General features: G+C 46.4%; 53 protein-coding genes and 1 other RNA gene (2 of these 54 cut by a window edge). 34 read left to right on the top strand and 20 right to left on the bottom strand.

Features of this window, described 5'->3' with window-relative positions:
* Positions 1-498: the end of a biopolymer transporter TolR gene (locus LFX25_RS12430; RefSeq protein ID WP_238730523.1), read on the top strand. Its footprint begins 7281 nt before the window's first position; 498 of the gene's 7779 nt are visible here — the last part of the coding sequence; its start codon lies beyond the left edge, outside the window; the stop codon is at positions 496-498.
* Between the two features lie 63 nt (positions 499-561).
* Here LFX25_RS12430 and LFX25_RS12425 read toward each other — a convergent pair whose 3' ends face one another.
* Positions 562-1665, bottom strand: a complete 1104-nt coding sequence (locus tag LFX25_RS12425; protein ID WP_238730522.1) for an aminopeptidase — start codon at positions 1663-1665, stop codon at positions 562-564.
* Between LFX25_RS12425 and LFX25_RS12420 the strand changes: the two genes are divergently transcribed.
* The 8 genes from LFX25_RS12420 (at position 1664) to LFX25_RS12385 (ending at position 9538) form a co-directional block, all read left to right on the top strand.
* Entirely contained in the window at positions 1664-2770 is a 1107-nt protein-coding gene (locus LFX25_RS12420) for a S1C family serine protease (RefSeq protein WP_238730521.1), read from the top strand. The two genes, LFX25_RS12425 and LFX25_RS12420, sit on opposite strands and share 2 nt — an antisense overlap.
* A 36-nt stretch (positions 2771-2806) precedes the next feature.
* Positions 2807-4111 carry a pyridoxal phosphate-dependent aminotransferase gene (locus LFX25_RS12415; protein WP_238730520.1) on the top strand — a complete coding sequence of 435 codons (1305 nt, stop codon included), beginning with the start codon at positions 2807-2809 and terminating at the stop codon, positions 4109-4111.
* A 33-nt stretch (positions 4112-4144) separates the two neighbouring features.
* A complete protein-coding gene (murI, locus tag LFX25_RS12410) occupies positions 4145-4975 on the top strand; it encodes a glutamate racemase (RefSeq protein ID WP_238730519.1) in 831 nt (276 codons plus the stop codon).
* Between the two features lie 2 nt (positions 4976-4977).
* Positions 4978-5565: an RNA polymerase sigma factor gene (locus LFX25_RS12405; protein ID WP_238730518.1), complete on the top strand. Its 588-nt coding sequence runs from the start codon at positions 4978-4980 to the stop codon at positions 5563-5565.
* A 243-nt stretch (positions 5566-5808) separates the two neighbouring features.
* Positions 5809-6360 carry a cupin domain-containing protein gene (locus LFX25_RS12400; RefSeq protein WP_238730517.1) on the top strand — a complete coding sequence of 184 codons (552 nt, stop codon included), beginning with the start codon at positions 5809-5811 and terminating at the stop codon, positions 6358-6360.
* A gap of 156 nt (positions 6361-6516) precedes the next feature.
* The gene (lsa19, locus tag LFX25_RS12395; RefSeq protein WP_238730516.1) at positions 6517-7113 is read left to right on the top strand and encodes an adhesin Lsa19; all 597 of its coding nucleotides are present in this window, start codon (positions 6517-6519) and stop codon (positions 7111-7113) included.
* Positions 7114-7236: 123 nt separating this feature from the next.
* On the top strand, positions 7237-8271 hold the full coding sequence (gene purM, locus LFX25_RS12390) for a phosphoribosylformylglycinamidine cyclo-ligase (protein ID WP_238730515.1): 1035 nt from the start codon (positions 7237-7239) through the stop codon (positions 8269-8271).
* A 10-nt stretch (positions 8272-8281) separates the two neighbouring features.
* Entirely contained in the window at positions 8282-9538 is a 1257-nt protein-coding gene (locus tag LFX25_RS12385; protein ID WP_238730514.1) for a chloride channel protein, read from the top strand.
* Positions 9539-9598: 60 nt separating this feature from the next.
* On the opposite strand, the gene LFX25_RS12380 is transcribed toward LFX25_RS12385, so the two are convergent.
* The 4 genes from LFX25_RS12380 to len form a co-directional block, all read right to left on the bottom strand.
* Entirely contained in the window at positions 9599-10534 is a 936-nt protein-coding gene (locus LFX25_RS12380; protein WP_238730513.1) for a sensor domain-containing diguanylate cyclase, read from the bottom strand.
* 235 nt (positions 10535-10769) lie between these two features.
* On the bottom strand, positions 10770-11699 hold the full coding sequence (locus tag LFX25_RS12375; RefSeq protein WP_238730512.1) for a sensor domain-containing diguanylate cyclase: 930 nt from the start codon (positions 11697-11699) through the stop codon (positions 10770-10772).
* A gap of 96 nt (positions 11700-11795) precedes the next feature.
* Entirely contained in the window at positions 11796-12746 is a 951-nt protein-coding gene (locus tag LFX25_RS12370; RefSeq protein ID WP_238730511.1) for a sensor domain-containing diguanylate cyclase, read from the bottom strand.
* Between the two features lie 628 nt (positions 12747-13374).
* Complete coding sequence (len, locus tag LFX25_RS12365) at positions 13375-14058, bottom strand: endostatin-like outer membrane protein, LenA/LenB family (protein ID WP_238730510.1); 684 nt, start codon at positions 14056-14058, stop codon at positions 13375-13377.
* Between the two features lie 493 nt (positions 14059-14551).
* On the opposite strand from len, the gene mutL reads away from it, so the two are divergent.
* From mutL to LFX25_RS12345, 4 genes are all read left to right on the top strand, one after another.
* Positions 14552-16342 (top strand): DNA mismatch repair endonuclease MutL, encoded by a 1791-nt coding sequence (gene mutL / locus LFX25_RS12360; RefSeq protein ID WP_238731592.1) that lies wholly within the window; start codon positions 14552-14554, stop codon positions 16340-16342.
* A complete protein-coding gene (locus LFX25_RS12355; RefSeq protein WP_238730509.1) occupies positions 16311-16931 on the top strand; it encodes a YqaA family protein in 621 nt (206 codons plus the stop codon). Before mutL ends, LFX25_RS12355 begins: the two co-directional genes overlap by 32 nt.
* Before the next feature lie 62 nt (positions 16932-16993).
* The gene (locus tag LFX25_RS12350; RefSeq protein WP_238730508.1) at positions 16994-17221 is read left to right on the top strand and encodes a hypothetical protein; all 228 of its coding nucleotides are present in this window, start codon (positions 16994-16996) and stop codon (positions 17219-17221) included.
* Positions 17218-18489, top strand: a complete 1272-nt coding sequence (locus LFX25_RS12345; RefSeq protein ID WP_238730507.1) for a replication-associated recombination protein A — start codon at positions 17218-17220, stop codon at positions 18487-18489. Before LFX25_RS12350 ends, LFX25_RS12345 begins: the two co-directional genes overlap by 4 nt.
* 35 nt (positions 18490-18524) lie before the next feature.
* Here LFX25_RS12345 and LFX25_RS12340 read toward each other — a convergent pair whose 3' ends face one another.
* Both LFX25_RS12340 and hisC read right to left on the bottom strand, forming a co-directional pair.
* The gene (locus LFX25_RS12340) at positions 18525-18689 is read right to left on the bottom strand and encodes a transcriptional regulator (RefSeq protein ID WP_238730506.1); all 165 of its coding nucleotides are present in this window, start codon (positions 18687-18689) and stop codon (positions 18525-18527) included.
* Positions 18690-18803: 114 nt separating this feature from the next.
* Positions 18804-19907, bottom strand: coding sequence for a histidinol-phosphate transaminase (hisC, locus tag LFX25_RS12335; RefSeq protein WP_238730505.1), 1104 nt, complete (start codon positions 19905-19907; stop codon positions 18804-18806).
* A gap of 129 nt (positions 19908-20036) precedes the next feature.
* On the opposite strand from hisC, the gene LFX25_RS12330 reads away from it, so the two are divergent.
* Positions 20037-20207, top strand: coding sequence for a hypothetical protein (locus LFX25_RS12330; protein ID WP_238730504.1), 171 nt, complete (start codon positions 20037-20039; stop codon positions 20205-20207).
* Positions 20208-20209: 2 nt separating this feature from the next.
* Here the strand turns inward: LFX25_RS12330 and LFX25_RS12325 are convergent, their stop codons facing one another.
* From LFX25_RS12325 to LFX25_RS12315, 3 genes are all read right to left on the bottom strand, one after another.
* Positions 20210-21361: a M48 family metallopeptidase gene (locus LFX25_RS12325; RefSeq protein WP_238730503.1), complete on the bottom strand. Its 1152-nt coding sequence runs from the start codon at positions 21359-21361 to the stop codon at positions 20210-20212.
* A 3-nt stretch (positions 21362-21364) separates the two neighbouring features.
* A complete protein-coding gene (locus LFX25_RS12320; protein ID WP_238730502.1) occupies positions 21365-22327 on the bottom strand; it encodes a YjgN family protein in 963 nt (320 codons plus the stop codon).
* An 81-nt stretch (positions 22328-22408) separates the two neighbouring features.
* Positions 22409-24019, bottom strand: a complete 1611-nt coding sequence (locus LFX25_RS12315; RefSeq protein WP_238730501.1) for a peroxidase family protein — start codon at positions 24017-24019, stop codon at positions 22409-22411.
* A 255-nt stretch (positions 24020-24274) separates the two neighbouring features.
* Here LFX25_RS12315 and LFX25_RS12310 point away from each other — a divergent pair, with 255 nt between their 5' ends.
* Positions 24275-25984, top strand: a complete 1710-nt coding sequence (locus LFX25_RS12310) for a GGDEF/EAL-containing response regulator (protein ID WP_238730500.1) — start codon at positions 24275-24277, stop codon at positions 25982-25984.
* A gap of 115 nt (positions 25985-26099) precedes the next feature.
* Positions 26100-26489: a response regulator gene (locus LFX25_RS12305; RefSeq protein ID WP_118957727.1), complete on the top strand. Its 390-nt coding sequence runs from the start codon at positions 26100-26102 to the stop codon at positions 26487-26489.
* Positions 26490-26852: 363 nt separating this feature from the next.
* Here LFX25_RS12305 and LFX25_RS12300 read toward each other — a convergent pair whose 3' ends face one another.
* Positions 26853-30908, bottom strand: a complete 4056-nt coding sequence (locus LFX25_RS12300; protein ID WP_238730499.1) for a PAS domain S-box protein — start codon at positions 30906-30908, stop codon at positions 26853-26855.
* Positions 30909-31476: 568 nt separating this feature from the next.
* Between LFX25_RS12300 and LFX25_RS12295 the strand changes: the two genes are divergently transcribed.
* Positions 31477-33024 carry an LA_0442/LA_0875 N-terminal domain-containing protein gene (locus tag LFX25_RS12295; protein ID WP_238730498.1) on the top strand — a complete coding sequence of 516 codons (1548 nt, stop codon included), beginning with the start codon at positions 31477-31479 and terminating at the stop codon, positions 33022-33024.
* A gap of 28 nt (positions 33025-33052) precedes the next feature.
* Positions 33053-35128 carry a methyl-accepting chemotaxis protein gene (locus LFX25_RS12290; protein WP_238730497.1) on the top strand — a complete coding sequence of 692 codons (2076 nt, stop codon included), beginning with the start codon at positions 33053-33055 and terminating at the stop codon, positions 35126-35128.
* 647 nt (positions 35129-35775) lie between these two features.
* Here the strand turns inward: LFX25_RS12290 and LFX25_RS12285 are convergent.
* Positions 35776-36822, bottom strand: a complete 1047-nt coding sequence (locus tag LFX25_RS12285) for a hypothetical protein (protein WP_238730496.1) — start codon at positions 36820-36822, stop codon at positions 35776-35778.
* Between the two features lie 160 nt (positions 36823-36982).
* On the opposite strand from LFX25_RS12285, the gene LFX25_RS12280 reads away from it, so the two are divergent.
* The 4 genes from LFX25_RS12280 to LFX25_RS12265 all read left to right on the top strand — a co-directional run bounded on the left by LFX25_RS12280 (position 36983) and on the right by LFX25_RS12265 (position 40166).
* Complete coding sequence (locus LFX25_RS12280) at positions 36983-37333, top strand: hypothetical protein (RefSeq protein ID WP_238731591.1); 351 nt, start codon at positions 36983-36985, stop codon at positions 37331-37333.
* A complete protein-coding gene (locus LFX25_RS12275; protein WP_238730495.1) occupies positions 37308-38690 on the top strand; it encodes a PP2C family protein-serine/threonine phosphatase in 1383 nt (460 codons plus the stop codon). The genes LFX25_RS12280 and LFX25_RS12275 overlap by 26 nt, the downstream gene beginning before the upstream one ends.
* Positions 38691-38698: 8 nt before the next feature.
* Positions 38699-39472 (top strand): enoyl-CoA hydratase-related protein, encoded by a 774-nt coding sequence (locus LFX25_RS12270; protein WP_238730494.1) that lies wholly within the window; start codon positions 38699-38701, stop codon positions 39470-39472.
* 241 nt (positions 39473-39713) lie between these two features.
* Positions 39714-40166 carry a DUF192 domain-containing protein gene (locus LFX25_RS12265; RefSeq protein WP_406600528.1) on the top strand — a complete coding sequence of 151 codons (453 nt, stop codon included), beginning with the start codon at positions 39714-39716 and terminating at the stop codon, positions 40164-40166.
* 47 nt (positions 40167-40213) lie between these two features.
* Here the strand turns inward: LFX25_RS12265 and LFX25_RS12260 are convergent, their stop codons facing one another.
* Positions 40214-40819: a DUF3332 domain-containing protein gene (locus LFX25_RS12260; protein ID WP_238730493.1), complete on the bottom strand. Its 606-nt coding sequence runs from the start codon at positions 40817-40819 to the stop codon at positions 40214-40216.
* Positions 40820-40997: 178 nt separating this feature from the next.
* Here LFX25_RS12260 and LFX25_RS12255 point away from each other — a divergent pair, with 178 nt between their 5' ends.
* The 4 genes from LFX25_RS12255 to LFX25_RS12240 all read left to right on the top strand — a co-directional run bounded on the left by LFX25_RS12255 (position 40998) and on the right by LFX25_RS12240 (position 44241).
* Positions 40998-42452 carry an MBOAT family O-acyltransferase gene (locus LFX25_RS12255; protein ID WP_238730492.1) on the top strand — a complete coding sequence of 485 codons (1455 nt, stop codon included), beginning with the start codon at positions 40998-41000 and terminating at the stop codon, positions 42450-42452.
* A 178-nt stretch (positions 42453-42630) separates the two neighbouring features.
* Positions 42631-42990, top strand: a complete 360-nt coding sequence (locus LFX25_RS12250; RefSeq protein WP_238730491.1) for a PilZ domain-containing protein — start codon at positions 42631-42633, stop codon at positions 42988-42990.
* Between the two features lie 82 nt (positions 42991-43072).
* A complete protein-coding gene (locus tag LFX25_RS12245) occupies positions 43073-43675 on the top strand; it encodes an RNA polymerase sigma factor (protein WP_020986867.1) in 603 nt (200 codons plus the stop codon).
* Between the two features lie 5 nt (positions 43676-43680).
* Complete coding sequence (locus LFX25_RS12240) at positions 43681-44241, top strand: LIMLP_12425 family protein (protein ID WP_238730490.1); 561 nt, start codon at positions 43681-43683, stop codon at positions 44239-44241.
* Positions 44242-44695: 454 nt separating this feature from the next.
* Here LFX25_RS12240 and LFX25_RS12235 read toward each other — a convergent pair whose 3' ends face one another.
* The 3 genes from LFX25_RS12235 to LFX25_RS12225 all read right to left on the bottom strand — a co-directional run bounded on the left by LFX25_RS12235 (position 44696) and on the right by LFX25_RS12225 (position 46626).
* The gene (locus LFX25_RS12235; protein ID WP_238730489.1) at positions 44696-45637 is read right to left on the bottom strand and encodes a tetratricopeptide repeat protein; all 942 of its coding nucleotides are present in this window, start codon (positions 45635-45637) and stop codon (positions 44696-44698) included.
* 62 nt (positions 45638-45699) lie between these two features.
* The gene (gene hpf / locus LFX25_RS12230; protein WP_010574237.1) at positions 45700-45987 is read right to left on the bottom strand and encodes a ribosome hibernation-promoting factor, HPF/YfiA family; all 288 of its coding nucleotides are present in this window, start codon (positions 45985-45987) and stop codon (positions 45700-45702) included.
* A gap of 189 nt (positions 45988-46176) precedes the next feature.
* A complete protein-coding gene (locus LFX25_RS12225) occupies positions 46177-46626 on the bottom strand; it encodes a tetratricopeptide repeat protein (protein WP_118957742.1) in 450 nt (149 codons plus the stop codon).
* Positions 46627-46753: 127 nt separating this feature from the next.
* On the opposite strand from LFX25_RS12225, the gene rnpB reads away from it, so the two are divergent.
* From rnpB to LFX25_RS12210, 3 genes are all read left to right on the top strand, one after another.
* Positions 46754-47148, top strand: an RNA gene (gene rnpB, locus LFX25_RS12220) — RNase P RNA component class A.
* 293 nt (positions 47149-47441) lie between these two features.
* A complete protein-coding gene (locus LFX25_RS12215; RefSeq protein WP_238730488.1) occupies positions 47442-47864 on the top strand; it encodes an acyl-CoA thioesterase in 423 nt (140 codons plus the stop codon).
* Between the two features lie 105 nt (positions 47865-47969).
* On the top strand, positions 47970-49331 hold the full coding sequence (locus LFX25_RS12210; protein WP_238730487.1) for an Ntn hydrolase family protein: 1362 nt from the start codon (positions 47970-47972) through the stop codon (positions 49329-49331).
* On the opposite strand, the gene LFX25_RS12205 is transcribed toward LFX25_RS12210, so the two are convergent.
* Positions 49318-50037: a TerC family protein gene (locus LFX25_RS12205; RefSeq protein ID WP_238730486.1), complete on the bottom strand. Its 720-nt coding sequence runs from the start codon at positions 50035-50037 to the stop codon at positions 49318-49320. The genes LFX25_RS12210 and LFX25_RS12205 overlap by 14 nt on opposite strands.
* 73 nt (positions 50038-50110) lie before the next feature.
* Between LFX25_RS12205 and LFX25_RS12200 the strand changes: the two genes are divergently transcribed.
* Complete coding sequence (locus LFX25_RS12200; RefSeq protein ID WP_238730485.1) at positions 50111-50674, top strand: SelL-related redox protein; 564 nt, start codon at positions 50111-50113, stop codon at positions 50672-50674.
* A 7-nt stretch (positions 50675-50681) separates the two neighbouring features.
* Here LFX25_RS12200 and LFX25_RS12195 read toward each other — a convergent pair whose 3' ends face one another.
* Entirely contained in the window at positions 50682-51116 is a 435-nt protein-coding gene (locus LFX25_RS12195) for a universal stress protein (protein ID WP_118966370.1), read from the bottom strand.
* 159 nt (positions 51117-51275) lie between these two features.
* Between LFX25_RS12195 and LFX25_RS12190 the strand changes: the two genes are divergently transcribed.
* Together LFX25_RS12190 and LFX25_RS12185 are read left to right on the top strand one after the other, a co-directional pair.
* Positions 51276-52124, top strand: a complete 849-nt coding sequence (locus tag LFX25_RS12190) for a sigma-70 family RNA polymerase sigma factor (RefSeq protein WP_238730484.1) — start codon at positions 51276-51278, stop codon at positions 52122-52124.
* Positions 52125-52315: 191 nt separating this feature from the next.
* Positions 52316-54118 carry a methyl-accepting chemotaxis protein gene (locus LFX25_RS12185; RefSeq protein WP_238730483.1) on the top strand — a complete coding sequence of 601 codons (1803 nt, stop codon included), beginning with the start codon at positions 52316-52318 and terminating at the stop codon, positions 54116-54118.
* Between the two features lie 79 nt (positions 54119-54197).
* On the opposite strand, the gene LFX25_RS12180 is transcribed toward LFX25_RS12185, so the two are convergent.
* On the bottom strand, positions 54198-54563 hold the full coding sequence (locus tag LFX25_RS12180; RefSeq protein ID WP_238730482.1) for a hypothetical protein: 366 nt from the start codon (positions 54561-54563) through the stop codon (positions 54198-54200).
* A 328-nt stretch (positions 54564-54891) separates the two neighbouring features.
* Here LFX25_RS12180 and LFX25_RS12175 point away from each other — a divergent pair, with 328 nt between their 5' ends.
* The gene (locus tag LFX25_RS12175; RefSeq protein ID WP_238730481.1) at positions 54892-55353 is read left to right on the top strand and encodes an acyl-CoA thioesterase; all 462 of its coding nucleotides are present in this window, start codon (positions 54892-54894) and stop codon (positions 55351-55353) included.
* Positions 55354-55398: 45 nt separating this feature from the next.
* Here LFX25_RS12175 and LFX25_RS12170 read toward each other — a convergent pair whose 3' ends face one another.
* Positions 55399-56379, bottom strand: a complete 981-nt coding sequence (locus LFX25_RS12170) for a patatin-like phospholipase family protein (protein WP_238730480.1) — start codon at positions 56377-56379, stop codon at positions 55399-55401.
* A 154-nt stretch (positions 56380-56533) separates the two neighbouring features.
* Here LFX25_RS12170 and LFX25_RS12165 point away from each other — a divergent pair, with 154 nt between their 5' ends.
* On the top strand, positions 56534-57347 hold the 5' portion of the coding sequence (locus LFX25_RS12165; RefSeq protein ID WP_238730479.1) for an LA_2444/LA_4059 family outer membrane protein. Its footprint extends 197 nt past the window's final position; the window shows 814 of its 1011 coding nt (coding positions 1-814); it begins with the start codon at positions 56534-56536; its stop codon lies beyond the right edge, outside the window.

The raw sequence follows: 57347 nt of genomic DNA, 5'->3' as shown, positions 1-57347 counted from the left end.
TTAACGGGAGTTAGGCCGCAAGAAGGTTGGAAAAAATCCCTCAAGGATTTGGAAGCGTTCGAAGTCGGTTCGGGCAGAATCGGTTCCGATCCGAAAAGCCGTCTTTATATTCTGCAGGAGCCGCTTGAGATCGTCAACCAAGTCAGTCTGAGTTTCGGGGGACGTTCCCTTCCCGAATCGTACGGAACGTTGCGAAAAGGGAATTGGATTTACACTTCTTCCTATCTCGACGAGGAACGTTACGACGTTCAGAACTTCAGGGATTCTTTTTACTGGATCGCTCAGAATTTTCTGAGCCCCGGAGTGATCTTTATCGGAGATCAGACGGACACGGCTCACGTGGATTTTTTAAAACGATTTACCAAACGAAGCGGAACGAGAATCCCTCTTTACATCCGCTTTCAGGAAACGTTAGACGCCATCAAAGAGGCGCATCCGCTCGATCGGGTTTGGAACGGTTATAGACTTTATACGAATAGTTTTATATTAGAAGAATAGAATTTGCGAACGGGATAGGAGCCGTCCTTACCTTATTCGCCGATCCGTAAACCGGTTCTTTCCTTATTCTCCGCGGCTTTCCAGCAGTTTCTTACGTTCCTCTTTGGAGAGATTTACGAGAGTTCTCATTCTTTCGTGAAACTTGGCGAAGTCGCCGCCGGTCTTTTCGAATTCCTTTTTAAAAAAATCCGTGCCGGAATGATACCGAAGATAACCCACGAAGTCCTCGTTGTTCCAGTTTTTTGCGGCGAGTTTTTCAACCTCAAACGTTTTGAATTCTTCTTTTGCAAGAAGAAGCGATTCCTTGAACGCGTCGAATATTTTCTTTTTCCCCTCGAGTTTTTCGGAATCGGACGCACCTGTGGCGTATAAGCTCTTGAGTTTGTCCGCGGTTTCCACGAGTAGTTTTTTGAGCTTTTGGGATTCTTCCTTATGAAGGAGAATCTGCTTTTTGATCGGGCTATCCTTTCCTTCGATCGATTCCAGATAACGGAACGCGCCTTCTTCCTCGACGAAACTCGCATAACTTTCATTAAACGAAGAATCCCCCGGAAAATACACGGTCGCGTGCGCCATTTCGTGAAACACGAGCGAGGCGATCTCGTGCGGCTTCCCGTCCAGCTGCGAGGAAAAGATCGGATCTTCGAACCAGCCGAGCGTGGAATATCCGGCCGTGATTCGAATTCTCGTATCGAATCCTTTTTCTTTGAGTTCTTTTTCCTCTTCCTTCGCTTTTGCTAAATCGAAGTAGCCCTTGTAAGGAACCGTGCCCGCGATCGGAAACCACCAAGTATAAGATTCCAATTTCAAAGGATAACAGGCTGCTACGTGCCAGCCCAATTCTTCCCGATCGAGTTGAACATACGACTTGAACCCGGCCGCCGGATCGAGAGCCAATTCTTTGATTCCGTATTCGCGGAAACTTTCGACGGATTTAAGTTTTTCTTTTACGTCCGGTTGTGTGTTCGGGTCCTGCAATACGGATTCGATCGACTTTCGTTTGAGTAGAATGTCGAGTTGCCCCGTTCCCAAATGCCAGAGATAACCCGCACAACCTTGCAGAGCGAAACAAAGAAAGACTAAGAATCCGATTCTTCCTATTTTCAAAGCGCTTTTGAATTTACGGTTGTTCTTCGTATTGAGAGAATTGAAGTTAGGTTCTGACATGGAATTTTTACGCTCGCTCCCGAAGGTAGTCTTAATCAACGGAATTCTTTTTAGCATTTTGATTGCGGTTCTGATTTTTCCCAAGGATTGTTCGTTGTCTTCTCTTTTCTCCGGTAAACGTCCGATCAGCCCCGGCGAACAAAAATCCGCGATCGAAATTCAGAATTCATTCCGCAACGTTTATCATCTTGTAAAGGATTCCGTCGTCTCGATCCGAACGAAAAAGAGCGAATCGATTTCCAGTCCGTATCACTACTTCGATTTTAGAAACGAGAGATTGGCGTCTTTCGGAAGCGGATTCTTCGTGCATGAAAAAGGTTATATCGTCACGAATTATCACGTGATCGAAGGCGCGGAAAGCATAGAAGTCATCACTTCGAACGGAAGCGTTCACTCCGCGAAATACGTGGGAAGTCACGAACGAGCGGACATCGCACTTTTAAAAATCCGGGAAGGTTCCGGTTTAAAGCCGATCGTCTTCGGCGACTCGGATCAAATCGAAGTAGGGGATTGGGCGATCGCGATCGGTTCTCCCTTCGGTTTAGAACGTTCCTTCAGCGTCGGAGTCGTCTCCGCAAAATACAGGGAAGATTTGGACGAGACCGGTCAGACGCATATCCAAACCGACAGCATGATCAATCCCGGGAGCAGCGGCGGCCCGCTTTTGAACATCTATGGAGAAGTCATCGGAATCAACCGTTTGATCCGAAGCGAAACTGGACGGAACTCCGGCATCGGTTTTGCGATTCCAAGCAACTATGCGTTGAAGATCATTCGTATGATCGAGTCGAATCAAGGCAGACACATTCGACCTGCGATTCTCGGAGTGATGGCTACCGTCCCGCTTCCCGATCACAGGATCGCATTGGGGATTCCGGAATCTTGGACGGGAGTTCTTGTCTACGACATGGACCCGCAATCTTCGGCGGAACTTGGCGGAATCAAACGTTACGATTTTATTCTCGAGGCGAACGGAACTCCGATTAAAAATATTAATGATCTGCGCGAACAGGTTGGAATAGTGGGATTGGGCGGCAAGATCAAACTCCGCATCTATCGGGAGAAGGCGATGCTCGAACTTCCGATTAAGCTGATTCAGAAATAAGTAGAATAGAATTTTTAGAGGAAAAAGAAAGACGGGATGAGAAGAAACATCGTTCACAGCGGAGCGGACGCTCTGATCTATGAAATCAGACAGATCGTAGCCGTCGCAAAAAAACTGGAGGCTCTCGGTCTTCAGATCACGTATGAAAACATCGGTGATCCGATTCAAAAGGGAGAAACAATTCCCGATTGGATGAAAGAGATCGTTTCCAACCTCGTATTGAAAGACAAGTCTTGGGCCTACACGGCCACGCAAGGTTACGAACCTACCCGCACCTTCCTCGCCCAGAAAGTGAACGAAAGAGGCGGAGCGCAGATCACCGCGGACGATCTTTTATTCTTCAACGGACTCGGCGACGCGGTCGCGAAGATTTTCGGTTTTATGAGAAGGGAAGCCCGCGTTCTCGGACCGAGCCCCGCGTATTCCACGATTTCCTCCGCGGAAGCCGCGCACAGCGGGTACGAACACCTAACGTATAATCTTTTACCCGAACACAATTGGATGCCCGATCTCGAGGATATCGAGAACAAGGTGCGTTACAACGATTCTATCGCGGGAATTCTTTTGATCAACCCGGACAATCCGACCGGCGCAGTATATGATAAAACCTTAATGAAGAAGATCGTAGCCATCTGCGAAAAATACGATCTCATGCTGATCTGCGACGAAACCTACGCGCACGTGAATTATTCGGATCACGGTCCCCTTCATCTTTCGGAAGTCATCGGGGACAAGGTTCCCGGAATGGCGTTACGATCCATATCCAAAGAATTTCCTTGGCCGGGCGGACGCTGCGGTTGGCTCGAAATTTTCAACAAGGACAAGGATCCGGTCTTCAGCCGTTACGTAAAATCGCTGTTAGACGCCAAGATGCTCGAGGTTTGTTCCACCACTTTGCCGCAAATGGCGATTCCGGAAGTGTATTCTCATCCGGAGTTTATTCCGCATTTAAAACGGAGAAACGAGAAGTTCAAAAAACGCGCACACGCCGCGACCGAATACTTCGCGGGAATAAAAGGGGTAAAGGTCGTCGAGCCCAAAGGCGCGTTTTATCTGACCGTGGCGTTCGACGACGGAGTTCTGAATTCGAAGATGAGGTTGAAGGTGGAGAATCAAAAGGCGGACGAGTTCATCCAGCCGCTTCTCGGCTCTGCCGCAAATGATCGAAGATTCGTGTATTATCTGCTCGCTTCCACGGGAATCTGCGTGGTTCCTTTGTCCGCCTTCTGCACGTTAAAGGACGGATTTAGAGTGACTCTTCTCGAGGAAAACGAGGAAAAGTTCGACTGGATCTACAAAACTCTTCGCGATAAAATTACGGAGTACATCGCTTCCGCCTAACGTCGGTTGGAAAAGGAGAATGGGGACTCGAGTTTGAAAGAGCCGCTGCGCATCGGACTGATGGATTCCGGTATGGGCGGCTTGTCCGTTCTTAAGGAAATTCTAAAATATCAAATTCCGCTTGAAGTCGTATATTACGGAGATCTAAAGAATAGTCCGTACGGCGAAAAGGACGCTTCGGCGATTCTGGAGATCGTACGAAACGTTTGTATTCGATTGCAAGAGGAGAACGTTGCGGCGATTCTACTCGCGTGTAATACCGCGACTTCCGCTGCGGCTGAAACGCTTCGAAAAGAATTTACGATCCCGATTTTCGGAATGGAACCAGCAATCAAACCGGCGATCCAACAAAATCCCGGAAAAAAAATCGCTCTTCTGGCTACTCCCGTCACGCAAAGAGAAGAGAAACTGCAGAAGCTCAAAAAGGAATTAAGAGCGGAAGAATTGATCCTCCCGGTTTCTTGTCCCGGATTGGCCGGTCTCGTGGATCAGGGAAAATTCGACGAGGCCGAAAAATATCTCGAACCGATTTTGAAGGATTTGAAAGAGAAGGATGTAGACAATCTGGTGTTGGGCTGCACGCATTACGTTTTTTTAAAGCAAATCATTGAAACGAATTTTCCGGGAGTGAAAATCTACGACGGAAACGAGGGGACGGTTCGGCATCTTTTGAATTCTCTGCAAGTTGCCGGAAAGATCGGAGACGCCGTTTTTGATTCTTTGCAAACGGATGTAACGATGCAGAATTCGAGTCATAACGGTTTGCAATCCGCCTCTCTTACATACAAGCTCCTCTTAAACAGCGAAGATCCGTTCCATTCTACGCTTGCGTCCGATCTTTTGGGATCGCGAACCAGAGCGTAACTTTGTCCGCATCCTCTTTTTTCGGGAAAAATTCTTCCGAGGCACAGTCGCTCCTGGAAGGAATCGTTCGAAAAGATCCCAAGTCGCTCGAAAAATTTTACGATCTCTACGGATCGCTCCTTTATTCCGTAATTTATAAAATTCTAATGAACCGCGAAGAAGCCGAAGAAATTCTCCAGGAAGTATTCACGATTTTGTGGAACAAGGCGGATCAATTCAAGCCGGAACGATCTTCTCCCTTGACTTGGTTGACTACGATTGCGCGTAACGCGGCGGTTTCCAAGTTGCGTTCTTCCGATTATAAGAATCGAAAACAAAGCACGGAGTTTCGGGAAATATTTACGGAAAAACCAGGCGTCGCCCGGGATTCCGTTTTTCAAGCGGCCATGGATTCTTCGTTGCTGACTCGTGTTCGCGAGGCGGTCGCTTCTTTAGCTCCGGAAATTTCGGTTCTTTTGCAGGAAGCGTATTGGAGCGGACTCAGTCAGAGCGAAATCGCTGAAAAATACAAACTTCCTTTAGGAACGGTGAAGTCGCGGATTCGAACGGGACTTTTGGAATTGCGAGACAAACTCAAGGATTGGTCGTAAAAGGATTGTGGTGAGGGATTTTGTGGTAGTTCCTACGGATTTTGCCGTAACACAGAGCGCGCCCCGCCCGGATTTTGGGTGGTGGGGTGAGGTGGCGGGAGTAGTTCCGCAAATTTTCCTCTATCAGAAAAACCTCCTGTATTCCAGCAGAATTCATGAATCTTGTCGGAACTTTACAAATTTGCGAAAAAAAAGAATCCGAATTCCCTTGCCGAACGTATAGAAAAGTAGGGTGATAGAAATATGACTTCGCACTCCAATCCGGAACCGAGAGAACGCTGGGAGGATTTCGTTTTTCCGAACGAGGTCTTTGATCCTTCTCCCACGAATGCGGAACTCGAAGAAATTTTTCATTTACAAGCGCTTTCTTCTTTAAACGAGATCCTACCCGAATCTTCCGTAAGAGATACGATCATATCCTCCTTCCTTGTGGACGGAACTCCGGCCGAAGACTTCCTCTTTGTCCGAGACGGCGAAATCTCTCTCTGGAAAAAGAGTCCGTTCGAGGGAGTGGAATACAAAATTCTCAACCACGATACAAAGCGACAAACCGTAACGCTCATGATACGGATGGAACCGAACGCGGTTTTTCCAGCGCATTCTCATAGTAGCGCCGAGGATTGTCTTTTGATAAAAGGCGACTTAAACATCGCGGGAGCTACGATGCAAGCCGGAGATTTCCACAGGGCGAACGCGGGATCCAAACACAAAAAATTCACCACCGCGTCCGGCGCGGAATTTTTGATCGTAACGGGAGAATCCGACTTCTCCGCATCCGGGAAATTTTTTTCCTAATTTTTAAAAGCGCTTTCTTTGGAAATAAATTTCCAAAAACCGTTTTTCTTTTTTTGAAATAAATTTCCTAACTTTCCTCTAAAAATTCGATCCGTTTTTTTCGAACTAGAGTATAATACGAAAACTCCTCCATAGAGGATTCATCTCGGAGTAACTATGATCCGTTTACTAACAGCGATCGCTGTTCTTTCTCTTTGCACGGTTTGTAAACGCCAAGCGGCCGAAAGTTCCGACGCAGTCGTTACCTTTCTCAAAGGAAAGGCTTCCGTCGTCGAAACAGGAAAGGAACTTTCTCCGCTCGCAAACGTGACCGAAAAACAATCCGTGAAAACCGATGCCGATGCGGTTTTGGATCTTACTTCCAAACTGGGAAGTTTCCGTCTTTTGGGGGGAAGCACGGCGACCTTGGCGGAACTCAACGCGGATAGCGCTTCCTTTCAAGTGAGCGAAGGAAACGTTTTGATTAAGGCCGGCAAACTCGCGAAAGGCCAGAGCCTGCTCGTCGACACTCCTACCGTTGTGGCCGCAGTTCGCGGAACTCAATTTTGGGGAAGAGTGAACGGCAAAGACGAATCGGGAACCTTTGCGGTTCGTGAAGGAGCCGTCGAGATCACCCGTAAATCCGACAACGCAAAAGTTTTGATCGAAGCCGGACAAGCCGTGGATTTAAAACCGGGCGATACGAATCTGAAAGCAAGAACGGCCGCAAAAGAAGAATTAGCCGCAATGGAGCAGATCGACCAAATGAAATGATTTCCTGAATTCCCGAATCTTCGTCCTTAAGTGCCGGATTTCCCTTAAGAGTCCGGTTTTTTTTTGTGTGCAGGGATCTCCTATTTCTCAAGCTATTCCTAAAAAAGAGTCGGGACTTTGGGAATGGAAGAAAAGATCACATACAAAAGTGCGGGTGTGGACACTGAAAAAGGACAAGAGTTCGTCCGAAAGATCAAACAAAACGTGGAATCCACACACGGCCCGAGAGTTCTCGGCGGCCTCGGCGGTTTTGCAGGAGCCTACGACGTCAGCGTTCTTAAAAAATACAATCAACCCATTCTACTTTCCGGAACCGACGGTGTCGGAACAAAAATCGAACTCGCTCGTCTTTTGAATACCTTCGACACGGTGGGAATCGATCTCGTCGCGATGTGCGTAAACGACATTCTTGTCTGCGGGGGAGAACCTCTTTTCTTTTTGGATTATATCGCCTGCGGAAAACTCGATCCCGAAAAAATGGAAAAGATCGTCGCGGGTATCGTTCACGGATGTAAGTTGTCCAACGCTTCCTTGCTCGGAGGAGAAACCGCGGAACATCCCGGTACGATGAAAGAGGACGAATTCGATCTCGCGGGTTTTGTGGTCGGCGCGGTGGAAAAGGATCAGATGATCGACGGTTCTTTGATTCGTCCCGGAGATAAAATCTTAGGACTCGAATCCAGCGGTCCTCACAGCAACGGTTTTTCACTCATTCGAAAACTTCTCTTAAAGGATGGAAAACATCTTCCTTCCGATCCGGAACAAGTCAAGTTTCTCAAAGATTACGCGCTCAAACCGACGCGCATCTACGTTTCCAGTATATTAAAACTTCTGCAAAAAGTTCCCGTAAAGGGAATGGTGCACATCACGGGCGGAGGTTATCAGGAGAATGTTCCGAGAGTTCTTCCTGCCGAATCGCAGGCGAAGTTTTTCAAGGACAAGATTCCTTCCGGATATTTTTTCGAAAAAATCAAAAAGGACCACAAACTCGACGAACTCGAATTGTTCGCGACCTTCAACATGGGAATCGGTTATATGCTCGTCGTTTCCGAGGAAAACGTAAACTCAGCCAAGGAGTTTTTGGAATCCACGGGAGAATCCGTTCATCTAATCGGTGAGATCGTCTCCGGTAAGAAAGAAGAAGTAATCTTCGTCTAACAGCACATCTATGATCACGATCGCGGAACTTCTTCGATCCAGGGTTTTGGTTCTTTCCAAAAAGAATCCCTTTATGCTTTCGAGGCTCACGTTTTTTTATCTGATCCTCGGAGTTGCGGGCGGACTTTTTTCAGCCGCGTTTTGGATGCTCTTGGAATATCTCATCCGTTTCGCGTCCGCGGTTTCCGGCGTTTATACGGTTCCGTTTATGGCCGTCTGCGGTTTGCTCGTCGGACTCATCATTCATCTTTTGGGAGAACCCGGAGAAATCTCATTAGTAATCGATAATATACGGTTTCGCGGCGGAAAACTCGAAGCGAGTCAAAATCCTTCCATGGCTCTTTCCTCTTTGTTGAGCATCTCGGCGGGAGGAAGCGCGGGACCGGAGGCGCCTCTCGTACAAATCACCGGTTCATTCGGAAATTGGTTCGCGGAAAAACTTAGACTCACGGGAGAAGAATACAGATCCATGACGATAGCCGGAATGGCCGCCGGTTTTACCTCCCTTTTCGGTTCCCCGCTCGGGGGCGCGTTATTTGCGCTTGAGATTCTGCAACACAGACACGTAGTCGAATACTATAAGGCTCTTCTTCCCGCGTTCTTATCCAGCACCTCGGCGTTTTTCGTATTTCTTTGGATGACGCACGCAGGTTTGCAGCCTACCTGGCAGTTTCCGCAATACGTTCCCGGAGACATTCAAGATTTCTTATATGCACTTTTGCTGGGGGGGATCGGCGCGGCCTTGGGCTGGATGTTTCACGGATTGTTCGTCGCAAGCCGTTGGGCGTATTCTAAAATTCCCGGACCGATCTATTGGAAAACCTTGTTGGGCGGTCTCGTATTGGGTTTGATCGCTTGGCAGATTCCGTTGACCCGATTTTTCGGCCACGATCAGCTCAATCAGATCGTGGAAGGAAAATTCACTCTCCTCTTTTTGGTCGCGCTGATTTTCTGGAAGACGTTCGCGATTACGACTACCGTTTCCACCGGATGGAGAGGGGGAATCATCATTCCTCTGTTTTTTCTCGGAGCCTGCGCCGGAAAACTTTTGTTCGGAATTCTTCCGAGCGAAAACGAATCCTTTCTAATGATCTGTCTGATGGCGGCCGTAAATTCTTCCGTAACCAAAACGCCGATTTCGACCACGATTTTGTTGTCCGAACTGACCGGACTTTACAGTTTTACTCCGGTTTTGATCGCGAGTTTAAGCGGATATTTTCTATCTCCGAAAGAGCCGTTCATCAAAACGCAAGGGAAAGAAGGTTAGGATTTCGATCGCGTTTCAATTTAGAGATTGGACTGATTCGGATTTTTGAATATTTAAAATTTAGAATGTTTTGGAACTATGCGTGTGACAATTTCTTCCGTTCGCTTTCGAGCGATATAAGGCCTGATCCGCTTCTTCGATGATTTCCGACGCACAATCGGCGTACGGGGATTGATCCGTCTGTTTTCCGAAATCGAGGGTCGAGATCCCCGCGCTGATCGTGATCGGAGTGTTTTCCCAGGATTGTTTTCGAACCATCGTCACCAATCGTTCCGCCACTTCGATCGCCTTTGGTTCGGGCATATCGGGCAAGGCGATTACGAATTCTTCTCCCCCGAATCGGGCTAAAAGGTCGCTTACCCGCAGCGTTTCGGTAAGAACACGGGCCAATCCTACGAGAACTCTATCTCCCGCTGGATGACCGAAGCGGTCGTTGTATTCTTTGAAATGATCGACGTCGATCATGATTAAGGAAAGAAATCCCTTCTTTCTACGAGCGGCTTCGATTAAGAATTGCAACTCTTCGTTGAAGGTTCTTCTGTTTTTTAATTTCGTAAGGGGGTCGGTGGAGGCTTGTTCGAACAATCGATCGTTTGCGTTCTTCAATTCGGCCGCGAGCTGATTGAGCTTTCGATTCGACTCCACGATTTCGGTGATGTCTCTTCCGATCGCATAAATCAAACCGGCGGATCGATCCGGGAACGCGGTCCAGGAAAAATTCTTATAGTTTCCGTCGGAGCAACGATATCGGTTTTGAAACGATAAAATCGGAATTCCTTGTATGAGTTCCTCGATTACCTTGTAAGTCGGTTCCACGTCCTCCGGATGCAGGTAAGAATAAGAATTAAACGCCAGCAATTCCTCGGTCGCCCAACCGAACGCTTTTTGAAAGGAAGGATTGATCTTGAAAATGTATCCGTCGATTTTAGCGATGCAAAGCATATCGAGAGAATAATCGAAAAACTTTTCGATGTCGTATTTGATTCCGTTATACATATCGTTATCTTTTTTCTCGAAACCCAATTCGTTTAATGATCGGTATTTTACTGGTAGAAATAAGAATATTAAAGAAAAAAACGGAATCGAGTTTATTCGGAGATCAAAGAATATATTCGATTTATAGAATATCATTCATCGCCCATTCGTTTTTATAAAAACGAATAATGCTGATCGGGGATTCTTGTTCCTCTTGGGCTGAATTTTGAAAAATTTATCCTTTGATGCACTGTCTTTATGCTTCCGAGTGGCTATGAGTCGCCCGATTTCTTCCGGTTGCTTTCGAGACGTAAAGGGCTTTGTCTGCATTTTCTAAAAGTTCTTTCGCGTCGAACGCATGGTTGACTTCGTTTAACATCGGTCCGGTTGTTGCAGCACCGATGCTGATCGTTATACTCCTGTTTTCCCAATCGAATTTTCTGATTGTGGAGGTCAATTTTTCGGCCACTTCGATCGCGCGCGTTCGCGACGTGTCGGGTAGAGCAACGATGAATTCTTCTCCTCCGTATCGGGCCAGCGTTGCGTTTTTTGGAAGAGTTTCGGTGAGTAACTTGGCGAGATTTACTAATATCGCATCTCCCGCCGGATGACCGAATTTGTCGTTGTATTCTTTGAAATGGTCCACGTCGATCATGAGCAAAGAAAGATGACTTTTATGATTTTGAGCGTGATGCATCAGATATTGAAGTTCTTCCGTAAAGGCTCTTCGATTTTTCAATTTTGTCAAAGGATCGGTCGTGGCCTGCTCAAACAATCGATCATTGGCTTCCTTCAGTTCGGATGCGAGTTGACTGATCTTTTGATTCGACTCGATCGTTTCGGTGATGTCTCTTCCGGTAACATAGACCAATCCCGCTTCTAGATCCGGATATCCGGTCCATGCAAAATGTTTATAACTCCCATCGGTGCAGCGAACCCGATTTTGGATGGAAGTTCTCGGAATGCCTCCGTCCAATTTTTCGAATTCCATTTTAATCATATCCTGATCGTCCGGATGCAGCAGATGAAAGGGAGTTTTTCCGAGAAGTTCCTCTTCGGTCCATCCTAGGATTCTGTGGAACGAAGGATTCACCGAGATGACCGTTCCGTCCAGTCTTTGGATCGAAAATAAATCCAGGGAATACTGGTAGAATTTTTCTAGATTGTATTCCTTTTGATAACCCATACGCACCTTCCTGAAAAGATTTTTCCAAATTGTTAAGCGAAATCCTTTGTATGGAAGCCGGTTCTTTTCGATGGAGGAAGAACTGGATCTTTTCGATTACAAGGATTGGCTTTCGGATGCGATTCGAGAACTGTGAGTCGTCCGATCTCTTCCGCACATCTTAGAATGATACAAGGCCCGGTCGGCGGATTCTATCAGATTCATAAGATGAACGTTGTTTTCGATCCGGGATTTTTGATTTCCGGAGAGGGTGGAAACTCCGATGCTGATCGTTACGGATCTTTTTTTCCAGGGGAATTCACGGATGATTTGAAGAAGCCGTTCCGCGATTTGGCTCGCGGCCGTTTCGGAAGTATCGGGCATGGCGACGATGAATTCCTCCCCTCCGTATCTTGCGATCACGTCGTGTTGGCGGAGCGTTTGGGTCAACAGTGAAGAAAGGTCGATCAAAACCTGATCTCCCGCGAGATGCCCGAATTGATCGTTGTAGTCCTTAAAGTAATCCACATCGATCATCAGAAGCGAAAGGGAATGTCCTTTGGTGAGAGATTGATGAACGATGCAGTTCATTTCCTCGTTGAACGCTCTTCTGTTTTTAAGTTTTGTCAATGGGTCGCTGTAAGCCTGTTCGAACAATTGGTCGTTCGCTTCCTTGAGATCCGCAGCGAGTTGATTGACCTTTTGATTTGTTTCGACGAGTTCGGAAATATCCCGTCCCGTCACATAGATTAAACCCGCCTTTAGATCGGGAAATGCGGTCCAGGCGAAGAATTTATAGTTTCCATCCTTGCAACGGAATCGGTTTTGAAAAGAAAGAGTGGGAAGTCCCTGATTTAATTTTTCGAATTCCTGAAAGGTAGCTTCTTCGTCGTCCGGGTGAAGAAGATGAAACGGTTGTCTGCCGACGAGTTCCTCTTCCGTCCATCCGAGAACGCGCTCGAACGAAGGATTTACTTGCAAAACGGTGCCGTCCAAACGCTGAATCGACAGCAAATCCAGACAATTGTTTACAAGTTTTTCCAGATCGTATTCTTTTTCGAAATTCATCCTTGGCCTTCCTTGAATCGCATCCCATTTATTATCGGAAACATATTCAAAAAATGTAATCCTTTTTGTGCTCTCACTTTTACAACGTTTCGAGCGCGGCTTTTTTCATAAATTACTATGTGTTTTTCACCCTTTTTTTTGCTTCCATTTAGAAGCGTTCGAAACCGGCTCCTTTTTTTTAAAGTCGCGGTCTTTGCGTCGAATTTCTTTGTTAGGCGATTCTGGATACGGAGGTTTTGACAAAAATGCTTTTGATTTTTATTTTGAATAATCTAAATTTTAAATATGACTGTTAATTTATAGGATGATTTATTTTTAACGAATGAGATTTCAAGTAAACAAGAAAGGAACGAAGTCGGTTTCCGCTTTGATCTCACATTCTGAAGATTTAGGATGATAGGAACTGGTTGGATTTAGAGCGCGACTCATAACTCTAAAAGAAACGGCTGTCAAGTTCCTAACGTTTGTGAGAGTTCCCACACATTGCGTTTCTGGCACAGAATTTCATAGATTCGCTTCTATTTCTTTTTGTGAGAGTTCCCACATCTAAGGTCTTTAGACTCGCTCTTAGAAACGGGTTGATTCGGAGTGGAAAATGGCGGCCTAGGCTCGCCATTCTCCATTTTACTTACTGTTCGACGCAGAGAAGATTTAAGTTTGCGTTACAGTTCCACGTATCTACCGTAAACGCTCCTCCGGGAACATCGTTCGGATTGGTCGAAGTCGTGTTTCCGGCTTGCCCTGCATTGTTTCCGTCGTTGGAAGCCCACGCGTTGCAATCGGATGCAACTTCCCAAGGAAAGGTTCCCGGACCTCCGTTGAAACCGTTCCAAAAGAACTTCTGCGCTCCCGCATCGATTCCGTTTGCAAGGTTTGCGGTGACGGTCGAGTTTGCGTTGGTCGTAAACGTAACGGTGGTTCCGTCGCTTCTTCGATATTGTTTATTCGGATACAAGACCCAATCGATCAGACCCGGACTTCCGTCTCCGGCAAAAACGACTTCGCGGACGTTAAAAGAAACGAGCAACGCTTTATACGTTCCGTTTAAACCGCTTGGTCTTGCGGCCATACATTTTGCGTCGGCTCCCGCGATTCCGCCTAAGTTTCCGTTGTAACCGGCGCCGTTGTTTGTCGCAATAAACGTCCTGCAAAACGAAGCGTCTTTGCAGGAGGGCGCCGTTCCTATCGCGCCGCTTGCGGATCCGAGAAGAAGAAAAAGAAGACTTGTGTCGTCTTTCTTTTTGTCTTCGCAGGAGCAAAGAGTCGCTGCGATCGTTCCCGTCAGCAGAGTAAGAAAAATCTTTTTAAACATTGTATGTCCTTTGTTTGTAGTCGGTTCGTCTTCGGCCTATCTTACTCTAATCTTTTTATTTTTCACGGGAACGAAACAGAGCCGCAAACGAATCCGAATCTAGAAACCGGACTTCGCTTAATAATTTTCAGCATTTGGAAATAATTTTATGAAACAGGCTTCCATGTGAATGAAACATCCGCGGATTGTAGCGAAACGTTTTCGGTTTGTTATCCGTTTGAATGGAGTATTCGTAAAATTTAATATTCCGTTTATAATATGACAGACATTTGTTCGTAGGTTCGAGCGCGTTGTCATTCTTTTGGGGAATCCGGAAACGGTTTGCGGATTCAGGATAAAAACGTTGAAAAAAAGAATCGTTCCGATTGTAAGCTTCTACCGTTTACGAAGATTCCCGATTCGGAGGAAGTTTGGAAAGATTCGCTACTCCGCCGGTTTTCGACCATTTCCCCGATTGACAGTCTTGGTCGGAGTTCCGACATTGGAACCATCCATGGGGAAAATCCAAGAACTCAGTCCGGAACTCATCAATCAAATCGCCGCCGGCGAGGTCATCGAATCCGCGCATTCCGTCGTGAAAGAGCTGATGGAAAATTCCATGGACGCGGGTGCGACTCAAGTGGACATCGAATCCAAGGACGGCGGTCTCTCCTTGTTGCGGATCACCGATAACGGTTCGGGAATCGCTCCCGAAGATTTGGAACCTGCGTTAAAACGACATGCCACGAGTAAGATCCGAGATTATAAGGATCTTGAATCCGTTTTGAGTTACGGATTCCGCGGCGAAGCGCTCGCTTCCATCGCGTCGGTATCCCGCCTAACGTTGGAAAGCGGAACCAAGGATCAGAAAACCGCTTGGAAGATCCGTTCGACCGGAGGAACGATTTCCGATCGAGAAGAAATTCCCGGATTTACGGGAACGAAAATTCTCGTGGAAGAACTTTTCTTTAACACTCCCGTCCGCAGAAAATTCCTAAAGTCGATCCGCTCCGAAGATAAAAAGATCCGCGACCGCGTAACGACGCAAGCGCTTGCGAGAGAAGACGTTCGCTTTCGTCTTTTTCAAGACGGAAAGGAAGTGTTCGTTCTTCCTTCCAGGGAAAATAAAAAGGATCGGATCATCGATCTGTTCGGGGAGAATTTCCGGGATCATCTTTTGGAAGTGAGTTTGGAACGGGGCGGAATCAAAGCCTACGGTTATATCAGCGATCCCGATTTTTATAAATCGAATCGGACCGGACAATTCATCTTCATCAACGGAAGACCGATCGAAATCAAGTACAGCTCCGTTCTTTTAAAAAAAGCGTATGACGAACTGCTTCCTCCGAATGGACATCCGTATTGTTTTTTATTTTTCGATATCGATCCTTCCCGAGTGGACGTTAACGTCCATCCAGCCAAAAAAGAAATCCGCTTTTTGGACGAGGAAGGTTTCAACGGATTTTTTCTCACTCTCATTCAAAAGGAATTGCGATCTAGCACTCCGGTCAGTTTTTTAGAATTGAAAAAACGTCTTTTAAGACCGACACCCGATGCGTTTAAAACGAGTTCTTTGTATCAAGCGCATTCTTCTTCCCGAGCGCAGGAGAGTCCGCTGCTCAGTCGAGAGTTGTTCAGCGAAATTCCCAGACAGGAAGGTTTCGATCTGGAAAGAATGGGACCGGGAGCTTCTCTTTCGGCGCTTACCGACGAACGGGTGAAACATTCTTCCTTTGTTCCGAAAAAACACTTCGGAGTTCTATTCGAAACGTTTATCCTCGCGGAAGCGGAAGACGGTTTTTACATCATCGATCAACATACGGCGCACGAACGAATCCGATACGAAGAAGTTCTTCGAAAACTAGAAAAGAAGAATTACGGAATCCAGCCGCTTTTGACGCCGATTCGAATCGACGTTTCCAAACAGGAACAGGAAGAAATTTTAAACCGACGTAAGGAATACGAAGAAGTCGGAATTCACCTCGATCCGCTCGGGGAGGACAGCGTGGTTCTTCGGGAAATTCCGGCTTATATGGAACCGGGAGAGGAAAAGGAAATCATTCTCGATTTTCTAAACCGAACCGAAGGAAAGGAAACCACCGAACCCGAGTTATACGACTTGATGGCAAAGTGTGTCGCCTGCCGTTCCGCGATCAAAAAAGGGGATCAGCTTTCGGATCCGATCCTCGCCGAAATTTTAAACAGACTGAGTTATTGCGAAAATCCTTCCCGTTGTCCGCACGGAAGACCCACCTTAGTAAAGTTGAGCAGAGATGACCTCGAAAGAATGTTCCACAGAAAATGAAGAAATTCCCGGTAAAGAACCGGATAGAGTCGTTCGAAAATTATTCCGTCAAACGTTAGTCGGAATCGTGATTCTCGTATTGGGAGTCGTGTTCTTGGCGCGCGTGTTTCCCGAACCCGTCCTTGCCGTTTCACAAAAGTTCATAGACATCACCGGAGTGTTCGGAGTCGGGATCGGCATTCTACTTGCGGATTCCCTGCACGTATTCATTCCGCCCGACGTCTTTCTGATGATCGCCGTTGCGGGAAAGTTGAATTCGATTTTAGTCATCGCATCCGCTTCGATCGGAAGTCTCATCGGAGGAACGATTTCGTATCTTACCGGGAGAATTCTTCTGCCTAAGATAGAAGGAATCGCGAGCTTCGTCAAAAAACACGAACAAAAGCTAGAACACTATCTGCATCGATACGGTTTTTGGGCCGTGGTCTTGGCCGCATTGACTCCGCTTCCGTATTCCTGGGTTTCTTTGGCGGCGGGCGCGATGAAAATGAGATACGTTTTGTTTTTTCAGGGTTGTCTTTTTCGAATTCCGCGTTTTATAGTATTCTATTATCTGATTCAATTCGGTTGGGTCGGAGGCGGAATGTGAGCCGTTCGGCTTGCAAACGCAGTCCAATCGAATGAAAGAATTTTTGGTTCAAGGTTAAACTCTTGGAAACGAATCAACCCAATCTATTTCCGAAAACGAGAGAAGAAGTCATCCGAGAGAATCTGGATCTGTTCGATCTTCCGATTCGGATCCAAGCCCTGATCGAAAACGTTCTGCAGGGAAATATCCGGGAACAATCTTTGGTTTGTTGTCACAGCGCCTGCGACGTCTGCAACGCGACGATCCGAACCTGTCTTCGAAAAATCAAAAACGAGTTGGAAGTTTCTTGAGCGATCTTTTTACAAAGAAGCCGATTCCCCCTCTTGCGCATAAAATCCGTCCTTCCAGTTTCGAAGAGGTCATCGGTCAGACGAGGGCCACCAAACAACTCGTCAACTATCGATCTCCCGTTTCCATCATTCTTTACGGTCCGCCGGGAACCGGAAAATCCACGTTAGCCGGAATTCTTTGCCGCAAATGGAATCTTCCGTATGTCGAATACAACGCCGTTTCCACCGGTGTCGCCGAAATCAAAAAACTTTTGGAACGAGCGGAACGGGAAGGAACCATCCTTTTGTTTTTGGACGAGATCCACCGCTTCAGCGCTTCGCAGCAGGACAGTCTTTTGAAAGGAGTGGAAACGGGCCATCTCGTACTGATCGGCGCCACGACCGAAAACCCGGCCTTCCGAATCACAAGACCTCTTTTATCCCGTTGTCAAATCCTGAAAATCGAACCTTTGAGCCTGGAGGAACAATCCTCCCTTTTGGAAAGAGGCATTCAAAATCTTGCATATTCTATAAATCTAAACGACGAAGCGAAGGAAACGCTGATCCGTTTTTCGGGAGGGGACGGAAGGAAACTTCTTTCGAACCTCGAAGGACTCAGCTTCAGTTTTCCGGAAGGTCATACGATTTCCAAATCGGACGTGGAGGAATATCTAGAAAGCCGCGTGATCGAATACGACAAAAGCGGAGAATCGCACTACGACGTGATTTCCGCGTTTATCAAATCGGTGCGGGGAAGCGATCCCGACGCGGCCTTGTATTATCTCGCCGTTCTTTTGGAAGGAGGGGAAGATCCTCTTTTTATTATGCGAAGATTGATCATTCTCGCGAGTGAGGACGTGGGAAACGCTTCCGTAAACGGTTTGCCCCTCGCGGTTTCCGGCTTACACGCGTTAGAGGCGATCGGAATGCCGGAAGGAAGATTGATTCTCGCGCACGTCACGACCTTCTTAGCCTCCTGCCCGAAATCGAATGCGAGCTACAAGGGATTGGGAGCGGCGCTTTCTTTCGTTCGAGAAAAAGGAACCGGGATTAAAATTCCGAATCGTCTTCGAAACGCGCCCACCTTTCTTCATAAAAAGGAAGGGGCCTCCCAAGGTTATATTTATCCGCACGACTTCGGAGGGTTTAAGGAACAAAATTATTTCCCGGACGAATATGCGGATCACCCGCCCCGTTTTTACTTTCCGACGGGAAACGGAGCCGAGTTGAAGTTGAAGGAATATCTGGAAAAGGTCTGGGAAAAAACTTCTTGGAAAAAAGGGGATTGAATGACTTCGATCGTTCGAAGAGCGCGGCGGATTGATTATTTGTCGTAAAGTTCCGGACGAGCCTTGACTTGTTTCGCGTCGGCTTCCAGTTTAAAACCTTTTCCCGTTTCCGTTTGAATCCGGTTGGATTCGGAATTTCGCTGTTGAATCGACTGAATCGTTTCTTTCGTCTTTTTTTGTTTGAATTCGGATTGGAACATCTTTCCTCCTTGGCCGTAAGACCGGCGAGGTTTAATAAACGTTTCGTGCGTTTCGATCAAAACCTAAAATCTTTTTTTAAAGGAAGAATTGCGATTTGATTACAAAACCGCAATTTATCCGAATTCTTTGCGCAAAGCGTCGAGAACCCGATCGTTTTGGTCCGGTCTTCCGATCGTGATTCGAAGCGCGCCCAATTCGTAACTTTTCAAATCGCGGAGAATGATTCCCTGACGCAGTAGGGATTGCGCGATTTCCGTGGAAGATCTCCCGTTCTTTCTTGCAAAAAGCGTAATGAAGTTCGCGTACGAATTCATAAATTCGATCCGCTGTTCTTTTGCGAACTCTTCGTATCGTTTCATCTCGTTTAGATTGTTTTCGAGATAGGATTCCACGTGCGATTCGTTTTGCAGGGCGGTCGTGGCCGCGAGCGCGGAGAGATTGGCGACGCTGAACGGAGGACGCATCTTATACAGATTGGAGATCAATTCCTTGTTTCCGATTCCGTATCCGATCCGCATTCCTCCGAGTCCGTAAACCTTGGAAAATGTCCCCGTATAAAATACGTTCGGAAAAAGATCGGTGACTTCTTTTGCTGGAATGAATTTGTTCGGATCCTTTTTGTTTCCGAATTCCATATATGCGGCATCAATGACGACTAACGTGTCCTCGGGAATCCTTCTTAAAAATTCGTAAACGTCCGATTTGTCGAGCGCGTCGCCGACCGGATTGGAAGGAGTGCATAAAAAGACGATTTTCGGTTTCACGGACTTCGTGAGATCCAGAAACGCGTTTAGATCGTGCGGAACGGTTTCCGTGGAATGAACTTTAGCGCCGCATTGAAGCGCGTAGATCTTATACATCGCGAACGTGATTCGATTGATGAGAATCGGATCTCCCGGTCCGAGGACGCAACGGCAAGCGAAATCCAAAACCTGATCGCTTCCGTTGCCGGGAATGATCCGATCGGGGGTCACGCCGAATCTTTCGCCTAACGCGGTTTTCAGATCCAGGTAAGAATCGTCCGGATAATACGACATCGTGGAAGCGGCCTTTTGAACGGCTTCGACGACTGGTTGTGCGCAGCCGAACGGGTTTTCGTTGGAACCGAGTTTGATGACTTGGTGCGGATCGATCCCGAATTCCCGTACGACGAGTTCGATCGGTTTACCGGCTTCGTAGCTTTTAAGCGAATTTAGAATGGGTTGAAAGGGAATCATCTTACACAATAGTTTTTTCGGGAAAAAATTTGGGAATCGATTTAAGAAAAAATCTTCGGCCTCCGTAGCTTTCCCTCCTTTTTTTCCTCTAATCTTCAGTATTCTTATAAATAAGACACTGGAAACAAAATGAAAGATACGCAGTTTCATCACGAGATAGAAGAAGAGATATTGGATCGTCTGGAAGATTTTTCGAACGGAGAAATTCTGATTCAGGAAATTCTCAAGTCGTTCGAGGACTTTGACAGGGCTTTAGGGAATACGGTTCAGGAACTCTTTCCCTTGGAAGACGCGAAGTAATCTTACGAACAATTTTCCCGAATCGTTTTCCATCGATCGATTCGGATTCCTCTTTGTTTCGCCTTCATTCCTTTGGAAAAATCCTTGGCCTTTTGAATGCGACTTTGATTGTCCGGGTGCGTACTAAACCAATCTAAAATTTTCGCTGCGTCCCATTCCTTTTGTTCCTCCGCTTTTTTCTTTCCGCTTTGCGGCGATTTCTTTCCCAACTTCGCTTCTTCCCTTTCAAAGAAGTTCACGAATCCGCCGAGACCGATGCCGGATTTTTTTAAGGTTTCGAACGCTTCTCCGTCCGCTTCCTCTTCGAACTCGCGCGAGTAGCGGAGAATGGTGAGAGTGTTTACGATCTCCGTAATCGTTTCGAGCGTTCCGATATCGTCGAATCCGATTCCGATCGAGAGTTTCACAACAAGAGAAATTCCGAGCAGTCGAATCATCTGCCGAATTCCGTGACGATTTTCCACGTGCGCGATTTCGTGCGCGAGGATGGCCGCGACTTCTTCCGGCGATTCGGATTCTTCCAAAAGTCCGGAAAGGATGTAGATGGTTCCGCCGGGCAACGCAAACGCGTTTACCTCTTCGCTTTTGAGAATGCGGATGGAATACCGATCCCGTTTTTTCGGAGATACGATCGTGTTGCGGATTTTTTTTACGCTCTGCGAGAGTTCCGCGTTTTTGCATTCGGAGTAGTTCGTTTCGAATTGTTTCGAGATCATTTCTCCGAGGGATCTGTCCGCGGATTCGGGGACGATTACATAAAGTCGATCCAACTTCGTCATAATCAGAGTTCCGATTCCGACCGCGAGAATTCCCGCAACGAGGATCTGAGGCAACGCAGGCAAAAGCAAAAAACGGGAAAGAATTCCTTTGAAATCGTTGGAGAACAACCTCTTGCGGTGCGCCTGAATCAGTTGCGCTTTTTGCGGAGAATCGAACGTGAAAATCAGATCGTTTTGCGTTTCCTGGCGGTCGTCGAGTTGGAGTCTATATTCGTTTCCGAGTTTTTCAAGCGATCGGATTTGTGTATAAGAAAAATGGAATGTATTTCTTCCTTCGGGAAGCGTTTCTGAGAGAAAGAGGAGACCGGTCTCCTGCGGAACGAGCGTCCCGGAGACCGGAGCGGCGGTTTTGCCGTCGTAGAAAAGATCGGGCATTCGTCAGTTGCCGAACACCGAGCTGATCGCTTCTCCCGCTTCGTGCAATCCGTCCGCCAATGCGCTCGCGTCGGGATCTTTGACGCTTTTGATTCCGGAAAGATCCGGTGCGGTCTCCAAAGACAACGAATTCATAATCATACGAATCGAACGAAGATACGCCCAGGGAATTCCGATTCCCAACGTGAAGAATACGAGCACGATCGACATGAGCATGTTTACGAAGATGGCTCCGGGTTTTAGATCGGAACGAAACGAGATTCCTTGAAACTTCGTGTGATTCCAATAGTAGTTGTGTAGATTGGCGTGAAACCAGAAGGAATAAATTCCGGCGGTGATCAGCGTAAAGAAAAACCCTTTCACATAAAGAACGAACAGCTCCTTGCCTTTCCCGTCGTACGAAAAGTTGGCGTTTCCCAGATGCGAATGTTCGATGAAGAATTTTTCGAGTTTGTTGATAAACCAAGCGCTGTAAAATCCGAGCGTAACCAGGCTCAAAAGCGCGTTTGGAACGAAAAGCTTCACAAGAGGAACGACTTTTCCGCTGAAACGAAAACGGATATTGTTAAACGAAGTTCGGCTCAGAAAATATTTTCTCGATCCTATGATTATATAGGGAATTGCCAGCAAAAGCACGGAATAAAGGAGAATGATCAAAATCGCCAACGCCCAAACTCCCAGTTTCGAAGCGATATAAAACAGACCGGCGTAGACCGCTCCGGCTGCGATCATGATTCCGATCCCCTTTAAAAAGCCGATGAAGTTTTCTTTTCCGGTGCCGTGATAATCGAAACGTTGTCCTTGGAATGAAATATGCCTGTGGAGGAATTTTTGGGTGTTTACCTTCGCCCAAAAAAAATAAATCCCGGCTGTGATGATCGTGAAAAAAATATTCTTCAGATAAATGAGGAACAGCTCTTCGCCTTTTGCGTCGAGCGTGAAACGGGTAGCGGATTCGGATTGCATTTCAATCTCCTAAACTTGTAGATCGATCAACATAAACGCGGATTCTTTTCGTTCAAGAAAAAAATTTCCCCGCGGTTCGTATCAAGCCGTAAGTTTGAAATACGTTTTCGTAAAATCTTCGAAAAACCGATTCTGATCCAGGGCGTATTCCAAAACGAAGGCGCGTGATTCGTCGTTTTTCAAAAGTTCTCGATCGTTCGGAATCAAAAGCGGTCCTTCCAATCCGGCCTTGAGCAGGACGTGAAAGTAACTGTTGTCGAAGTTGTACGGATTTGCGGTAAACGATTCTCCTCCGAGCCATCCGATCGTGCGCGCTCCCGAAATCAAAACGAGATCTTGCACGCTAAGTCCCATCTTGTTCAGACAAGGAAGTTGATCTCTTTGCGTTTGCATTCCCAAAGGGAGAATCTGCACGACCTCGTTTACGGGTTTATCCGTTTTACCGGGTTCGACGTGAAGGCGGGGGCCTCCCGATTTTTCGATCGCGACCGCTCCGGCCAACGCGAGAAAGTCCGCAAACGAAAAGGAAGTCTGCATCTTTTCGTTGAACGTTTCCCGCAGATCTTTGATTTGATAGTAGTTCTGAACCAAGTCTCCGTTTTCGGAAAGATGCGCGAAGTGTCGGAAAGCGTTTGCCGCGGAAAGTCCGATCCAGTTTTCCTTTTCGTCGAAGAGACAGGCGAGATGATAGACGAGTTTCAACCAGCTTCCTGCGTCGCGAACGAGAATGATTCTCCTCAAAGAATTTCTAGCTTCTTCCCAAACGTTTAGACTTGCCTTCTTGAGAATCTCCTTCACCTCGTAGAGTTTGTAATCCCCGGTTTTACCCTTGAGCTGCGTGGAAAACGTTTTTCCTTTGAGAACTCGATCCCTGACTTGCGCGTAAGCGGATTCCGAAATCAAAACGGAAACTCCCGCCTTTTTGGTTTTGGATTCGATCCGGCTCGCCATGTTGACGGAATCTCCGATCGCGGTGAACGACATGTTCGCGGGATGTCCTAATTGTCCTAATATGCAACTTCCATAATGTACTCCGACTCCGATCCTAAAGTTCGTGTGGAAGTGAGTTTTGAGATATTCGTTTAAGGAATAGAGTTCGATTTCCATTTCCTTGGCGGCTCGGATCGCGGAAAGACAAACCTCTTCGGAAGAACCTCCGTCCACTCCGAACAAAGCCATCAATCCGTCTCCGATATACTTGTCGATCTTGCCTCCGTGTTTTAAAACGATGTCGCCCATCTTGTAAAAGTAACGGTTGAGAATATGAATTACGTCGTAAGGAAGATGCGATTCGGAGAAACTCGTAAAGTCGCGGATATCGCTGAACAATATGGCGATTTCTTTTTCTTCTCCCGAGATCGCGGCGGAGCCGGGGATCGTAAGATTGTAGTCTTCGTCGTCTAAGACGATTCTTCGGACACGAACGTCACCCAATACTTTGGCTTGACAAGCAAGACGAACGGATTCCGGAAATCCTTTCTTTTGCGACAAATCCATTTCATTTTGTTCAGGTTCGGATAGATTGGAAGAATTCTCCAGAACCAATACGCGGCACGTGGAACAACGGGCGTTTCCTCCGCAAGCGTGCGTATGAGGAATTCCATGAGACAAACTGATTTCTAACAGGCTCTGCGGTGATGAATTTTCGGGTAAACTAATTTCTTTTTCGTTTTCGAAATTTACAAGAATCATGAAAACCTTCCGGATTTAATGAAGAATTATAAAAAATAATTGGCTTCCAATTGGGAAGAGTAGAATGGCAGACTCGGTTGTCAATAGAAGAACTCGGTCCGGCCTTGTGGATTCGATTTTCAAAAACACTAACGCGTGTTTGAGGATTCGATTTTAATCGGGCCTTGCAACTTGAACTTTTGATAAAGCCACATTGAGCGTTGGGAAACGCGGTAAAGAAGAATGTTAAACGAATTACCGTTTTAGGATCATTGAATGGACGGAACCCAAAATCCTCAGGAAGAAAACAAGGACTCGAAACCTGTCATCCTTTTGGTCGACGACGAACTCATCATATTGAGAGGACTGAAAGAACAACTCAAGCTCGCCTTCGGAAAAGAATACGATATCGAAACCGCGGAAGACGCCGAATCCGCTTGGGAGATTTTGGAAGAATACGTCTCGAAAGGAATCGATGTCCCCGTAATCGTCTGCGATCAAGTGATGCCGGGAGTGAAAGGGGACGAACTTCTCATCCGCATTCACGATAAAAAACCGGAAATCAGAAAGATCATGCTTACCGGTCAGGCTTCCGCGGACGCCGTCGGGAATGCGTTGAATCACGCGAACTTATACAGATATTTATCCAAACCCTGGGATTCGAACGATCTCATTCTTACCATCCGCGAAGCATTGAAGTCCTATTTTTCGGATCAGTCCTTATTGGCATTGAACCATAAACTCGAAACGACTCTTTTGTTCGATCGGGAAACGGGGCGGCCCAATCTCGAAAGTCTGCGAAGAGCCTTGGACGAACGGGAAACGCAGGGACTACAGTCCACTCTTGCTGTCATTCGGATCGAATCCTCCACTTCGACCACGCATCATTTCGGAGTGGGAGTATATCATAAGGTTCTGAATCAGTTTCTGACCTCTCTTTCCGCATTTATGGAGAAGTCGGGAAGTCTCTTTCATCTCTATCAGGACGAAGTTGCCATTCTTTCCAACGTGGAGGAGAGCAAGTTCCATTCTTTGTTGGTAGCGTTTCGAATTCTTTTACGTTCGGAATACATCGAGGCGGACGGGATTTCGTTCCGCGTGAACGTTTCGATCGGAGTCGCGACGCATCAGTCTTCGCTTTATTACAAAGCGAGAATCGCGATGATGCACGCCGCCCAAAACGGGGAACTCGAACTGATGAATTACTCCAACGCGATGGAGGAAGGGGATCAGTATCAGATCAATCTCGTTCTGGGAAGAAAATTGAACGACGCGATTAACGCGGGTAATGTGATTCCGTATTTTCAGGGAATCTACGACAACAAACTCGAGAAGATTACGAAATTTGAATGTCTCGCGAGAATTCAGGAAGGAGATAGAGTATACTCGCCCGCGAGTTTTATTTCGATCGCAAGATCCACGGGAATCATCCGTCTTTTGACGCCGATCATGATCGAAAAATCGATCCGCTACTTTGCCAAATATCCGGAATATTCTTTTTCCGTGAACATTTCCGAATCGGATCTGGAAAAAAAGGGATTTGCGCTTTGGGTCATCAGCCGTTTGCAGCATTACGAAATCGCGCCGGATCGCCTAACGCTGGAAATTCTGGAAACCGACCGTCTTCGAGGAGGGGAAAGAGGTCTGGAGACCTTGAAGGAACTCAAGGAATGCGGATGTAAGATCGCAATCGACGATTTCGGGGTAGATCAATCGAACTTCGAGAGGCTGATGGAAATCGATCCCGATTATATCAAGATCGACGGAAAATTCATCCAAGGAATTCACCTTAGTAAAACTCCCTATCTTCTCGCCTCTGCAATGACGGAGATGGCGCACCGGATCGGAGCAAAGGTGATTGCCGAATTCGTAGCCGGAAGGGGAGAATTCGATACCGTTCGCTCCTTAGGTGTGGAATATTGTCAGGGATATTATATCATGGAACCGGCTGCGGAGATTCTCCCCATACCCCAAGTTACGATTTGAGGCCGGTGATTACTTTTTTCCAAAATTCGCTTGCCATTATTTTTTTTCCAAATAACGTAACGCCTTGCGTTTTTTGACGATTCGATAAGTCGAATAGAATAGGTGAGTATTTCAGTTGGATAAGGCAATTCTTTTTGTAGACGATGAAGCTCTGATCCTCATGAGCATGAAATCCCAGGTGAAACGTCATCTAGGAGACGGGTACAGGTACGAAACGGCGCTCGACGCCGGAGAGGCTTGGCAGATCATCGAAGAGTTAATTCATGAAGATGTTCGTATTCTTATTATTATTTCCGATTGGTTGATGCCTAACGTTAAGGGAGACGAATTCCTTAGACAGGTTCACAGCAAATATCCGGAGATTCAAAAGGTGATCGTGACCGGTCACGCGGACGATTCGTCCATCGAAGCCCTGAAAAAAGAAATCAATCTGCGCTCTTATCTGAAAAAACCTTGGGACGAACGCGAACTCGTCTCCACGATTACGACTGCGTTAGAGGGATAAGCGCCTCTCTATGGATCGGCGTTTATTGAGTCCTTGAAATGCGACGAACCCAGCAAGTTGCTCTCTATGGGTTGCAACTTAGGGAGCGTTGCAATCATAAGCTGACTTAGTCGGCGTTGATCCTCAGCGAAGCTGAGCGCAACAGACCCAATGGAGTAAGTTTTTCGCAAGAATCATTCTTTGTTTCCTGTCGGAACATTTAAGAAAACGAAACAATTCGATTTGACGTAAGTCCGATTTCGTGATATAGAAAATTTTCCGATTTTTTCCCGCGGACCCGCCTCCTCCACCCAATTAGGGCGGGGCGCGCGTTTTCACGGGAGATTGTCGGAACTACGACAGGATTTTTCTTACAGTGTGGTTTTAATTCTCGATCGGTAAGTAGATCCGAAACGATGTGCTGCCCGGAACGCTTTCGAGTTCGATTCTTCCTTCGTGTTTTTGTACGATCTTTTTCACGATATCCAAACCGAGTCCGCTTCCTTCTCCCGGAGCTTTTGTCGTAAAAAACGGTTCGAAGATTTTATCCTGTATCTCCTGCGGAATACCGGGGCCATTGTCTTTCACATCCACCATCAATTCTCCGTTTACCTGTTTCAATCGGATGGTGATCGCCCCTTTGAACTGCATCGCCTGCAAAGAATTGTAGATGAGATTGGTCCAGATATGGAGAAGGTCGTCCGGATAACAAAGAATCGGCGGGACATCGTCGAAGTCCTTCTGAAGATCCACACCCTTCTTGAGTTGATTGTGATAGATCGTGAGAACGGTTTCGATCGTGTCCTTGACGGATGCGAGAATTTTTTCCCCTGCGTTATCGAAGTGCGAAAAGTTTTTGAGAGCGTATAGAATTTTGGAAATCCGATCCACGGCGACTTGGACCGTTTTTGTATTCCTAAAAAAGTAGGACTCGAGGGAAGAATATTCCAAAATCAATTCGGATTGGTCGAGCAGTAGAAGTGGAATGAATTTTTCGTTGAGTTCTCCGATGCCCATGTCGACTAACGTGTCCGCGTAGGAAACCGCGAGACGTGTGGGGATCTTCTTGGATTCCAGCACGCTTGTGATCGCCTTCTTACGGTTTCTCTGTTCCATTCCCGTATAGTGTTCGTTGCTCTGGATCGCGCTTTCGATAAACTCGGCTGAGAGTTCCCTCATTTCAGCATTCAAGGTTCCCATCGCGATTTGAACTCCGGGCAATAGGGAACGAAATCGATTTAAACATTCCTGAATGTTCTGATTGGAAGCTTGAACCGCTCCGATCGGGTTGTTGATCTCGTGCGCGATTCCCGCCATGAGTTGTCCCAGAGCGGCCATCTTTTCGCTTTGAATGAGCTGCGACTGCGTCTTCTTCAAATTGTCGAGAGTGTTTTCAAGTTCGGTCTTTTGGATTTCGATCAATCTGTTTCGAACGCGGATCTCGTCGTTTATGATCCGAAGTTCCTCGGCTTCCTTGAACGGAGTCGTGTCGATGATGTTGACGGAATAATAGGTGCTACCTTTGCTTACGAACACTCTTTGGCTGATAATCGCAGGAAATAAATTTCCGTTCTTCTTTTTGGCGACGACTTCCATCGAATCCTTGCTGCCGATGAGAAACTTTTTGGAAAGAAGGTCTTGGAGTGATTCTTTGGACAATAAACGTGCGACGTTGAGCCCGATCGCTTCCGCTGCCGTATATCCGAATAATTTCTGAAACGCAAGGTTCGAATCCGAAATACGGATTTTTCCCCGTTCGACGAGAAGAATCGCTTCGTTCGAAAATTGATAAAAGGTCTGGAACCTCAATTCGGAGGCCTTCAATTCTTCCTCGGCTCTTTTTCGTTCGGTGACGTCGGTTACGGTTCCGACTACGCGAAGAGGATTCGAATGTTTATCTCGAAAGAGTTTCGCCTTCGCTTCCACCCAGGCGATTTCTCCGTCTCCGAATAAGACCCTGTGTTGAAAGTAAATATCGTCTCCTTCGGCCCCTCTTTCGCCCGAAAGCACTTCTCGCATGAGTTTGTCCAAACTAGGACGGTCTTCGGGATGAACCAAATCCATAATCGATCGGAGATTTCCTCCGAAGTCTTCCGGCTTGATCCGAAAAATCTGAAACGCCTTTTCTGACCACGTTATGCGGTCTTCTCGAATGTCCCAGCTCCAGCTTCCCATATTCGCCGCGTTGAGTGCGAGCCGTAGGCGATCCTCGCTCTCCCGGAGCTCTCGTTCGTTTAACACGTTTTCGGTGATGTCGGTTACGAGGAATACTAGGGATATGATTTCGCCTTCCTGGTTTTTTACGGGAGAACCGTTTACGGAAAGATATTTGATTTGTTTGTCCGATGTCACGATCGAATGACGGATGTCGTAGACCGGTTTGCCCGTTCGCATAACGACTGTAAACGGTTGATCTTCCTCTTTCCATTCTCCGCCGTCCACCGATTTGGCTTCCCATTGTTTCGAGTTGTAACTTCTGGATGTGATGTCGGTGAGTTCGATTCCGAGAACGTGTTCCGAACTTTTATTCGCGTAGAGAATTTTTCCCTGGGGATTCAAGACCACGATCGACGTCGCGCTGTTCTCCGTGATGGAAGAAAGAAGATCCCTCTCTTGGGTTAATTCTTCATCCACGCGTTTTCGTTCGAGCGCGTTGATTACGATCTCCGCAAAGTTGCGTAAAAGCTGATTTTCTAATGTGTCGAGTTCTGCCTCTTGGATGTTTCCGATTTTTTCGGAACCGAATCCGAGTCTTCCTTTGAGAACTCCTCCGATGAGAAGCGGAACCGCCGTAAAGGATTGAATTCCGTTGTTCGTCAAAAGTTGCCGATCCGAAATCGCTTCGACCGGAAGATCTTCCACCTTGGCGATTTTTGCGATTCTTCCCATGCGCATCTCTGCCGTAAAAAAACTATGTGGATCGATCGTTTCGACTTGGTTGAGGTTCGAGGTTCGGATCGCAGCTTTCGGATCGATCCATTCGTGCACCACTTTTCTTGTCGTATAGGTTTCGTTGTAGAATACGATATTGACACGCTGCATGTTCAAAAACGTTCCCAGTTTTTCCAAACCGGAATGGATGGTCTGCGAGATGGAGGATAGAGGAAGGTTGATGATCGCTCTTGAGACTGCGGTCGTGATCGTCTCGAATCCGAGACGGAATTGAAGAAGTCTTTCGTTTTTTCTTTTTTCGCTGACGTCCAAAACCGATCCGATGATCTTAACGACTTCTCCCTTTTCATCCAGGATCAATTCGCTTTGATTGAATACCGTTTTGATTTTTCCCGTCGGGGTTACGATCCTATATTCAATTTCTCGAATGTATTTGTTTTTGATCGCTTCTCCGAAGTAATGACGGACACGGTCGCGATCCTCGGGGTGAACGAATTCCAGTTCCTTGATTTCGTCTTCGATTCCGTTCGGTCGTTCGTAGATTTTTCCGAGTTGTTCGGAAACCGCGATTTTGCCGGTCGAGCGATCGTATTCCCAGGAACCGAGTCCCGAAAGTTTCTGAGATCGGGAAAGGGCCGCTTCCTTTTCCTTGAGTTCCTGTTCCGCCTTTTTACGTCGATCTATGTCCGCGTGAATTCCATACATCTTAAGCGGCTTTCCGTTCGCATCGAAGTCCGTGAATTTTCCCGCGGTAAAAATCCATTTCCAGGAGCCGTCGCCGCATTTCATGCGGAACTCGGCTTCGTAAACGGGGGATTTGCCCGCAATATAACTCTGCAACGCCGTGTTGACGTGCGCAAGATCGTCCGGATGAATCAGCGATTGCCATGTATTCACGTGCGGCTCGAGATCTTCGAGTTTATAACCGAGCATCTCCGCCCAATAATCGTTGTATTTGTTTCCGTTGGTTTCTACGTCCCATTCCCAAAGTCCCAGTTCGGCTCCGTAGATTGCGGATTCGAGACGTTTCTGATTCTCTTTCAGTTCGTCCTTGATTTTCTTTTGATCACGAAAATCTAATATACTTCCTCGGATGAGAATGTTTTCTCCAAGCAGGGCAATCAAACGGACTTCGCAAGGAATGATTTCTCCCGATTTTGCCCGATGCAGCCATTCGAACGTGACCAATTCTCCCTGAATGGCTCTTTGAATGTAGGCGGTAGCGGCTTCGAAGCTCGTTCTTCCGTCCTCTTGCCGAGGTGGGCTGATATCGACCGGACCGATTTGCTGAAATTCTTCCTTTGTAAATCCGAAAATATCGACCGCTCTTTGATTTACCGATTGAAATTTGCCGGTGGAGATGTCCAGGATCACGATCGCATCGGGAGAATTTTCGATGATCTGTGAAATCCGAATCTCGGCCTTTTGTAAGGAAGCTTTGAGGGTTTCGTTTTCGCGGACGGTTTCTTCCAAAACTTTCGTCTTTTGGATTGCTTCCTCGTATTGTCGTCTTAACGTTTCGATGGAACCTTCTTTTTCCGGTTTCATGCGTGATCGCACCGCTGCGCTTTGCGTAGATCGTATAAGGGCTGTTTATGTCTTGAATGGTCTCTCATAAAAACGATCGTGTTGGTTCGATATTGTTATTCGTATCTTCTTGCTTTAAAATTCAATCGATTCGAAATCTTTTTTCTACTCCGGCGCGAAATTATAAAATTCAGATACCTTTATATAATCCGGCGCGAATGTTGTGAAATCAGAAATTAGAAATTCGTTCTGTAAAAAAAAATGAATGTTCCATTCAGATCGAATCCACTCGACTGATTCTACTCGCGGTGAATCGGATACGATCGAAATTTTAAAAAATATTTCTCAGAAAAGACGCAATTTTGTCTTAAATCATTTTGCTCGCTTTTTAAGCGGATTCCTTCTGCAAGATCGCAGACTTTCCGTTCGTCGAAAGAAAATGTTTTTTACTGGTTGATTCTTCTCTCTATTTCTAATTTCTGTTATTCTCCTCGGGTTGCGCGCGAAATACAAAAGAGCAATTTGAAGAATCATTTCTACTTGAAAATTCGCAAAATATGAAATAAAAAATTGACAAGGTTGTAAACGTATGAGGCTCAAAATTTCCCTTCTTCTCGTATTCTGTTTTTTCCTCGTTTGGAGTTCTTCCCTTTTTGCCGCCGATATCGTCCGACTTAAAAACGGTTCGATCTACCGAGGCAAGGTCGTTTTGGAGGACGACGAGAAAGTTCTTCTCGCGGAGAACGAAGACTTTATCCGTTATTTTGCGAAAGAAAACGTGGTCAGCGTAACATACGAAAGACCGCAAGATAAGAATAAAAATACGATCTCTTCGGATAAATCCTCCGGTGCGAAATCCGAACCGCCTCCTCATCAAAACCCGTATGCAGGAATCGCAACGCCGATCGAACGGGAACCGCCTCATGCTTCTTCCCAAGGAAACGACACGACGATCGACGTGACGCACGAGATCGTAACGGACTTTATCTGGAGGGGACTCAGTTTTTCCGGAGAGATGGCAAATCGCCGAAGAAACGAAAGCTACCCTTCCACTACGATCGTTCCTTCGTATCAACCCACGATCGACATCAATACTCCGTTGAAAGGTTTTAAGATTCAGTTTTGGGGAAACTTCCAGCTGACGGAAAGAAACGATAAGGACAACGACGGACGTTTTCAATTATTTCCAGGCGGTCCCGGTCCTGCCTACCCCGGACAAGGAAATCCGTTCACCGCCCCGAATCCGGATCTTCTGAATCAAAGCTGCGTCTACGATACGCAGAACAACGTGATGAACGGAACGCTCGCGACCGGTGCAACCTGTGGAGGTCTGGTTCCGAAACCGTATAAGGAACAAAACGGTATGAAACGTGCGGACGGATTGTTCTATGCGTTCTATTATACGTTCGAGAAGACGAGTTGGGGAAAATTCACCGTGGGAACTTGGTTTTACAATACGTTCAACAAAAACCCGGCGTATGTTTCGGCTCCATTAGGAGGTTATAATTCTCTCGCGGCGCAGGGTGTCACCAGCTCGAACAATACCTCCAATCAGGTGACCCGCCTCGCTTGGCAGGAATATTATATCTTTTGGCAACTTCCGTTTCTTTCCTACGTGAGTCCTACGATTTCCTTTTATACTCAGCTGAGTGCGGAAAACGCGAGTTTGGCGGCCGGTAAGAATTATCTTTCTCTCTACATGAGTCACGAGTATTTTGCGGAGAAATTTTTCAGAATTACTCCCGCGGTCAACATCGGATACGAGATGTCCAACAACATCGTGGACAACCGCTACGGGATTCAGGACATCACGAGCAGCTTGACCTTTTACTTCGGCAAATTCTTCGTCAAAGGAAATCACGTATACCGTCCGAATCTGTATATGTACGACACGGACAACTACTACGGAGCCACCGGCGGGTACGTTAACCGAAACACGAAAGACGGGTTGATCGTGGATCCTTCGAAGGTCAACGGTCCGATCAATCAATACCTGCTCGATCAGATCGCGAACAGTCCTTTGATTCCGGACGCGGGGGACGGTTCCTTGAGACAGGCGATCCGAGAATCGTATTTATTGCAGAAAATTCCGGCGCATTTATTCTGGTTCAGCGTCGGATTCTCGCATAGTTTTTAAAAAAATATAAAGAAGCACAGGAAGATTCATGAGCATCAGGTTTCGAATATCGTTATATCTTGCACTCGTACTTTTGGCGGGAAGCATCGCGATTACCACCATCAATACGATTACGACGTACTTTAAACTTTCGCGGGATATTCAGGATTCTTCCGCGATGGTTGCGTCGAGATACGCGTTCGAAATTCGGGACTTTTTCGACAAGGCTCTCGGCGGCTTGCGCGGTCTTGAATTTCAACTTTCGCACGCAAGACCGACCCGAGAGGAAACGATCGAAACGTTAAAGGATCTTGCAAAGAGCGATCCGAATTATTTCGGAGCTTGGTCCGTATTCGAACCGGGTAAATTCGATTCTTTGGATTCGAAATACGTCAATCGACAAGGCTACGACGCGACGGGAAGATTTATTCCTTACATCAATAAGGCCGCAGGCGCGGACAAACCTTTGGTATTGGAGCCGGTCATCTATTACGAAAATCAGGATGCGAGCGGATACTTTTATAACGTTCCCAAAAAAACGGGAATCGATTTTATCGCCGATCCGTTTGCGTATCCCGTTTCGGGTCGCGAGATCCTGATGATATCCGTCGTAAAACCGGTTCGCAGAAACGGCGAAGTCGCGGGCGTCGTGGGGATGGATATCACGATGGAAAACATGCAGGAGATGCTCGAACCGATTCGGCCGTATCAAGGAGAAGGATATCTGAGTTTGATTTCTCCCGGAGGTTATTATGCTGCGAACGGATTGCAGCCCGAGCTCGTCGGAAAGGAAATTCAAGATCCCGAATGGAAGAAAAAAATCCTGGAAGGAAGTCTGAAGGACGAGATTCAAGCTTACGAACGAGGAGGAGCGACGCATTTCTTTTATTCCTTCTATTTGGGGAATTACAATAAGAAATGGATCTTGGAAGTCAGCGTTCCGGACAGCATCTTCTGGAAAAATCTTTCGAGAGTGATTGCGGAGACGATCGCTACGTCTCTGTTTACGATGATCATCATCGTAATCGTATTCAATCTAATATTCCAAAAATTGATTACGCACGGAATCAACACGGCCATCTCCTTTTCGGAGGAGGTTTCCTCCGGAAATCTTGTGGTGGAAAATTCCTATGAACGCAAGGACGAAGTAGGAAAACTTCTTCTTTCCTTGGATCATATGAAGAATAATCTCAAGAGCATCATCTTGGAGATCAAGGGTTCTTCCGAGTCTTTGAATTCGACTTCGGATCAGATGGCCGAGTCTTCCAAAAGTTTTTACGACGTCGCTCAGGAGCAGGCTTCCGCATCGGAAGAATCCTCGGCTGCGATCGAAGAGTTGGCCGCATCCGCGGAGAATGTAGGCAAGTCCATGGATCGCGCGATTTCGCACATGAAGGACATCGACGGGAACGTGGTCTTGTTGAAGGAACAAATCGCGAGAATCAACGACGAGATGAAGTCTCTTGCATCCCTCGCGGGAGAATCGCAACAGCAAGCGACGACCGGCGAGAGTTCCATGAATCAGTCCACCAAGGCGATGGATGAGATCGGAGACAGCGCTTCCCGGATCAACGAGATTCTTTCCATCATCACCGATATTTCCGAAAAGACCAACTTACTCGCGTTAAACGCCGCGATCGAAGCCGCCCGCGCGGGAGAGGCCGGAAAAGGGTTTGCGGTCGTTGCGGAAGAAATCTCCAAACTCGCGTCGCAAACTTCCAACAGCGTTCAAGAGATCGGACAACTCGTGGAATCGACGAACCGCGCCGTGATGAACGGAACGAGCAAGGTTAAAGAAGCGTCCGATATTCTTGCGAAGCTCCGAAGTTCGGTGGATATGTTCGGGGTTTCCGCGAAGAACGTTCTCGATTCGGTGAATACGCAGGAAAAGAACACGGAAAAGATTCATCAGAGCGCGAGTTCACTTATGAGTTTCAGTCTTCAGATCGAAGAAGCGGTTCAGGAACAAAAACGCGCCACCGATGAGATCACAAAAACGATCGTGAGCATTTCGGATGGAACGCAGGAAATCGCGAGTGGGGCGGACGACCTAACCGGTTTTTCCAAAAACATGCACACCCAATCCGAAGGTCTGATTCGTCTGATCAATAAATTTAAGATATAGCTCGCGACCCATAGGAAGCGAGCTGCTGAGTTTCTCGCGACCCATAGGAAGCGAGCTGCTGAGTTTCTCGCGACCCATAGGAAGCGAGCTGCTGAGTTTCTCGCGACCCATAGGAAGCGAGCTGCTGAGTTTCTCGCGACCCATAGGAAGCGAGCTGCTGAGTTTCTCGCGACCCATAGGAAGCGTTCTGCTGAGTTTCTCGCGACCCATAGGGAAGCGTTCTGCTGAGTTTCTCGCGACCCATAGGGAAGCGTTCTGCTGAGTTTCTCGCGACCCATAGGGAAGCGTTCTGCTGAGTTTCTCGCGACCCATAGGGAAGCGTTCTGCTGAGTTTTATGTAGGCTCTTTGCGTAGCGAAGAATTGCGACCCAGTAAACTCTGCAAACGCCTCTCTATGGATCGGCGTTTAGGAATCGAGTTTCCAGTTTCGAGAAAAAAAGGGGAAATGCAGCAGTGAATAAAAATGCGGCCGTAGTTCCGACAATCTTGCTGAAAAACGAAACAGCCCCGCCCTTGTTTCGGGCGGCGGTGGAGAGGAGGCGGGAAAAAACGGCAAATTCCGCTCTATCAGAAAATCATACTTTTTGCAAGTAAAAAGCTTCATTCTTGTCGGAACAACTTTAGAGAGTCAAAAAAAATGTCCGCGATTACTTCATCTCGGCAAACAGACGATCCAAGAATTCCTTTTGTTTTTTGCAACGCGGTTCTTGGATTCCATTCTTCATCTCAAAAACTTTTACCCCGTTCTCTTGCTTGATTTCCAAATTCCAGATCTTCTTTTGTAAAATCGTATGCACATAGGAAACGAATGCGTCCGCAAAGAAGTCGTCTCCGTTGATCGAGGAGTATAAAGTAGGGAAAGGAGTTTTTTCCAGAACCGGATAAATGCCGCCCCATTCGGAATCGAAAGAAATCGGTTGGGAAGAATAGAATCTGATTTTTTTGCGCATCGGAAACGAATCGTCGAAAACGGAATCGTTTTCATTTACCCAAACTCCATTAGAAAATTCGAATGTACTAAAGTCCCGGTTCTTTTCGCGGAAGTCCGGCACGATCCTTTTTTGAACGCTTAGGATGTGACCGATTTCGTGAAGCAGAATGTATTCGAGAGCCGTCTCGATCGTATCGTTCGAGTCCGACTCGATTTTCACGTTGAGTTTCAACGTTCCGGGAGCAAAGGAAGAATTCTCCTTTTGAGTGATCCAATCGTTCGCGGTTTTGGTCAACATTCCCGTGTCCAAAAAAACGACTCCGCCTAACGGACCGGAACGATCGTAAACGAAACTGCTCAAGCCAGTGCTTCCCAAATTTTTACAAAGAATCACTCGAAACAAGGATTTGTCCAAAAAAGAATTCACCGAATTCGGAAGAGATTGTCTAACAGCGCTAAGACGAGACTTCCAAACGATCAGATCCGCTTCGGGCAAGGGAGAATCCTGAAATCCGTCGATTCGATTCATTTCTTGAATAAAGTTTTGCTCCTCTTCGCCGAGGCTTGAAATTCTTTCCTGCCAAGGATTGGAAAGAGAATAACGCTCCGCTCGAGTGATCGGATGGGTTGTAAAGAGCCGATAATACGGATTATTTCCCATTAGGAATGAAGTTGGTTTGCAATTGGAAATCCCGAAAATGACGGATACGATCCATAACGCTCGGAAATGTTTTTCCAGGACATGAAAGCGGAATAATTGCATAGGAAAGATTTTTCCAGGCTCCTTGAAAAATGTAAATCCCAATCCGTTCGTCATCATTTTGAAAAAAAAGAATCTTTGAAACGGAATGGTTTGCGTTAAACCGGGAGCCTTGTAAATTTGGACAACAAAATTCCCAGGGTCGGGAAATTCAGAAACGATGATGTTCTATTTCCTATTGCCTGCTTTATTTTGGATCGGCCCGCTCTTTTCCGCGGAAACGAATCCCTGGGATCTTCCCATTCATGAAAGAATCATCAACCGCAAACACGTATCTCATATCGTGATCGAGACGCGTGCGGATCATACGAGGGTGACTCTTTTGTTAAGCGAACGGTTTCCTTACAACTATAAGGCGAGATCGGGTTCGTTCTTCATCCGCGTAAACGACGAAAAGGAAGCTCTCGAACTTTCGGAAAAACTCGACAAGTATTTGGAATCGGGTTGGAATCTAAAAATTTATCTTTCCGGATCGGAAATCACTCGGTATGACCTGGATCAGACAATTCGCTAAGTTGAAATCCGGCTTTCTGAATCCCTTTACGTTTTTTGAAAGGGAATTCAATTACAGCGAAGCGGAAGCGTGGAAGGATCAGACGAGAATCGATCAGTCCTTTATCCGTCTTGCGTTTCTCCTTCACTTCACGATGTATCCGACGCTTGCGATTCCCGAAGTACGCAATTCGGAGCGAGGAGTTTTGTATCTCGGAGTGATCTTTCTCATCAACGTGATGAGTTTGGTTCTTTCGTTTCAGGAGAGATTTCTTTCTTGGGTGATTCAGATCTCAAACATCGTCATCATCTTTCTGATGATGAATCTCTTTCACGAATCCTTTTATCGATTTCAGGATTTGGAAAGTCTTCAGATCTATAACAATTATTTTTTACTCATTTCCCTGATCGTGATCTTTCAGATGTTCCGCTTGAAAAAAGGCTCCTGTTTTTTGACGGGAATCATCGCGATTTGTCTGCATATCTTTTTCGTTACGATCAAGCGGGTCGAACTCGGACTCGACGATTTTCCTAGAATTCTTTTCGTACCCGACGTAGTCTACGGACTTTGTATCGTGATCGGAACCTCTTCGGTAATCATCGTTAAACGACTGATTTCGATTTCTTCCGAACTCGATCTGGAATACAAATACATCCAGCAGGATCTCACGGTTGCCAAACAGGTTCAGGAGAATCTGTTTCCCGGTCGTTTGAGCATCAAGGGAATCCGTTACGAAGTGATGCGGATCACTCCGAATCATATCGGCGGCGACTTCTTCGACTTTGTTCAACTCCGGGAAGGAAACACGGGAATTTTTTTGACGGACATTGCGGGACACGGAATCGCCTCGGCGCTTGTCGCTTCCATGGTAAAGATCATGGTTTCCACGATGCCTTATATTCTTAAGGTGCATCCCTCGCGTTTGATGGATTACATAGACGATTCTTTGCAAAAACAATTTCAATCCTATCATGCTTCCGCGATTTATATGTTTTTGGATTTTATTTCCAAAGAAATCACCTTTTCCAACGCGGGGCATCCGTATTTGATTCACGGATCATTCACAAAAGAATTTCGTGAGATCGAAACCGAAGGTGCGATTCTCGGTTTCGGAATCAAAAAGCCGATTGCGGAGCAGGTTAAACTTCCTCTTGTCGAACACGATCGTTTCTTTTTATACACGGACGGTTTGATAGAAAACAAGAACGAGGAAGGAAAACTTCTTGGAACGGAAGGGCTTCTTGAAATATTGAATGAGAATCGATTCGAAAAAGATATCGGAGTCTTCAAAGCGAAGGTGCAGAAGGCCGTGGAAACCTTTTTCGGAAACGTAGCACTGGAGGACGACACCCTCTTTCTCATCGTAGAAGTGGAGTAATCAAAGAAATGAGTGAAAAATTAATCAACGTAACTAAGGAAGGACAAATCGCGGTTCTTACGATCCAAAGACCTTCCGCTCTCAACGCTCTCAATAAGGAAGTTCTGAGTCAGATCGGTCGGGAAGTGGAAGCTCTTGAAAACGATAAAGACATCCGCGTTCTCATCGTAACGGGAGAAGGCAAGGCCTTCGTCGCAGGCGCGGACATCGCTGAGATGAAGGACCTAAACGTCGCACAAGGGGAAGAATTCTCCAAACTCGGCAACGGAGTATTCCAAAAATTGCATCAATCCAGAATCGTTTCGATCGCGGCGATCAACGGATTTTCTCTCGGCGGAGGAATGGAACTCGCGCTGGCTTGCGATATTCGAGTCGGTTCCGAAAAAGCGAAACTCGGTTTGCCGGAAGTTTCCTTGGGACTGATTCCCGGTTTCGGAGGAACGCAAAGACTTGCGCGATTGATCGGTTACGCAAGAGCGATCGAACTCGTCGTTACGGGCGATATGATTACCGCGGAAGAAGGATATAGAATCGGAATTCTCAACAAACTCGTAAAAGAGGGCGAAGATCTATTAGCTTTTTCTAAAACGATTGCGAATTCCATTTTGAAAAAAGGGCCCCAGGCAATCGAAAGAGTGAAGAAGACCATTCAGCAAGGTCTGGACGTTTCCTTGAAAGACGGAATTTCCATCGAAGAAAAAGCGTTCGGCGCCTGTTTCGACGGGGGACAATCCAAGGAAGGAATGAGCGCATTCCTCGAAAAAAGACCGGCTCAGTTTTAAGTCGGCTTTCGATTTTGCGGTTAAGAGAGTTTCATTCGAAATGTTCCGACAAATCGTAACGAAAAAATTCCGTTGTCAAAAATCGGATTTTGTGATATTGGAGAATTTCCCCGATTCTTCCCACCACCTCACCCCCCACCCACAGTTCAGGGTGGGGCCGTACTTGTTCACGGCGGATTTTGTCGGAACTCCGAAGAAAGATCTCCCGAAAGAATCCGTTTTTTTAAAAAAGATTCGAGCGATTCGACCCGAATTCGAACTTCTTTTTTTATTCATCGCGATTCTTCTGGTTTCGTCTAACGTATCGGCGCGTGATCCCGAAAAGATTACGATTTACGTGGACGAACATCCTCTACTCGTCGAAGTCGTAAACACTCCCACGGATCGTGCGCGAGGTTTGATGTATCGAAAACATCTCGCTGAAAACGAAGGAATGTTATTTGTATTTTCCGAACCGGATTACTTGAGTTTTTGGATGAAGAACACTTGGATTCCTCTCAGCATCGCGTATTTCAACCGCGACAAAAGAATCACGGACATACACGATATGAAGCCGAATCAAACCACGGAACTCTATCATTCCAGCGAAAAGGCTTTGTATGCGTTGGAGGTCAATCAGGGCTGGTTTGCGAAACGGAAGATCGGAAAATACGGTGTGTTAAAACTGCCCGATCGAGTGAAGGCAGCGCAGTAATAAGAAGTAGTAATCAGGGAAAAATCCCTGATTACCGTTCGTTATTCTTAGAGAGAATCCGAAGCGAGTTTTGCTTCTAGGTCGCTTAAGGTTTTTGTATCGATCACTTTTGTGGATTTCAACTTTCCTTGTTCCGCCATTTTCAGAATCGTTTTGGATCCTACGGTTTCGGAAGTCACGATGATTTCTTCGAGTTTTCCGTTCTTTTCAACGAAGAATTTACCGGGTTCTGCACGAAGTGCGGAAAGAGTTTGAACGTTTCCGTCTTTTTCAGCGGTAATATCCAGTCTGCTTCCGAAGTTCGTATAAACCAAAGTCAGCTTTTCACCTTTTTCTTCGAAAGACTTCACGTATTTGCCGTCTTGATCGTATTCATTGTAGCCGACGGGATTGCTTCCGGACCAGAATTCGATCAGGTTAAAAAGAATGAGATCAAAGAAAAATCCCACAGCATAAAGAATACTGAAAGGGAAATACATTACGAGAGTTTTGATGAATTTCGCCAGCAAACCGCTACCGATATTGAAACTTTCGTTTACGTCATATACTTTTTTAACGATCGCAAACTTACCGAAACAATTCGCGAAAGAAACGAGAAGAATCATTGGGACAAGAATTGCTACGATAGCCTTACGAAACTTATTTTGTTGCATGAAAGGACAACCCCTTAATCAGATTTCTGAGAATTGAATCCTTTCCCGAAAAATTATGCAAGATTTTTCTTTTTTGAAAGGGGAAAATCGAGTTCGAACACGGAAGGAAGCGCAGGCATAATTCCTTGACCGGAACCGTGTTCGAAAAAAAGATAGAGGGAACATCGGGAGCGGAAGTTTGCTTTTTCCTACTTTAGAATTTTGCTTATTTTTTATCTTCGTATTCCTGGTTTACTGGTATCTGATTCCGTTTTTTTTCGGAAAAGAAGCCAAAGCGCTCACAATCACGCATTTCTTTCTTCTCGTCGTCAGCTACTACTTTTACATGAGCTGGGATTGGAGATTCGGAGGATTGATTCTTCTTTCGACCGTTATCGACTTCGTTCTCGCCGCGAGAATCCATTCTTCCCAAAATCAAAGAACACGTTTTATTCTGATCACCGTCAGCCTTGTTCTGAACCTAGTTTTTATTCTCGGTTTTTTCAAATATTATAATTTCTTTGCGGATTCGATCAATCTTTTCCTCGGTCATTTCGGTGTGACTAACGCGTTGCCGATTCTTCATATCATTCTCCCCGTGGGAATTTCGTTTTATACGTTTCAATCTTTGAGTTATACGATCGACGTATATCGCGGTCAAATTCTCCCCGAAAAAAGTTTTCTGCGTTTCGCTTTGTTCGTTTCCTTTTTTCCGCAGCTCGTTGCAGGACCGATCGTAACCGCGAGAACCTTTTTACCGCAGATGGAAACGGTTAAGAATATGACGGAAATTCCGTTTCGAAAGGCGATCCGTTATTTTATTCTCGGGTATATCAAGAAGGTCGTTCTTTCGGATAACGTGGCTCCCATCGTCGATAAGATCTTTTCGCATCCGGAGAACTTTGGAACCGCCGCCATCTGGCTCGCGGCGACCTTGTTTTTGATTCAGATTTATTGCGACTTCAGCGGTTATACGGACATGGCGTATGCGTCCGCTCTTCTGCTCGGATACGAACTTCCCGAGAACTTTCGTATGCCGTTTATCGGAAAAAGCGTCACAGAATACTGGAGACGATGGCACATCACTCTTTCGACTTGGCTCCGAGATTACGTCTATATCTCCCTAGGAGGAAACCGTGCGGGCGCGGTCCGACATAGATTCAATCTTTGGATTACGATGTTCATCGCCGGTTTTTGGCACGGAGCCAATTGGACCTTCATTATCTGGGGAAGTTGTCAGGGAACGATTCTGTTGATCGAGGCGATGTTCAAAAGCTTCAAGGAAAAATATTTTCCGAACTTCCGTCTTCTTCCAGAAAAGATCGGAGTTCCGATTCAAATCGTCGTCACCAACTTGATTTCGATTTCGGTGGGAACTTGGTTTCGAGCGGAATCCGTAGAAAAAGAATGGGTCATGTTGAAACGTTTGTTCGTATACACCGAAGGCGGTTTGCGGCCGTACATGCTCAAAACGGGAATTCCCGTCATTCTTTGTATCATCGTCGGACAATGGCTCGGTTATTGGATCTTCGAAAAAAAGAAAGAATGGAATCCGCCTGCGTGGCTCGAGTTTTCTCTTTATCCGGTGATCGCGGTCGTTCTTGCGTTGTTTACTCCGGATCTTGAAATTCCATTCATCTACTTTCAATTTTGATAAAGAAGAATTCTCGACTAACGGGAATTTAACGCTTCTTTTTCGGAGAAACGATTTCGTTGTCTATACGTTACGCGTATGAATCTGTTCTCTCTTTTTTTGCGCGTTCTTGCGGGATTATTCGATCCACAAAAACCTTCTCGACAAACCGTCATTCCGTTGTAACCCTGATCTTTGTATGTCCGGTAATCCCGATCCTCAACCGAGAAGTCACCGCTACTATCCGGGTAGTTATGCCGACTATATCATACAAATCGAATTCGGTCTGATCACTCTGCACGCAAAATTAGGAAATATTTCCGAGACGGGGATTTGCCTGATCTTAAACGGCGAAGACTTGAACGCGACCGAACCGGTTCACGGTTCCGTGATCGAAAAGAAGTCCGGTAAACGTCTCGAGTTTGAAGGCGACATCGTCTGGGCCGGACCGGAAGTCATCGATCACAAATCGAGATTCGTCTACGGTCTTAGATTTCGGGTGCCGATGATTCTTACCGAAACCCTCGTTTTGATCAATCTTTCTCTACAGGAACCTTGATTCCTTTCTGATTCCATACGTTTCCGGATTGCCATATCCGCTTCCTTGGAGAACTTTGAATCAGGGATTCACTTTCTACCACATGGAACAAAAACAAATCATTCCCAAAAAGCCCACCTTAAGAGAGATCGAAATCGGCCTTCTCAAAAAGATCAAGGAAGGGGACGACGAGGCTTATATCCAGCTCGTCAATCCGTTCCGAGAAAGACTCTATCGCAAGGCCATCTCAATGGTAAAAGACGGAGACGATGCGGAGGATATCGTACAAGACGCTCTCATCTCCGGTTATCGATCCATTCGAAACTTTCGGGCGGAATCGGGCGTTTATACTTGGCTTTATCGAATCGTGGTCAACAAATCCAAGGACTTGTTAGCGAAACGGAAACGAGCTAAAGAGAATTCCATGGACGATAAGGAATATCAGGTAACGGACGATCGCGTAGGATTCGAAAAAAAAATTGAACTTAGTGATGAGTCCAACTATCTAATTAGCAAAATCAACGAGTTGGAAGATCTCTACAAAGAGGTGATCGAGCTCCGATACTTCGAGGAAATGTCCTACGCGCAGATCGCCGAAGTTTTGGGAACCAACGTGGGAACCGTAAAGAGCAGACTCTTTAAGGCGAAGGAGTTCCTGAAGCACTTGATTTTACAAGACGGTAAGGGTGAAGGATACTTTAGGTAAGAAAGATGAAAAGTTTACAGTCAAAATTCAAGATTCCGCTTTTTATGCGAAAGGAAGACGGTGATTTACTCAAGATTGAAAATTCTCTTGTGAAAACGATGTCCGAACTCAGAGACAAACAACTTCGCAATATAAATCTAAGCGAAGATTTCCAGGTTCGATTGAAAAATCAACTCAAGGCAATCCAACCCGAACGTGAAAACGGATGGGAAAAAATTCGTGAAAACGTTGTCGCAAACCGCGGCCTGCAATTATCTTTTTCGGCCATTTTGGCGCTTGCAATCGTCTTCGTAACCTACAACCGATTTGCAAATCCGGGCGATGGAATTCAAAGCGAAAGAGCCGGAACCGTGTTCGGACAATCCGAAGCGGGCAGCTTTCAAGACATTCCTTCCTCCGGTACGTTCGAGTCCGAAGCCGACAAAGCGCTTCTGAAACAAATTCCATCCACAGCCGAAGCCAGAAGAACGATCGATTCTCTCCGGAAATATTTTTCCGAACGGGGCGATCTGAGAATGGTGGAAGAGCTGGATAAAATTCTGGAATTTACGCAAGGCAACAACTAAACAAGGATTGTTGTCGGTTCTTTTCAGCGCCGCCCTTTTTTTGGAAGCGGCGTGATTCCCCTGGTCACTTCAGTCATTGGAAAGATAGGCCGTGAAATGCGGTTATGTTGGAACTCATACATTTCCGTTGGTCCTGAATCATGTGGGAACTCCTGCAATCTCCCACAGCAAAACTTTTGCCCACAAACAAGTTGGTCGCACGGTCGTCTCCTGGATCTCTGATTTTTGTGTGGGAACTCCTTCCTATAACCCGATTGTTCCGAAATCCTCCGATCGAATGTAGGAACTCATACGCCGTTGGCGTCTTCCGAGCTATGTGTGGAAAAAACGTAGGAACTACCACATCCATCCGAAATCGCTCGGTAAAATAAACGTAGGAACTACCACAAACTTCCCGTTCCCACGGCAAAACTTCGACCGACAAGACAAACGGATCGTTTACACCGCTCGGAACTTATTTCTTGATTTCGTCCTGTCTTCTTTGAAAAAAGCCGGGATCTACGCTGTCCAGAATTCTCTTGGATTCCTGATAGATTTCGCTGTATTGCATTCCTCTGTAAACGTCCAGAATCAGACAAGCGTGCTGAAGAATTCTACAGCGAATCTTAAAGTCATACAGATCCTTTCTCGAGTTGAGAGTGTCCTTCAGACGGATTAGATTTTGATAATATACGAGCATTTCCTTTTCGGAATAATTTCTCGTTTCCTCGAAGATTCCCTGCTCGGCCAAAACGACGGGAAGAACTTCTTTCAAATCCGATTCTTCCTGATACGAATCCCTTAATTTTTCGATCCAAAAAAGAATCGGTTCCGCTTTGATAACGGCGATCGGGGCGGCGGACGGATCTTTTAGAAACGCCTCTCGAAAGAGCACGAGAGATTTTCGTTCTTCTCCGGTTTGAAACAAGGACTCCGCGCGCAGATATAAAAACTCGGGAGAATTCCGTTCCACCGAAGAGGAATAATTTAAGATTTCAAGAGCGTTGCGGTAATCGCGGAAGCGGATGAGTTCTCGGATCAAACCCAAAAGCGCGGAAGGATCTTGGAAGTGAAGACCTTCCCTTTGAACCGAAATCTTGAGCTGGTCGACGGCTTCGGATAAAACCGATTCCGAAACGGCACGCAAAGAAGAAGTTCCCGTGAACTTTCGGAGCTCGAATGCGTTTTGAAATTCGGCGAAATATTGAACGAGAAGATGGCTTCTTTCCCTTCCTTCCTTCGCGTTGTGAATCCGATCCAGACGATTGTCCCAATACGAGGAGATGAAATATCCCGCGACGATTTCGGGATGTTCGGGTTCTTCGGCCAAAAGGGAATCGAAACTTTTTTGTGCCTTGTCGAAATCTCCGTCGCTTAAGTATTGATTCGCTTCTTCTAATTTTCTGGAAAAGGACATGGAGGGTTCATTCTTTCACTTGGATCCGGCGGGAGTTCCCACCGGATGAATTTGAGGTCGGATCAGTGGGTTGCTTTTTTATCGTGATGTTTGCTGACTTGTTTTACGATCTTATCTTCCAAGCCGTCGATGCAAGCGTAGATATCCTTGTTCGAATTTTGTGCGTTGAATTTGTTTCCGTCTCCGTGGAGATTCAGATTGGCGCTGACTTCTCCGTGAATCATTTCAAAAGAGATCTCGAAAGACTGAACCGTATGAAGATATTTGGAAACTCGATCCAATTTGCTGTCCGCGTATTCCTCGGCCGCTTTCGAATGATCTACGTTCTTCCAGTTATAGTTTATTTTCATAGGCTGCTCCGAATTGTTTTTTTATACCGGATCAATTTAGACGACGATGGAAGTCAGAAAACTTCAAAATCCGGAATTTCAGGTTAGTCTTGAAAGGAGAAGAGTCAAATCAAAAAAAATCCCGCCCTTTCGGGCGGGCCAAGTCAGTTAGAACTAGAGATGGGATGAATTAGTGGGCTCGGTGTTTGATTACTGAGCGTTCGCAACATTCTCCATATGGATGGAACAAGCTTCTTGGTATTTTTTATAGGCTTCTTCCTCGGCGTTCAGGGCGGAATCGATGTCCCCGATTTTCTGATAAATGGAAATTACGTTTTTGATGTTCTCGAGAGCTTGGCAGGATTTACCTTGGCGGAACTCGGAGATGGATTTGAGATAGAGAACCAGCGCGTAACCTGCGGATTCTTTTTCTCCCATTTTCTCACGAACGGTGAGAGATTGGTTGTAAAGGTCGATTGCAGAGTTGTAGTCTCTCACTTTTTGTTTCAGACTTCCCAACGCGCTTAGCTTATTTGCTAATTGGATTTCATTCTCTGGTGTAAACTTATTAAGCTCTTCCTCGACCTTTTGGGCCTCTGGCATTGCATAAAGTCCGGTAAAAATGCTTAAAAAGAGAGCAATTGTCGCAAACTTGTTCATCTTATCACCCCAGTTCCAGTGTTCTGTCTATATATATGCAAGTGCCGTGCCAGAATTTAGGTGAGATTCTTAGATTCTTTCTTTTTTTTCTCGTTTTACTGAAAGCCTTTAAAATAGTCGAAACCAAGCATTCTGCCGGATGATCGCGCTGCTTTTTGGTTTTCAAAAAGGGTGAGGAAAGTCCGGACACCTGGAAACACGGGACCGGGTAATGCCCGGAATTCTTACTTTGAGAGCAATTTCAAAGCAAAGAGTATGGAAAGTGCAACAGAAAGGATACCGCCGTCGGGGAATCCGGCGGTAAGGGTGAAATGGCGGGGTAAGAGCCCACCTCCGGTTCCGAGAGGAATCGGGAACGGTAAACCCTCCCGGGTGCAATCTCAAATAGGCGGCCTTTTTGCCGTTTCCGCGGGGCCGCGGGTAGAGAGCAAAGACTCCGATCGGTAACTTTCGGAGCAAGATAAATGGTCATCCATCTCCTCACGGAGAGGACAGAATCCGGCTTACAGGCAGAGTGCGTTTTGATTTCATAAAAAAGCGTCTGGCTGAAGGAGTGCAGCGACTTCGGCAGAGTGCGTTTTGATTTCATTCAGAATTTTGAATCTATGGAGAAGGAATCAGGAAGTTGATTTGGAATAGGCGTCAGTTGAAATGTTTTGTTGCTCTGCTCTGTTTGAGTAGGGGAAGTAAGTTGCACGCTCGATTTCTCAACTTTGTTGAGAGCCGAATGCCAACACTCCGCTGTCATTTGGCTAACTCGCTTCCTAAGCGCCGATCCATAGAGAGGGGTTTGCTAAGTTACTTGGTCGCTCGTTATGCCTAAACCGATTCGTTATCAATACAGTTATTCCCAGAAAGTGGCTTGGGGGGATATGGACGCGTTCGGACATGTGAATCATGTCGTTTATGCGAAGTATTTTGAAAACGCCCGCGCCAATTACTTTACGGACCTCAATCTTTGGGACACTCCCGATCGTCCGTCCGAGGGCGGACCGGTGATCACTCATATCGACGTGGATTATAGAAAGCAGGTTCGTTATCCCGATACTTTGGATATAACGATGCAGGTGGACGCGGTGACTTCCCGGTCGTTTCATATCTCTTGTACGATGTGGAACCGAGAAGGGGATTGTGTCGCGACCGCAAAGGGAGAATTTCTTTGGTTCAACTTTGCAACTCAGAAGCCGGCCTTGCTTCCGGAGATTTATAAGAATCTATTCTTTCAGCAACAATCGTAACGATTCGTAACGAATTATAATCCGTGATTCGAATTCGGATTCCGGAGAACGCGCCGGCGAAAAACGGCTTGCCTTTCTGTTTAAAACGAAGAACTTCTGCGGATCATGTGTGATACGTTCGTTGCCACACCTTCATTTACCGGAACCGGTTCTATGATCTTCGGGAAGAATTCCGATCGCGAACCGAACGAAGCGCAGGCGTTATTGCGCGTTCTTCCTCGAACCGGGGAAAAACAAACCCGTTGCACATACATCCAAGTTCCCGGCATAAAACAAACACGAGAAGTGATTCTTTCCAAACCGTTTCAGATGTGGGGAGCGGAGATGGGAGCGAACGCTTCGGGGGTCGTCATCGGCAACGAAGCGGTCTTTACGAAAATTCCTTTTGAAAAAAAGAATCAGGGTCTGACGGGAATGGACCTCTTGCGTCTTGCATTGGAAAGAAGCGACAGCGCGGAAGCCGCGCGCGAAACGATTCTTCAGTTGCTCGAACAATTCGGACAAGACGCTTGCGGCGGTTATACGAATTCGTCCTTTTACTATCACAATAGTTTTTTGATCGCGGATTTTCAAAACGCCTTCGTGCTTGAAACCGCGGGAAAATTTTGGGCTTGGAAAAAGATCGAAGGATTTTATTCGATCTCCAACGGGCTTACGTTGGAAAACGATTACGACGCGATTCATCCCTCGGCGATCGAAACCGCGGTTCAAAAAGGTTGGGCGAATCACGGCGAACCGTTTTCTTTCCGCAAAGCGTTCTCGGATTCTTTCTTCACTTTTTTCAGCAAGTGTAAGGTAAGAAGGGCGAGAACTGCCTCGATGGGAACATTCAAAAAAGGGAATTTAGATCCGAAGGCCGCGATGGAAATTCTCAGACAGGAAGGGGAACCGGGAAGTGCCGGCGGACGTTTTTATCCTTCTTCCTCGGACATGGGTTCGGTTTGTCTGCACGCGACCGGACCGATTACGCCTAACGGTACGACCGCTTCTTTTGTGGCCGAGTTGAAACCGAAAACCTCTCAGAACCGTTTTTGGTTTACGGGAACGGCGATTCCTTCGATCTCCTTGTTTCTTCCCGCGGGATTTCCGGGCACAACGTTTTTAGAAAAGAATTTCGAACAACCGAGCGCGACATTGGACACTTCCCTTTGGTGGACGCACGAAAAATTCTATCGAGAGATTCAGAGGTTTTATCCCGACGCCAAAGCTTTGGTGGAACCGAAGATCGATTCCTTGGAAAACACATGGTTTCAGGAATTGAAAAGTCTCGAAAAAAAATCAGACCCTTCCAAGGCCTTGGATCAACTGAGCGAACGGGCCGCGAGAACGGCCCTCCAAGAATATCGGTTGTGGAACGCGAATTTGGTCCACGAACTCAAGAAACGTAAGGTGCAACAGGCGTTCGCGCCTCTGTATCGACTCCAATGGTCTATTTGGAATCAAAAGGCGGGGATTAGGATTTCTTAACGCTTGCTTTTCGGATTCTCATGTTGATCAGTTCCACCCCGAGTGAGAACGCCATCGAAAAGTAGACGTATCCTTTCGGAATGTGAAAGTGAAGACCGTCCGCGAACAACATCGCTCCGATCATAATTAAAAACGCAAGCGCGAGCACTTTCATCGTAGGGTGTTCGTTGATAAAATCACTGACCGTTCCCGAAAAAATCAACATCACGACCATCGACAAAACGACCGCCGCAACCATCACCTGAAATTGACCGGAAAGTCCTACTGCCGTTATGATGGAGTCCACGGAAAAGATGATGTCCAAAATGATAAGCTGAACGATCACACCCCAGAAAGAAATTTTTTCCTTTTTCGATTTGGAATCATCCTCTTCGATTCCTTCCACCTTGCCGTGAATCTCGCTCGTACTTTTTGCGATGAGGAACAAACCTCCGCCGAGCATAATCAAATCCCTTCCGGAAATTCCGAAATCGGCGACCGTCAGAAGAGGGGAGGTCAGGGATGCGAGCCAGCTGACCGCAAACAACAAACCGATTCTAAAGCCGAGCGCCAGAATCAGTCCTATGTTTCTTGCTTGATTTTGTCGGTTCTTGGGAAGTTTTCCGGAAACGATGGAGAGAAAGACGATGTTATCGATTCCGAGAACGATTTCCATCAAAGTCAGGGTCAAAACGGCGACGACTTTATCGAGTGTGAGTAATTCCATGCTTGCAATTAATTTTTCGAAAACGAAGAAATCAATCGATTTACAAGGAAATTTAAGAAGGCATACTGGAAGTATGGAATTTCTTCCGGAGAGTTTCAAGACAAGGGAAGCGGTCGGAATTCATCTGAGGAGCAAGACGATTCTTCCCTGTCTGCCGCACCGCCTGAGTCTTTTGGTTTTTCTACGTCATTCGGGTTGTATCTTCAGCCGCGAAGCGATCCACGATCTCAAGGAGATTTCCGAAATCTGCCTTTCCTTTCCGCCGGTATTGTTTTTTTTTCCGGGAAAAGTAAAGGATGCGGAAGAATTCTTTGCCGGGGTTTGGGAGGATGCAAGCGTCGTCGCCGATGCGAAGACGGAATTTTACAAAGATCTCGGTTTGGAAACGGCGGACTTGGTTCAGCTCGCCGGTCCCGAGGTTTTGATCGGAACGGCGAGGGCCACGTTCAAAGGACATTTTTACGGAATTCCGGGCAGCAATCCTCTGCAAATGCCCGGAGTGTTCTTAGTCGTTCGGGACAGGATCGTTTGGGAACATCGATACAGACATATCGGAGATCATCCCGATTGGAAAAATATTCCGGGAGTCACTCTGCTGCCGGGCGCGGAATTCGGACCCGACGTGATGCCCGCCTAAATCGTGTTTAACGAACTACCGTGACCGAACAGGTTGCGTGATGAACGATCCGATCCGAAACCGAACCGACCAGAAATCTTCCCACGGCGGAAAGTCCTCTCGAACCGATCACAATCATATCATAATTTCCTTTTGCTGCGGTTTCCACGATCGTGTCGGCCGGATATCCTTCCAGAACCAAACGATCCCATTTGATTTCGGGCGATTCGTCCAAAGGAGAATGGATTTTTTCGAATCTTTGTTCCGAAATCCATTTCACTCTGTCCTTTCCTTCGGGAGCTTTTTCGTAATAACCCGGAAGCGGACCGAATTCTTCCACGACTTCCAAAACCGTAAGACTCGCGTTCGCCGCTTTCGCGATCGCGATTCCCATCTCAAGCGCCTTTTTGGAACTCTCCGAACCGTCCACGGGGACTAAAATTTTTTTGATGAATCTTTGCATATTGTTTCTCTTCGCAAAGAGTGTATCCTTCTCGAACGCGTTTTCCAATCAAAAAATTACGGATTTTAGGCTTTCAAGGTTTGATTTTGATCAATCGGAGAATTCTTCCCTTATGAATAAAATTGGACGTCGGCGGATCGGTACGAATTTTTACCGACCATGCAAGACACAACGGAATTGGATCGTATATTCATAAATTCTTATTTAACGTATAAAAACACGGGAAACGCGAAGGCGCTGATCGAACAGGCGGAGTTTTGGATACGGAGAATCGCCGTTCACAAATATTCTCTCGACGAGGACGGGAGGGCGGAAGTTCTTCTTAAGTTTATTCAAAAAATCGAATATTTTTCGGAATTGTACGAAACGCGCGGATTCAGGAATTTTCCGGCGTATGCGATCGTGTTCTTAAGACATCTCGTTTTGAACCAGTGGAAAAAGGAGATCCGATTCCGCAGACGGGAAGCCGTTACGTTCGAGGCGAACGACCTTCCTTGCAGGATTTCGGACGAGCCCGGTTACGAGACGAAAGCCTCCCTACACCGTATTTTTCTGAACGAAACGCTGCGAGGCTTCGATCCGAGAGGCGTTTTGATCTTCAAGCTCAAACACAATCTATTCCTTGAGAGACAGGAGATTCTTCTTTTGAAAAGCGTTCTCCTCGCGTCCGGAAATTCCGTCCGTGATTTTCTCAAAGAAAGAATGGAAAAGCGGTTCGAGGCGCGAAGGCGCGAGCTGGCCGTTTTGGAAAGAATGGAAATCAAACAACAGATTCTTTTTTCAAAAGGAAACGAAGCCGCGGATGTTTTGTTGCGATCCAAGGAAAAGCTGAGGAAAAAACTTTTGAAAACGGAAACGATCTATACGCACGAGGAGATTTCATTCTGGTTCGGTTGGAGTTATTCCGTGATCAAGAGGCTGTATCGTCGGACGCTGGATTTTTTGATTCTTTCGGGAAAGGATCTTCGTTTCGTTCTTGTTTCCGAAGAGGAGAAGGACGCCGCCTAATCCGGATTTAACGTCTGTAATTTTTGTGTCAGAATGCGGGCTTTTTGGAATACGGAGCGAAAAAAATAATTTCGATACGATTCTTCGCTGAATCGTATTCGAATAAAAAATCCTTCGTCGGATGATAATGTGTGGATCGGACGGGTCCAAGTCCGAATGATTGTCTTCGATTTTTAGGAAAAGAGCAGAGAATGAATCAGTTTGAATCCCGTAAGTTACGATGGAAATTGACCGTTGGTTTGGAATTATTGACTTCGATATTGGCGGTTCCGCTTGCGGTGTTGTTCATCATTTCGGCCGGGGGATACGATTTCGATCAGTCGATCGCTTTGATCATCTCGTCGACGATCGCGCTTTTTACCTCGTTCGTCGTTCCGTCCGTTCGATTTATGATTCTCGGAAAACTTCTGAAAAATTTGGAAGACAAGCAATGGTTCGCTCTCAATTCGAAGGAACGGTCCGATGTCAAAACGAGGATTCTCAACTTTCCTTTAAACAACACCGTTTTCTACGTGGTTCAGTGGAGTTACGGAATTTTCGCCGCTTGGAGAGTCATGCATCTGTTCTTCGAGCCGACCGTTTTGGAATCGATCCCTTTCTTGTTTTTGCCCGCGATCATCTATCCTATATTAGGAGTTTCGCATTTCTTTTTAACGGAATCCATGTTCGTCGACGTTCTGGAATCCGATCGACTGAACGAGGTTCAAACCGATTCTAACAAGATCAAAACCGTGGGAGTTCACGCGAGAATCTTCAGTACGATTTCCTCGATCGCGATGCTTCCGATCATCATCCTCGGATATCTGTTGGTCGAGGAAACTTCCGGCTGGATCAAACTCGGAGACGTTACGATTCCTTTGATTCTCACCCTCGTTTTTATGCTCATCGCGGTCGGAGTAGCCTCGTATCAGCTTTCCTCGACGATCCGTAGAAATTCGGAAAACATGATCCGCATTTTCGGAGAAATGTCGGACGGGAATCTGACACAGGTTCTTCCGATGGTTTCGAGCGACGAACTCGGTTCCAACAGCCGAGCTTTGAACGAATTTATTAAGCGACTTCGTATTATCGTGAAGAGCGTCGTCCGCGAATCTGAAAAACTTTCGGGAAGTTCCAAATCGCTCGGAGAGAACACGAGGGAATTATCCAGGAAGATGCAGGATCAAGCCGCTTCCACCGAACAGATGAGTTCTGGCGTGGAAGAAATCGCGGCTTCGATACATTCCACTGCTTCCCGCGCGGAAAGCCAGACGCAGATCGCAAAAAAAGCGCAGTCTTCGCTCGCGGAGCTGGAAGGGAGAATCCGCCAGGTTCACTTGGCCTTGTTGGAAACCAAAGGCGACGCCGATCGTATGAAGGATGAAACCAGAAGCGGAGAAGAAGCCCTCCGAGGAACGCAAAAGGCGATGGAAGCGATCGAAGAAAGCACGGCAAAGATGGGTGCGACCGTTAATGTGATCCGCGATATCACCGATCGGATCGGATTACTTTCTTTGAATGCCGCGATCGAAGCGGCCAGAGCCGGAGAAGCGGGAAAAGGTTTTGCCGTCGTCGCGCAAGAGATCGCAAAACTCGGCGAACAAACCCAGGACAACGCGAAACGAATCACATCCGCGATCACCGAGGCGCTCAACGCAACAAAGAGCGGAAGAGAAGTCATCGAGTCCACGCAGACAGCGTTCCAAAAAATCGGAGAAACGGTCGGGACCACTTTGGATCGCGTGTCCGAAGTCGCATTATTATCCGATTCACAATTAACGGCGAGCGATCAAGTCAAGTCCGCGTTTGCCGATCTTTCCCTTTCTTCCGACGAGATCCGAAATCATACGCAGGAACAAGCGCAGACTTCGACCGAGTTTTCCAAAACGATCGTATCGATTTCGGAAACGACCGAGTTTTTAAATCAAGTCGTGACGCAGATCGACGAACTCGCGATTCAATTGAATTCGCAGGCGGGAAAACTCAAGTCGGAAGTGGAATTCTTCAAAACTTAAAAAGGACACCTTTTCGTTTGCCCGGTTGGAAAAGAAGGAAAGATAAATTCAAAAATAAGAATATTCGTAAGTTCGAATTTTATGTTTCCGGAAAGTCGGGTTGCGGCGTTTTTAAGAGAAGATTCAGTCCTCCAATTACGGTTCCGAAAATCAAACTGGCTACGATCAACGGGATCAGATGTCCGTAATTTCCGGGAATCACCACTAAGGCGATAAACCAGGGAAGATTCAAAAGTTCCGTCAATAACACGGAGGATAAAAATTTCGGAAGTCCGATCTCCGCCACGCTTACGATCAAGCCGCAGGAAAACCAGAACAACATCGATTGTATCAAGATCCAGCGGGAAGCGTTCGGGTCCGCAAAAAAGATCAAAAAACCTTCCAAGACGGCCGCCACCGATCCGACGGTAGCCGCGTTTCGAATCCGAATCCAATTTGCTTTCATAAAAATCTCCTTTAGTTTTTGTTCAGTCTCACGCATCTTCCGCCGCGGTAAAACGGAATCGCCTATAAGAAATATTTTTTGAAGATTGAATATTCTATATTATTAAAGTAGTTGTCCGAACCTGTCATATATCTTCGCCGTTTCGATTTTTGTGCGAAAAAACGGTCCGTAGTCGAACGGAATCAAGCGACAAGTTGCGGGAATAAACGACGTCTTTTCGGGAACGAATCGTTCGGACTTGTTCTCAATCGTGAGCAAGCGGTTTTACGGTCTTTGTTGTTTCTTTCAGAAAAAGAGATCAACGTCGATCGAAAGGAAAACCCATTCAATGCAGAACTCGAATGTAACCCCGGAAGAACCGCTGCTTTTTCGTAAACAGGAATACTTTACGGAAGTACGTTGGCAGGAGATCGATCAAAACAAACACGTAAACAATATCGTGTTTTTAGGATATTTCGACGAGGCGAGATTCAGGGCGATGGTTCAATCGGGAGTCGATATGAACCGTTTGCTCAAAGAGTTCGGAATCAGCCCGGTTCTTACGAAGGTGGAATTGGAATATAAAAACGAACTTACGTATCCGGAGAGAATCCGAATCGAATCCAAGATTCGATTCGAGGGAAAGATAAAAGCCTTTCACGATCAGTATGCGTATCGTCTTTCGGACGGAAAGCTCGTTGCCGTTTGCGTGGCACATTGGTTTTTTATGGACATACACAAACGAAAGCCCGTTCCATTTTCACAGATCGGAATCGAAGCAATCAATCCTGCGTCCACAGTGCTCAATTAGAAATTGATCATCGAATCGTATTCGGGTTTTTCGAATCCGATCCGATTAAAGAATTTTCCAGCCTTTGTCTTTCAATTTTGTTTTGAAATGGGAGAATTCTTCTTTGATCGAAGCGACCGCTTTGAAACCCGCGTCGATGCCGCGATTGATGGAGCGTGTGAGTTTTTCGGCGCTAGTGGTCACCATCGAAAGTTCTTGGCGAGCAGGGGAGATCACTTGGATTCTAACGTCCTTCGGAGGATGTTTGAGAATCTGAATCGCGCGGTTGTACATCGTGTGATGCACTTTCGTAATCATATGGTTGAGTTTGTTGTTGGAAGGATAGGCAAGCCAACCGGAAAATTTAGAGATCGGATCCGAAAATTCGTTCTCGTTGGTATTTAAGACAACCGTAATATCCTTATATCCCGCTTCGATCACCTTCTCCACCGGAATCGGGTCCGCGATTCCGCCGTCCCCGTAAAATTGACCGTCGAGTTTCCATTTTCCTCGCGTAGCGATCGGAAGAGAAGTCGCCGCTTTCAAAAGGTTGAGCGCGTTCGCAGCGGACGCTTTGATGTATTCCGTTTGGAGTTTTGCAAGATTGGTAACGGCCACGTAAAGAGGAGGCGCTTCCTTCTTGTCGAAATTTTCTGACGGGAGTCGGTATTTTTCGCCGAAGATAAAGTCTATTAGATATTCCTGATCCAGAACCGTCTTCCCTTTGAAAGGATTTAAGAATGAAATAAATTTATTTCCGTTCAATTCCTTCCTCCAGATGTCCAGAATGCGAATGGATTCTTCATAACCTTGTTCGTAACCGGTCGCGTAATAAGCGGCCGAACAGGAGCCGGAAGAAACTCCCACGATGAGGTCGAAATGAGTGGAAGGAATGTATTGATGCAATGCGGCCAAAACCCCGCCTGCAAACGAGCCTTTCATCCCTCCGCCGGCGACGATGAGAGCGGTGGATTTTTTTCCGGCCTTAGGGAGAATGTGATTGTTCCCCGCTAAGGATTCATTGCCCGGAGTGAAATAAGAACTCATACGTTCAGAATTTTTAGGTTGAGGATTCTTTCAACGAGGATACGATCGATCCGTCGATTTTTTGCGGAAAAGTAAAACCGGAAACGATTAGCGGGGAAATTTTTTTCTCCGCTAATCTATGCTCGGTTATAATTCAGGTTGAAAGAAGGAAGTCATGCAAACACGTTATGCCGGCCTTACGCCTCAAAAAGAGTTTTTGAAATTCGTTCTTTGTCTTTGTTTTTCGAGTTTGGTTGCGGAATCGATTTCGGCCCAGGCGCTCGAAAAAGAACCGCCGAAAGAAAACGGTAAACCTTCCTTCGAACTTCTTCTCAAACGTCAGACCTACGAATGGATTCCTTATGATTTCGCTTCGTATTCGGAACGTCCTTGGACGGAAACCTCGATCAAAACGGATTCCGTAAAACAAAATCAAAAAGTGATCGTTCCTTTTATCTTTCGATACGATCATCCCGAAAAGAAATTCAGGGTCGAAATTTCCGCGTATGAAATCGAATTAGCGAACGCGAATGCGATTGTAACGCAAGCGGGAGCCGCCGGTTACGAAACTAGAAGACAATATTTCAATCCGTTGATCCGGTCCGAAGCGGAGTTCAATCTGTTTCGAATTTTGGAAGCGACCGAAAACTGGAAATTCTTTCTCGGTTTCGGAATTCGGAATATCAATAAATACAAATACGGTTATTATCTTCGAGAAGGGGCGTACCAGGAATATTTTTACACATACGGACCGCAAGCCGTGTTTCGAACCGATTATCGAATCGCGGAGCGATTCTTTCTAAGTTTCGCGTTCGATCTTTTTTATACCGAAGGAAACCGTTTTTACAAACCGACAACCACGACCTTGGATTCGATTAGGGTTTCCAGCGGGAGTTCCGGAGTTCGCGGAATCTATCGCGGAAGCGAAATCGACGTTTCCGTTTCGTATCAAATTTCGGAATCGTTTAAATTCTACCTAGGGTACGGCT

This window comes from Leptospira sanjuanensis (genome assembly GCF_022267325.1).
In the GTDB taxonomy this organism is placed as follows: Bacteria; Spirochaetota; Leptospiria; order Leptospirales; family Leptospiraceae; genus Leptospira; species Leptospira sanjuanensis.
This window is presented reverse-complemented; position numbering and strand designations above follow the sequence as displayed.

Excerpts from the sequence above, each read along its gene's own strand:
- LFX25_RS12420 (WP_238730521.1), top strand. The coding sequence starts at position 1,664 with ATGGAATTTTTACGCTCGCTCCCGAAGGTAGTCTTAATCAACGGAATT.
- LFX25_RS12425 (WP_238730522.1), bottom strand. The coding sequence starts at position 1,665 with ATGTCAGAACCTAACTTCAATTCTCTCAATACGAAGAACAACCGTAAA.
- LFX25_RS12415 (WP_238730520.1), top strand. The coding sequence starts at position 2,807 with ATGAGAAGAAACATCGTTCACAGCGGAGCGGACGCTCTGATCTATGAA.
- LFX25_RS12400 (WP_238730517.1), top strand. The coding sequence starts at position 5,809 with ATGACTTCGCACTCCAATCCGGAACCGAGAGAACGCTGGGAGGATTTC.
- lsa19 (WP_238730516.1), top strand. The coding sequence starts at position 6,517 with ATGATCCGTTTACTAACAGCGATCGCTGTTCTTTCTCTTTGCACGGTT.
- purM (WP_238730515.1), top strand. The coding sequence starts at position 7,237 with ATGGAAGAAAAGATCACATACAAAAGTGCGGGTGTGGACACTGAAAAA.
- LFX25_RS12385 (WP_238730514.1), top strand. The coding sequence starts at position 8,282 with ATGATCACGATCGCGGAACTTCTTCGATCCAGGGTTTTGGTTCTTTCC.
- LFX25_RS12380 (WP_238730513.1), bottom strand. The coding sequence starts at position 10,534 with ATGTATAACGGAATCAAATACGACATCGAAAAGTTTTTCGATTATTCT.
- LFX25_RS12375 (WP_238730512.1), bottom strand. The coding sequence starts at position 11,699 with ATGGGTTATCAAAAGGAATACAATCTAGAAAAATTCTACCAGTATTCC.
- LFX25_RS12370 (WP_238730511.1), bottom strand. The coding sequence starts at position 12,746 with ATGAATTTCGAAAAAGAATACGATCTGGAAAAACTTGTAAACAATTGT.
- len (WP_238730510.1), bottom strand. The coding sequence starts at position 14,058 with ATGTTTAAAAAGATTTTTCTTACTCTGCTGACGGGAACGATCGCAGCG.
- mutL (WP_238731592.1), top strand. The coding sequence starts at position 14,552 with ATGGGGAAAATCCAAGAACTCAGTCCGGAACTCATCAATCAAATCGCC.
- LFX25_RS12355 (WP_238730509.1), top strand. The coding sequence starts at position 16,311 with ATGACCTCGAAAGAATGTTCCACAGAAAATGAAGAAATTCCCGGTAAA.
- LFX25_RS12340 (WP_238730506.1), bottom strand. The coding sequence starts at position 18,689 with ATGTTCCAATCCGAATTCAAACAAAAAAAGACGAAAGAAACGATTCAG.
- hisC (WP_238730505.1), bottom strand. The coding sequence starts at position 19,907 with ATGATTCCCTTTCAACCCATTCTAAATTCGCTTAAAAGCTACGAAGCC.
- LFX25_RS12330 (WP_238730504.1), top strand. The coding sequence starts at position 20,037 with ATGAAAGATACGCAGTTTCATCACGAGATAGAAGAAGAGATATTGGAT.
- LFX25_RS12325 (WP_238730503.1), bottom strand. The coding sequence starts at position 21,361 with ATGCCCGATCTTTTCTACGACGGCAAAACCGCCGCTCCGGTCTCCGGG.
- LFX25_RS12320 (WP_238730502.1), bottom strand. The coding sequence starts at position 22,327 with ATGCAATCCGAATCCGCTACCCGTTTCACGCTCGACGCAAAAGGCGAA.
- LFX25_RS12315 (WP_238730501.1), bottom strand. The coding sequence starts at position 24,019 with ATGATTCTTGTAAATTTCGAAAACGAAAAAGAAATTAGTTTACCCGAA.
- LFX25_RS12310 (WP_238730500.1), top strand. The coding sequence starts at position 24,275 with ATGGACGGAACCCAAAATCCTCAGGAAGAAAACAAGGACTCGAAACCT.
- LFX25_RS12300 (WP_238730499.1), bottom strand. The coding sequence starts at position 30,908 with ATGAAACCGGAAAAAGAAGGTTCCATCGAAACGTTAAGACGACAATAC.
- LFX25_RS12295 (WP_238730498.1), top strand. The coding sequence starts at position 31,477 with ATGAGGCTCAAAATTTCCCTTCTTCTCGTATTCTGTTTTTTCCTCGTT.
- LFX25_RS12290 (WP_238730497.1), top strand. The coding sequence starts at position 33,053 with ATGAGCATCAGGTTTCGAATATCGTTATATCTTGCACTCGTACTTTTG.
- LFX25_RS12285 (WP_238730496.1), bottom strand. The coding sequence starts at position 36,822 with ATGCAATTATTCCGCTTTCATGTCCTGGAAAAACATTTCCGAGCGTTA.
- LFX25_RS12280 (WP_238731591.1), top strand. The coding sequence starts at position 36,983 with ATGTTCTATTTCCTATTGCCTGCTTTATTTTGGATCGGCCCGCTCTTT.
- LFX25_RS12275 (WP_238730495.1), top strand. The coding sequence starts at position 37,308 with ATGACCTGGATCAGACAATTCGCTAAGTTGAAATCCGGCTTTCTGAAT.
- LFX25_RS12270 (WP_238730494.1), top strand. The coding sequence starts at position 38,699 with ATGAGTGAAAAATTAATCAACGTAACTAAGGAAGGACAAATCGCGGTT.
- LFX25_RS12260 (WP_238730493.1), bottom strand. The coding sequence starts at position 40,819 with ATGCAACAAAATAAGTTTCGTAAGGCTATCGTAGCAATTCTTGTCCCA.
- LFX25_RS12250 (WP_238730491.1), top strand. The coding sequence starts at position 42,631 with ATGTCCGGTAATCCCGATCCTCAACCGAGAAGTCACCGCTACTATCCG.
- LFX25_RS12245 (WP_020986867.1), top strand. The coding sequence starts at position 43,073 with ATGGAACAAAAACAAATCATTCCCAAAAAGCCCACCTTAAGAGAGATC.
- LFX25_RS12240 (WP_238730490.1), top strand. The coding sequence starts at position 43,681 with ATGAAAAGTTTACAGTCAAAATTCAAGATTCCGCTTTTTATGCGAAAG.
- LFX25_RS12235 (WP_238730489.1), bottom strand. The coding sequence starts at position 45,637 with ATGTCCTTTTCCAGAAAATTAGAAGAAGCGAATCAATACTTAAGCGAC.
- hpf (WP_010574237.1), bottom strand. The coding sequence starts at position 45,987 with ATGAAAATAAACTATAACTGGAAGAACGTAGATCATTCGAAAGCGGCC.
- LFX25_RS12225 (WP_118957742.1), bottom strand. The coding sequence starts at position 46,626 with ATGAACAAGTTTGCGACAATTGCTCTCTTTTTAAGCATTTTTACCGGA.
- LFX25_RS12215 (WP_238730488.1), top strand. The coding sequence starts at position 47,442 with ATGCCTAAACCGATTCGTTATCAATACAGTTATTCCCAGAAAGTGGCT.
- LFX25_RS12210 (WP_238730487.1), top strand. The coding sequence starts at position 47,970 with ATGTGTGATACGTTCGTTGCCACACCTTCATTTACCGGAACCGGTTCT.
- LFX25_RS12205 (WP_238730486.1), bottom strand. The coding sequence starts at position 50,037 with ATGGAATTACTCACACTCGATAAAGTCGTCGCCGTTTTGACCCTGACT.
- LFX25_RS12200 (WP_238730485.1), top strand. The coding sequence starts at position 50,111 with ATGGAATTTCTTCCGGAGAGTTTCAAGACAAGGGAAGCGGTCGGAATT.
- LFX25_RS12195 (WP_118966370.1), bottom strand. The coding sequence starts at position 51,116 with ATGCAAAGATTCATCAAAAAAATTTTAGTCCCCGTGGACGGTTCGGAG.
- LFX25_RS12190 (WP_238730484.1), top strand. The coding sequence starts at position 51,276 with ATGCAAGACACAACGGAATTGGATCGTATATTCATAAATTCTTATTTA.
- LFX25_RS12185 (WP_238730483.1), top strand. The coding sequence starts at position 52,316 with ATGAATCAGTTTGAATCCCGTAAGTTACGATGGAAATTGACCGTTGGT.
- LFX25_RS12180 (WP_238730482.1), bottom strand. The coding sequence starts at position 54,563 with ATGAAAGCAAATTGGATTCGGATTCGAAACGCGGCTACCGTCGGATCG.
- LFX25_RS12175 (WP_238730481.1), top strand. The coding sequence starts at position 54,892 with ATGCAGAACTCGAATGTAACCCCGGAAGAACCGCTGCTTTTTCGTAAA.
- LFX25_RS12170 (WP_238730480.1), bottom strand. The coding sequence starts at position 56,379 with ATGAGTTCTTATTTCACTCCGGGCAATGAATCCTTAGCGGGGAACAAT.